This is a genomic window from Collimonas sp. OK242 (genome assembly GCF_900107095.1).
Lineage (GTDB): Bacteria > Pseudomonadota > Gammaproteobacteria > Burkholderiales > Burkholderiaceae_D > Collimonas.
Genome location: NZ_FNOR01000010.1, coordinates 170,434 through 210,905 on the forward strand (window position 1 = coordinate 170,434; position 40,472 = coordinate 210,905).

Genomic DNA, 40,472 nt, shown 5'->3' on the forward strand with positions numbered 1-40,472 from the left:
TGCGCAGCCGCCAGGCAGACTGCATGCACGTCCTCATCCGACAAACCGAGAATGACGGCCATGCCGCCCTGCCCGACCGGCACCGCCTGCTGCATGGCTTGCGCACGGAAACGCACCAAAGGCACGGCATCCTTGAACGCAATCACGCCGGCAGCCACCAGCGCCGAGTACTCGCCCAGGCTATGTCCAGCCACCAGCGACGGCGCTTTGCCGCCAGCCGCCAGCCAGGCGCGGTAACAGGCAACCGCCGCAGTCAGCATGACCGGCTGAGTGTTGGTGGTCAGATCCAGCTCTTCTTTCGGCCCCTCGGCAATTAGTTTGCCGAGATCGAACTGCAGTGCATCCGAAGCTTCTGCAACCGTGTCTTTTACCACCGGGTTATCGGCAAAACCGTTCAGCATGCCAATGGCCTGCGAACCCTGGCCCGGGAAAACAAATGCGAATTTATTCATGCCTTACCTAATTGGGTATCAAATTTATTATATTAAATATACGCTGGCCATATGGCCGCGGTCTGGCAGCAAGCTGCCATATGGGCGCTAAAATGCATAAGCGCTGGCTTAAATTTTTACATGCGTGCCAGAATGGCGCCCCATGTAAAGCCGCCGCCTACACCTTCCATCATGACATTCTGGCCAGGCTTGACGCGGCCATCGCGTACCGCCTGGTCCAGCGCCAGCGGAATCGACGCTGCCGAAGTATTGCCATGCTGGTCGACTGTCACCACCATGCGCTCTGGGTCCAGGCCCAGTTTGCGTGCCGTGCTTTGCATGATGCGGATATTGGCTTGATGAGGAATCAGCCAGTCGATCTCGGCAGCCGACATGCCGGCGATTTGCAGAGTCTCATTCGCGACCTTCTCCAATACCGACACCGCCAGCTTGAAGACTGCCTGCCCATCCATATACAAGAAGGCGCTGCCTTCAACCGCACCGGAACTCACCTTGCCGGGCACGCACAGTATGTCTTTATGACGGCCGTCGGCGTGCAGCTTGGTGGCAAGTATGCCGGGTTCGGCGGAGCCGGTCATGACCACCGCGCCGGCGCCATCGCCAAACAGCACACAGGTGGTGCGATCTTCAAAATTCAGAATCCGTGAAAAAACCTCGGTGCCGATCACCAGCACGTTCTTGTGCGCGCCGGTCTTGATAAAGCTGTCCGCAATCGATACCGCATACACAAACCCGCTGCACACGGCCTGCACATCAAAGGCCGCGCCGCCATTGGTGATGCCGAGTTTTTGCTGCACCACGCAGGCAGTGCTCGGGAAGCCGCCGAAATAGTCCGGGGTTGAAGTGGCGACGATCACCAGATCGATATCCTCAGCTTGCATGCGCGCCATGTCCAGCGCCTGCCTGGCTGCTGCCACGGCCAGATCGCTGGATTGCACATCCGCTTCAGCATAGTGGCGCGCTGCGATGCCGCTACGGGAAAAAATCCATTCATGGGATGTCTCTATCCCCTTCGCGGCGAGCTGTTCGGTAAGCTCTTGATTGGTTACCCGCTTCGGCGGCAAATAGCTGCCGGTGCCGACAATTTTGCTAAATGTAGTCATGCTGTCTTTTGTTGGGTTAATTCTGTATTAACGATTTCACCGGACGCGCCACCCGCACCTGCATCCGCAGGCTTGGAGGCGATATCGGCTTGCGGCATCAGCTCCGCAATCGTGGTCGCAATACGAGACAATACATCATATTTGGCTGCATCGAATGCGCGCTGTATGGCCCATTCGTAACCATAAGCGTCGGCGCTGCCGTGGCTTTTGAAAACCAGCCCGCGCAAGCCAAGCAGGCTGGCGCCGTTATAACGCGAAGGATTCAGGCGGCGCGAGATCGCCTTGATTGCGCCGCGGGCGACGAGTGCGCCCAGCATGTTCAAAATACCGCTCTTGAATTCCGTCGTTAATACCGTCTTGACGAAACGCCCCAAGCCCTCGGAAGCCTTGAGCGTGACGTTGCCGACAAAACCGTCGCAGACGACGATGTCGGTAGTGCCTTCGAAAATATCGTTGCCTTCGACATTGCCGTAGAAATTCAGGATACCTTTTTCATGATCCGCGCGCAGCAGCGCCGCGGTCTGCTTGACTACCTCATTGCCCTTGATATCTTCTGCGCCGACGTTCAGCAAACCGATCGTCGGCCTTGGCTTGCCTTCCATGGCCGACACCAGAGCCGACCCCATCAAGGCAAACTGATGCAGATGCAAAGCTTCGCAGTCAACGTTCGCACCCAGGTCGAGCATGTAGGTCGGACGATCTTTTTGATTGGGAAGAAGAGTACAAATGGCAGGACGGTCAACGCCGTGCAAAGTCTTGAGCAAATAACGGGAGACCGCCATCAAGGCGCCGGTATTGCCCGCCGAGACGCACGCCTGCACCTGCTGGTCTTTGATCAGACGCAGGGCGACACGCATTGAGGAATCTTTTTTACGGCGTAATGCGGTTTCGATGGAATCATCCATGGTCACCACTTCGGATGCATGGTGCACCGATATACGCGGATGGGAACTCGCCTTGTGCTTTTTCAGTTGCGCCCGAATTTCCTCTTCAAGACCAACCAATACCAACTCGGCCTCAGGCTCGCGATTGGCAAATGAAATAGCAGCAGGAACGGTAACCGATGGGCCGTGATCACCACCCATACAGTCGATAGAAATTTTGATTGTCATTGTTTTGATTCAGTGCCTACTCTAAGCCGTATTATGAGGCAGATTGGGCGCGATTCAAAATGACGCAAGGATTTATTCAGTGTATTTCGCATACAAAAACGGCGCTGCTGAGTAAAACTCATCGCGCCGCCTTCACCCTGCATCGCAAGAACAAGTATTACTCGTCGTTCTTGGTCTTCAACACTTTACGGCCACGGTAAAAGCCATTTGGGCTGATATGGTGACGCAGATGTGTTTCACCAGTCGTTGGCTCGATAGCCAGCGGAGGTGCAACCAGAAAATCGTGGGCGCGGTGCATGCCGCGCTTAGATGGGGTCTTTTTATTTTGTTGAACAGCCATGATAACTCCTGCTTTCTTAAGATCTTAAAGTTTAACATATCCAACCCTCAGAACAGGGAAAGGCTGGATATTCCTGCCGCGTTTGTGCGCGGATTTTACTACCTATTGCCACACCTTAGTCACACGGAATCACATTCATGTGAAAATCAGCGCAACAAATTTACCGCAATTCCTTATTTCTGATCAGTTGGGGACAGAGTAATTCGCCACGCTTCGGCGGCTCTCAAACTCTTTCCCACTATCATTTTTACTATTTCAAATTCTTCAGCATCGCGAATGGCGATTCTTTTTTGCTGCTTTTCAACCCATCCAGTGCAGACTGGTCCGGGCAAACCGGATGCTTGGGCGACAGCGGCAAGGCCAGCAAAGCCTCATCCTCAACCAACTCAACGATATTCAGTGATTTAGTGCCGACGATGACATCGATTTCATCATCGTCGAGAAGCGCATCGATTGCATCTGCACTTTCTTCATCTTTTGCCAACACCAACGCGGATTCCGCATCGATATCGAAGACAAACGGCGTCAAACAGCGCTGACACATGATCTTGATCGAGCCCGTTACCGACATCGTCAACTGGGGATGCCCCAAGTGATCGGCGCCGCCAACCAGAATCCAATGCAGAGAGCCGGAGCGGTCTGCCGATTCATCGGCCAGGCGACTCAAGTCAGCCACGGCGATTTCGCCTTCACGGCGCTCTTTATGGCGCGAATACTCAAAGGCGTCGATGACAAAAGCACTCATAATAAAGCCGAACCCAGCCGAACCCGGAAAACCTGCGATAATAACAGCCTTTTCCCTTATTCGTCAAAGTGTTAGCGTGTTTTCCTCACTTTCTCGGCATTTTATTGTTGGGCAATCGTTCAACCAGCGAAAACCATGGCTTCCTTACAACAAACGACCTCTCCCATAGTACACCCGTTCCCGCCGCGACTGATCCTCGGCTCCAGCTCCAAATACCGCAAAGAATTGCTTTCCCGGCTGCAGATCCCATTTGAGGTGGTAGTGCCGGACATCGACGAAACACCGCATCCCGGCGAAAGTCCGGAAGCCACCGCCTTGCGCCTGGCCCTGGAAAAAGCCCGCACGGTGGCGCTGGCCGCGCCAAATGCGCTGGTGATCGGCTCGGACCAGGTTGCTACGCTGGATGGCGAACAGATCGGCAAACCCGGCAATCACGAAAATGCGTTGGCACAACTGCAGAAGATGCGTGGCCGCCGCGTCATATTCCACACCGCCCTGTGCGTGTGGGATAGCCGGCAGAGCCAGGCCGAACAAGCGGCGCAGATAGAAAATATCCAGACTTTTGTCACCTTCCGCGACCTGCCCGATGCCGAACTGGATGCCTACTTACGCATTGAACAACCTTACGATTGCGCTGGCAGTGCAAAAAATGAAGGACTGGGCATCGCCATCCTGGAAAAAATCGAAAGCACCGATCCGACTGCCTTGACAGGTTTGCCATTAATCGCGCTGACCGGTATGCTGCGCCGCGCCGCCTTCCCATTTTTCATAAGATAAACCGACATGCCAGGCATTCTGTATTTAATTCCCAACACCCTAGGCCAGAGCGAAGCCGGATCGGAGCAATCACCGGCAACCGCGCTGGCTGCGATCATTCCGCTTGAAGTACAGGCGCTCACCGCCCGGCTGGATTATTTCATCGCGGAAAATGCCAAGACGACGCGCGCCTTTTTGAAATTGATTGACGCCGCCCAGTCGCTGGCCAAGCCATTGCAGGAAATTCAAATCGCCGAACTCAACGTCAATACCGCCAGCGCTGCATTACCTGCGTTGCTGGCGCCTATCCTGGCCGGCCAGGATGCCGGCCTGATCTCGGAAGCAGGCGTGCCGGCAGTCGCCGACCCCGGCGCCAATCTGGTACGGCTAGCCCATGCACACGGGATTCAGGTACGGCCATTGGTCGGCCCCTCGTCGCTGTTGCTGGCAGTGATGAGCAGCGGCCTTAACGGCCAGAGCTTTGCCTTCAACGGCTATCTGCCCACCGACGCTGAACAACGCGGCAAACGCATCAAGGCATTGGAGTTGCGTTCACGCCAGGAACAGCAGACGCAGTTGTTCATTGAAACGCCGTATCGCAATAGTGCATTTCTGGAAGCACTGGCGCATGCCTGCCAAGCCGGCACGCTGATTTGCGTGGCCACCGATTTGACCCTGCCCTCCGAAACCATCAGAACCCAGACCGCGGCCAAATGGAAGGCGGCCCTGGCGGCCGGCAAACATCCGGACTTTCACAAGAAACCAACCGTGTTCCTGTTTCTTGCTCAATAGTTGCCCGATAGCCGCTCAATAATTTCGCGCGCAAAATGCAAAACGACGACGGTGTTGCGCCGTCGCCGTATTTGCCTGTCCCGAAAGACATTATATTGAGAAGTCGAAAACTTCTCGGTGCCGCATCCATGATGCGGGGGTTTGTCCAGCAGCAAATGTACTACGTAATGCAAGGGGTTGTATTGCAATGGCGTGACTTTTTGCTACCGAAACAATTGCAACTGAGTGGTCAACGATTCAACTATTTCTATAATCGCCTCCTCCATTCGCTATTCCTCGGGTCACTTCAATATACAACAGGATCGCGAAGATACAAGGCAAATTAAGGTATTACGATATGTCGGTTTCCACTTTGACATTGCCTTCGGAATTCGCTCGCGATGTTGTGCGAGCGAACTCTTGCATCAAATTCAACGCAGACTTGGCTTGACGTTATTCGCAATGGATTGCACCACACCGGCGCCCATCGCCACGCCGAATTTTTTCAGCACGCGCTCAGGCAAACCTTCGCTCTTGGTGTAATCGACAATGTCTTCCTGCTTCAAGACATCGCGTGCAACACTATCCACCGTTCCGTAACCATCGGCGAGACCCATCTCGATCGCCTTGGAGCCGCTCCAGAACAGGCCGGAGAAAGTTTCCGGCGTTTCTTTCAGGCGCGCGCCGCGGCCTTTACGCACGACGTCAATAAACTGCTGATGAATTTCCGCCAGCATGGTTTGTGCATAACCCTTCTGGGCCGCACTCATCGGGCTGAACGGATCGAGGAAACCCTTGTTCTCGCCAGCCGTCAGCAAGCGCCGCTCGACACCAACCTTGTCCATCAATCCGGTGAAGCCGAAGCCATCCATCAGCACGCCGATCGAACCGACGATACTGGCTTTATTGACATAGATCTTATCGGCCGCAGCAGCGATGTAGTAACCGCCGGAAGCGCACATCTCATCAACCACCACATACAGCGGCTTGTGCGGATACTCTTTGCGCAAGCGAGCGATTTCATCATTGATGATGCCGGCTTGCACCGGGCTGCCGCCAGGGCTGTTGATGCGCAATATCACACCGACCGAATCATCCGCGGCAAAAGCATTGTCAAGCGCCGGCACCACCACGCCGGCCGAGCCGTTACCTTCCGATTCGATGGCGCCGTTGATCTTGACCAGCGCTGTATGTGCACCGACGGTTTGCGTATCCGAGCCTTCGTAATTCATGCCGAGCCAAAACGCGAAACCGATTACGCCAAGAAAAGCCAGCTTGAAGAAAATCCCCCAGCGGCGCCGCGCACGCTGCTCGCGCAGCGAAGCGAATGCCAGCTTCTCCAGCACTTCGCGCTCCCAACCTTCTTTTTTAACGGGCACTGCGGTTCCCACATTATCAAATCCGTTATTGCTCATGGTGTTTGCTCACTTCGTTTATCCGAAATCGTTATTGAATACGGCAGCCATGCAATCTCAGGCAAGCGCCGGCCGTATGTATTCATCAGGGATCCAGAACACCTGATCATTGCTTTCTTCAACCATAATCTTATGCAAGCGGCCACCACGGCATGGGCCGCCGGCGCATCGCCCGGTTTCCGGCTCGTACACCGCGCCATGCGTTGCACACATCAGATACAAACCGCTGGATTCGAAAAATTCGCCTTCATTCCAGTCCAGCTCCAGTGAAATATGCGCGCAGCGATTCAGGTAAGCGTGAACGATGTTGTGATGGCGTATGGCAAACGCAACAGCATCTTCGCCCCAGGCGGTAACCGCAAAGCGCACGCCTTTACCGCGCTCTGCCAACGCAGAAGAAGCACAGATGGGGATACGAATGGTATTCACAACGCCTCGCTCACTGGTCCGCTCACCGGCCTCGCATCAGGCGTTCTCATTAAGCCAGGCATGCAGTTGCAGCGTCGAGCTCGCATTGAACAGCGGCTTCAGCACATCCAGCTCGTGCGCAGGATGTGCGCCATACTGCACCGCAATCCCTGCTGCGCCGGCATTGATCGCCATTTGCAGATCATGTGTGGTATCGCCGATCATCACGGTGCGCTTCAGGTCTTGCCCCAACTCGCGGGTCAACTCCTGCAGCATGGCCGGATGCGGCTTCGAGAAAGTTTCATCGGCACAGCGGGTGGCGTCAAATACCGACAGCAACTTAGTCTCATGCAAGGCGCGATTCAGTCCGACCCGGCTCTTGCCGGTGGCGATCGCCAGGAAATATCCCTGCTGCGACAAGTCCGCCAACATTTCACGGACGCCGTCAAACAAGGTCAGGTCCTGGTCCTGCGCCAGATAGTGATAACGATAGCGCTCCACCACCCGCGGATATTGGCTGGGCTCCAGGCCCGGCATCGCGACCTGCATCGCCTCTCCCAAACCCAGCCCGATCACATGCGAAGCTGCCTTGTTGTCCGGAATCGCCAGCCCCAGATCCCTGGCCGCCGCCTGAATACACTTCACGATGATGGCCGTGCTATCCATCAAAGTGCCATCCCAATCAAATACGATCAAGTCAAATTTTTTTCGCGCCATATTGCCAGACAATCCTTTGCCAACTCCTGTTGCGGCTTGGCGATAACAACATCGACGAGCCGATAAACAAATACTAACTGATATATTCTAATCGCCCTTAGTCACCGACGTTGCCGCCGAGTCATTTTTTGGGAGGCTCGCCAGGAATTTCTCGCATTCCGGCGGCAACGGCGCCTTGAGAGTTACCGGCTTGCCGGTTTCAGGGTGCGCGAAAGTAATCTGATAAGCATGTAAAAACATTCTTTTCAGGGCGATACGCTGGCCGTCGGCCTTCTGCAAAGCCCGGTTCAAGGCAAAGTCGCCATACTTGTCGTCACCGGCAATCGCAAAGCCGCTGGCCGCCAGATGGACCCGGATCTGATGGGTGCGGCCGGTCTTCAGCTCGGCTTCAAGCAAAGCATAATCGCCGTAACGGCGGATCAGGTTGAAAATCGTGTGCGATGCCTGGCCGTCGGCTTGCACCCGCACGCGCCGTTCGCCGTCGGCCGCCGTATACTTGTGTAGCGCCAGCTTGACGTGCTGGCGTTCGTTTTGCCAGTCGCCATGCACCAGCACCAGGTAACGCTTGTCGGTATCGCCGTCGCGCATCTGTTCATGCAGATTGGTCAGCGCAGAACGCTTCTTTGCAAGCAGCAAGATGCCGGAGGTGTCGCGATCCAGCCGATGCACCAGTTCCAGGAACTTGGCTTGCGGACGGGCCGCACGAAGTTGCTCAATGACGCCATAACTGACGCCGGAGCCGCCATGCACGGCAACCCCTGCCGGCTTGTCGATCACCAGCAAATGATTGTCTTCCAGCAATATCTTGAATTCCGCACCCGGCACCACTTGCGCTTGCTTTTCAGCAATACGGATCGGCGGCACACGGATCACGTCGCCCTCCACCAGCCGGTAAGTCTGGTCGATGCGGCCTTTGTTGACTCTGACCTCACCGGAACGCAGCACGCGATAAATGTGGCTCTTGGGCACTCCTTTACAAATACGCAATAAAAAATTGTCGATGCGTTGACCCGCGTCCTCTTCCGCAATAGTCAACAACTGCACAGCAAGTGGCGGTGGCGGCGGCGCCAACACCTCTTGCTTTACGGCTACATTACGTTCGGCCTTATGCTTGGGCGCGGCCTGTGCCCGCGCCTTGGGACGAGTCTCAACCCGTCCTCCAGAAAATCTCGCTAAGTCCTTCATTTTGAATATATAATTGTTCTGCAATTGTTAGAAAACAGTTGCTGGTGTAAGAATAAAAAGACCATTCTACACAGGGGCGCGCCCATCAGCCTCGCCAATTTGCAAATTTGATGGGAAATGTGTACGCATCACCCCTGCGCGAGTCAAGGTCGCACCGTTGTTGTCATCGGATAACGCGCACGGATGCTGAACAAGAATGTCTGGATGATTAGGATAAAGTCCGGCGAGCTCGATGCGATTGCAACGAATGTTGCGATTGCGACGAGCTCGCCGGTTGATGTAGTGCTTATAACAAGTCGATTAACTTTACTGAAACCAATGCTTTATTTGGCTCTATCAAGCTGCTCACCGCCAGGCGTCGTGCTCGCGTTCCGCGAATCGCAAGACGCTGTACCGGTGCACGCTGGTAGTTTTCAGTAAAACACGGCAGCACTAGGTCCGCGCCTGTGCACTGCGCCCTACTTTGTAGATCGGCGCAAACACACCAAGGCACCCTCCCCCCCCAGACACTCCGTTCTCGCGTACATCCTTGTACTTTTTGTCGCTGACAGAAATGCTGAAGAACAGCAATCTTTAAGCGCCATTGCATTGACCCGAGGGTCACGGAGCGAAAAATGAAACGCATGTTGTTTAATGCCACGCAGCAAGAAGAACTGCGCGTGGCGATTGTTGACGGGCAAAAGCTCATCGACATCGATATCGAAACCACCGGACGCGAACAACGCAAGTCCAATATCTACAAAGGTGTGATTACCCGTATCGAGCCGTCGCTGGAAGCCTGCTTCGTCAACTACGGCGAAGAGCGTCATGGCTTTTTGCCGTTCAAGGAAGTTGCCCGCACTTACTTTAAAGAAGGTGTAGACGTTCGTAGCGCATCGATCAAAGATGCACTGCGCGAAGGCCAGGAAATCATGGTGCAGGTTGAAAAGGAAGAGCGCGGCAATAAAGGCGCCGCCCTGACCTCCTTCGTTTCCCTGGCTGGCCGTTATCTGGTCCTGATGCCTAACAACCCGCGCGGCGGCGGTGTTTCGCGTCGCGTCGAAGGTGAAGATCGCCAGGAATTGCGCGAAACCATGGACAAGCTGGACCTGCCCAACGGCATGTCGGTGATTGCCCGCACTGCCGGCATCGGCCGCAACGTTGACGAATTGCAATGGGATTTGAACTACCTGATGCAGCTCTGGCGCGCTATCGAAGGCGCCGGCACGCAAGGTAATGGCGCTTTCCTGATTTACCAGGAATCGTCGCTGGTGATCCGTGCGATCCGCGATTACTTCCAGCCGGATATCGGCGAAATCCTGATCGACACCGATGAAATCCACGACCAGGCCCAGCAGTTCATGGCTCACGTCATGCCCGACATGGTGCACCGCGTAAAACGTTATCGCGACGACGTGCCGCTGTTCTCCCGCTTCCAGATCGAACACCAGATCGAAACCGCGTACTCGCGCACCGTGCCCCTGCCATCCGGCGGCGCGATCGTGATCGACCATACCGAAGCCCTGGTTTCCGTGGACGTCAACTCGGCGCGCGCTACCCGCGGCGGCGACATCGAAACCACCGCATTCAACACCAATTGCGAAGCAGCGGAAGAAGTTGCCCGTCAATTGCGTTTGCGCGACCTCGGCGGCTTGATCGTGATCGACTTCATCGACATGGAGAATTCGAAGAACCAGCGCGAAGTCGAAACCCGCCTGAAAGATGCACTGCGCTATGACCGCGCCCGCGTCCAGATGGGCAAGATTTCACGCTTCGGCCTGATGGAATTGTCGCGCCAGCGCCTGCGTCCGTCGCTCTCGGAAGGCAGCCACGTGACTTGCCCGCGTTGCAACGGCACCGGCCACATCCGCGATACCGAATCGTCCGCCCTGCAAGTCCTGCGCATCATCCAGGAAGAGGCGATGAAAGAAAATTCGGCAGCGATCCACGTCCAGGCGCCAGTCGACGTTGCTGCTTTCCTGCTCAACGAAAAGCGCGGCGAGATCCTGAAGATCGAAACCCGTCACCGGGTCAGCATCATCCTGATCCCGAACAAGCATCTGGAAACCCCGCACTACAAGCTGGAACGCCTGAAGCACGACGATCCGCGCCTGGAAGAAACCCAGGCCAGCTATGCCATGGCGGAGCAAGCCGATACCGACATCGGTTACAACAAAACCCAAAAAGAAGAAGGCAAACCGCGTCAGGAAGCCGTGGTCAAGGGCATTACGCCAGACCAGCCGGCGCCTATCGTCGAGCGCAAGCCGGCAGAAACAGCAGCAGGTCCGACAGCAGTTGCTGCCGCTCCTGCAGCAGCAGGCTTCCTCGGCAAGATCTTCGGTTTCTTCTTCAGCAAACCGGCTGCGCCGGCGGCGGTTCCTGCCGCACCGGCAGAAACCAAGGGCCCGCAACAACGCGGCGACCGTGGCGACCGCAACAATCGTGGTCAACGCGGCCGTAACCGTGGCGGTCGCAATCGCGATGGCAGCGATGGCAAATCGGAAACACGCGACGACAATGCCAAGAAACCGCTGGTTGAGACGGTAGAAGCCAAAGACGCTAAAAACCAGCAGGCACGTCCGCCACGCCCTCCGCGCGAACCGAGAGAGCCAAGAGAGCAACGCGACGCCAGCGACAGCAAATCGGAAAATCGCAATGAGGGCCGGCGCGAACGCAGCGAACGCCCACCGCGTCCGCCACGCGAAGAGCGCAAGGAAAACCTGAGCGAAGAAAAAATCGATGACACTTTGCTCAAGGGTGGCGTAGCCGTCGCTGCAGCCGCTATTGCCGATACTGCGGAAACAACGCAAATCGATAGCGGCAGAGTCGAAACCAAAGCCGGCGAGCAAGACGAAGAACCACGTCGTCGTCGTCGTCGCGGTGGCCGTAACCGCAACCGTCGCGATCGTGACGGCGCCGAAGGCACGACCGAAGGCGGCAGCGATGAAGTCGAAACAGGCGAAGCCGCTGCAGTAGCAGGTACGGCAGAAGCCAGCACCGTTGTTGTTGCTCCCGCAACAACAACGGTCGATGTGCCGACTCAGGCTGAACCAGCCGTCGCGGTCAGCCACAGCACACCGATGATGGCCTCGTCAGTTCCGGCATCGCAAGAAGTGAGCGCTCCGGCATTTGAGGCAGCGCCTGCTCCGACAGCGCTGTCGAACGCAATCGCGGCACCGCTGGTTCCTCAACAAGTTGCACAGCAAATTGAGCCGCAAGCTGCGGTGCAACAGGAAGCCGCTGCGGTCGCAGTCGAAGTGACGCCGGCGGCAGCAGCCCCGGCCCCTGCGCCAGTTGCTGCAGCTCCAGTTGTTGCGACACCTGCAGCCGAGCCTGAACCGGTCGTTATTCCGGTCCCGGCGGCAGTAGCCGTACCGGATCAGCTGGTACTGCCTGAAGTAGCCGCTATCGCTGTCAGCCAACCGGCAGCAGAGCCGCAAATCGAAACTGCAGCTCCGGTAGTTGCTGAAACGGCAGCTCAGGTAGTTGCCCCAGTTGCACCGGCACCGGTAGCCGAGGTGCCGGCCGTCATCAAGACAGCCGCGCCAAGCGCATCGCCTAAGGTTGAAGATTTGCAAAGCGTATTGGCTGCAGCAGGTCTGACACTGGCGGCAACCGATCCAAGCAAACTGCGTGCAGCGCAGGAAGCAACGGCAAGCATCGCCCCGGCACCGCGCGTGCCGCGCGAACGCAAGCCTTTGCCGACGCAGTCCAGCGAGCCGCTGGTTCAAGTCGAAACCCAGCGCTCACAGTCATAAGCTGACGGCTCACCGCAAGTTATTAGCGGTGTAGCACGATGGCAATAAAACAAAGGGAGTCTCTGACTCCCTTTGTCACGTCTGGGACCGGCTTCCACAGTCTGCCGCAGCCAAAAAACGACGCTCATGGTATCTTGTAGAAGTTGCCACCCAGTTTAGAGATGCAATACCTTGCACACCTTTGCAGACACACACCATGACTAAAAAAGTCATCCCGCTGATCGATAGCCGCAGTTTCTTGCGGCCGTCTCCGCCACCGGCCTTGCCCTCCATCCTTGAAACGCCGACCGGCCTGATCGCCGATGAACTGGGGCGGCCGCTGCACGACTTGCGCATCTCGGTCACCGACCGCTGCAACTTCCGTTGCGTCTACTGCATGCCGCGCGCAGTGTTCGACAAGGACTATGCATTCTTGCCGCACACCGCATTGCTGTCGTTTGAAGAAATTACCCGGCTGGCCAGTCTGTTCATCGCCCATGGCGTTCACAAAATCCGCCTGACCGGCGGCGAGCCCTTGTTGCGCAAGCACATCGAAACGCTGATCGCCATGCTAAGCGCCCTGAAGACGCCGGATGGCAAGGAACTCGACCTGACGCTGACCACCAACGGTTCGCTGTTGGCAAAAAAGGCGCAGGCGCTGAAAGATGCCGGCCTCAAGCGTGTCACCGTGTCGCTGGATGCACTCGACGAAAACATCTTCCAGCGCATGAACGACGCCGATTTCCCGGTTGCCGAGGTCTTGCATGGCCTGGAAGTCGCGCATCAGGTCGGGTTGGGGCCGATCAAGGTCAACATGGTTGTCAAGCGCGGCGTCAACGACCAGGAAATTCTGCCGATGGCGCGTTACTTCAAAAACACGCCGTATATCCTGCGTTTCATCGAGTATATGGATGTGGGCGCCTCCAACGGCTGGAAGATGGATGAAGTAGTGCCCTCTGCCGAAGTCGCGCGCCTGATCCAGACCGAACTGCCGATGCACCCGGTGGCAGCCAACTACCTGGGAGAAACCGCGCAGCGCTGGCGCTATGCCGATGGCGTTGGCGAAGTCGGCCTGATCTCCAGCGTCACCCAGGCGTTCTGCCACGACTGTTCGCGCGCCCGCCTGTCGACCGAAGGCAAGCTATACACCTGCCTGTTTGCCAGCGCCGGCCACGATCTGCGCGCCCTGTTGCGCAGCGAATGCAGCGATCCCGAAATCTCTAGCGTCATCGGCCAGCTGTGGCGTGCGCGTGACGATCGTTATTCTGAATTGCGGACGCAACACACCGAGGGTTTGGCAGCCACCCGGAAGAAAGTGGAAATGTCGTATATAGGCGGCTGACGACGGCTCGCCATGAAAACTGATCCTGCCCCTGCAACAGCTGCACCCGTTGCGCAGAATATCACCGGCCTGATACTGGCCGGCGGCCGCGGCACGCGCATGGGTGGCGTCGACAAGGGCCTGGTCCTGCTCGATGAGCAGCCGATGGTGGCGCACGTCATTGCGCGCCTGGCGCCTCAGGTCAGCAGCCTGATCATCAACGCTAACCGCAATCAGAGCAGCTACGCGGCGTTCGGACATCCGGTCTGGCCGGACATACAGCCAGATTTTGCCGGCCCGCTGGCGGGCTTGCAGGCGGGCTTGAGCCACTGTACAAGTCCTTACCTGGCGACGGCGCCTTGCGACTCGCCCTATCTGCCGCATGATCTGGTGCAGCGTCTGGCGCAAGCGCTGCAAAATGCACATGCCGACCTGGCGGTGGCAAGCACGATCGACCATGACAAGCACGGCGACCGGACGATCCAGCCGCAGCCGGCATTCATGCTGCTGAAAACCGGTTTATTAACCGAGCTCAATGACTTCCTGCTGGGCGGCGGGCGTAAGATAGAGGCATGGTATAGCCGCCTGAACTACTGCGTAACGCCGTTTACCGACGCCGACGCTTTCCGCAACATCAATACTCGAGAACAGTTACAACAGCGATAATGCAATGACCAATTTGAATGCCCGTCCAGCCAAGCCTTCCTTGTCCGAACTGACCAGTTGCCTGTCGGACTACGATCCGCATGCAATGCCGGTCAAGCAGGCGCAAGCCATCATTCACGATTGCATCACGCCAGTCACTGCGGTTGAAAAAGTGGCGCTGCGCAGCGCCCTTGACCGGGTGCTGGCAAGCGATATCATCTCGCCCATCAATGTCCCGGCGCATGACAACTCGGCCATGGACGGTTATGCGTTCAACGCCGTCGACCTGCGGCCCGACGCCGATACTGTGCTAAGCGTGGTCGGCACCGCCCATGCCGGCCGCGCCTACCAAGGAGCGCTGGCGCGCGGCCAGGCGATACGGATCATGACCGGCGCTCTGATGCCGGATGGGCTCGATACCGTGATCCCTCAGGAATTTGTGAGCATCCCGTCCGGCAGTCCGGCTGATTCAATCACCATTCCATTGGCAGCCGTCAAGCCTGGCGCAAATCGCCGCCTGGCTGGCGAAGATCTGAAAGCCGGCTCAACTGCCATCGGCCAAGGCCGCATCCTGCGCCCGGCCGATCTCGGTTTGCTGGCGTCGCTAGGGATTGCCGAAATCCCGGTAAGACGCCGGCTGCGCGTGGCATTTTTCTCCACCGGCGACGAATTGCGCTCGGTCGGCGAAGTGCTGGACGCCGGCTGCGTCTACGACTCCAATCGCTATACCTTGTACGGCATGCTGCAGCGGCTCGGCTGCGACATCATCGACATGGGCGTGGTGGGCGACGATCCGCAGGCGCTAGCAAGCGCTTTCCGCAGCGCTTGCGAAAACGCCGACGTCATCATCACTTCCGGCGGCGTCTCGGTCGGCGATGCCGATCACACCAGACAAATGATGGCGCAACTGGGCGATGTCGCCTTCTGGAAAATCGGCATGCGCCCGGGCCGCCCGCTGGCGTTCGGCAGCATCGCATCGGCCGGCAGGCAAGCCCTGTTTTTCGGCCTGCCCGGCAATCCGGTCGCGGTCATGGTGTCGTTTTACTTTTTTGCGCGCGACGCTTTGCTGCAGATGATGGGTGCGCAAGTCGCGCCATTGCCGTTAATGCGCGCCACCGCCGCCGTCGGCATTCGCAAACGGCCGGGCCGCACGGAATACCAGCGCGGCATCCTGAGCATGAGCGACGGCCAGTGGACCGTACGCCCTACCGCGGCGCAGGGCTCGGGCATCTTGCGCTCCATGGCGGAAGCCAATTGCATGATCGTCCTGGCGCATGAGCAGACTGACGTGGCAAGCGGCGATACAGTCGAGGTGATCCTGTTTGACGGTTTGATCTGATCCCCGGCGCCAGCCAGGCAAGATAAGAACATGTTCAAACAATACAGGCGCGACCTGCAGCAGCTGGGCAGATCTTTCATGCTGGTGTTGATCAGCGAGATGGCGACAAGTCCTCTTTATATATTCCTATGATCATAAGAACCGCAACTGAAGCTGACCTGCTATTGGACGCAGCTTGATGTCTGCCGTTGAAGCCTGGGCTGCGTCGAAAGGTGCCACCGACCTGCGGCTTACCGTATGGGACTTCAACCAGCGGGTAATTGCCTTTTATGAAGAACTGGGATATCAGACAAGATCGCGCCTGATATGGAAGCCGCTGCAAACCGAGACTGCAGCGGCAACTGCATATGAGTTTCGCCCCGCCCAGCCGCTCAGGTAAGTTTGCACAAGCATGAAACACCGCGATGATCTCAAATCTTTGTTGCTAGCGGATCCGGTGCGGCAACGTCTGATAGCGCTGGTGCACTCCCTCGATCTGCCCGACTGCTGGATCGCAGCCGGCTTCATCAGAAATGCGGTCTGGGACGCATTGCACGGCAGAGCCCCCTCAGGCCCCTCCGGAGATGTCGACGTGATTTGGTTCGACTCCTCCAGGAACGGCGCAGACATCGACTTGCAATTGGAAAATCGCCTGAGGAATAGCGATAATACGATCGCCTGGTCGGTGAAAAATCAAAGCCGGATGCACGCCCGCAATGGCGATGCGCCCTACCAGTCAAGCTGTGACGCCATGCGGTTCTGGCCGGAAACGGCAACTGCGGTGGCAGTCAGATACACCGACGGCGATCATCTGGAAATTGCAGCGCCGTTCGGGCTAGACGACCTGTATGCAGCCATCGTCCGACCGACACCAAGCTTCATCGATGAAAAACGCGCGCAGTTCAATGAACGCTTGCGGCACAAGAAATGGCTGCTTGGCTGGCCTTTGCTGCGTGTCGAACCCGCCGGTCACAAGCGGGAAAGCGTGGACTGATCCGGCTCTCCGTCAAAATATTTCCGCAAGCAGTCGTTGAAAATTTGATCGTCGGGAGCGGCTTTGGCAAACAAGGTCATTGAAGATTGAAATTTCATGTAGTCCGGATAGCCGAATATATCTTCTATCGAAGCTCCGTCGACAGCGTCGACCAGCCGGCTGCACTCCAGCAGCCGCGGCCCAAGCAGCGGATGCGCCCGATACGCCTTGGCTTCCTCGATCGAAGAGATGGCATACTTGAATGCCATCTCGCTGCGGCCCAATCCCTGAATCTGGGGAAAAATGAACCACATCCAATGACTTCGTTTCCGGCCCTTGCTGAGTTCTTCGCGTACGATATCGAAGATTAGCTGTTGGGCAGTCACGAAGCGCTGCAGATTGTATTGATCGTTCACGTCTTTCTCCCTCATATCGAAAGGAAAAACCCTTGATCTCTCATGTCTTTGTCGGCGTCACCGATTTTCAGCGCGGGTTCCGGTTTTATTCGGCTGTCATGGATACCCTGGGCCTGCAGCTGAAATTCTGCGATACAGACAAACCGTGGGCGGGCTGGATGGCAAGCGGCAAGGCGCGCCCCCTGTTCGTCATCGGTTCGCCTTACAACGGCGAAATGGCTACTGCCGGCAACGGCCAAATGATCGCGCTGCTCGCCCCGACTCGGGCTGCCGTAGCCAACGCTTATGCGGCCGCTCTGAAAAACGGCGGCCGGTGCGAAGGCGCGCCCGGTTTACGCCCCGAATATCATGCCGATTATTACGGCGCCTATTTCCGCGATGCCGACGGCAACAAGATGTGCGTTTGCTGTCACGATGCCGCGGCTTAGAACTTGCCTGCGCACCGTCGTCACGTGAAAACAGGACATCAATTCAAGTACTGATGTCCTGCGGAAAAGCACAACTTTAATTGTCAGAAAAGCGCTGGCGTCAAAACGACGTGCATTGGATTAAGCCAGGGTGCCCAAAGCAGGTTGTCGTAGCCGGGTAACGTTCGGTATTGTCTTTTGTATCCAGCCGCAGCACGCAGTTGCGCCATTCGTTGGAATTGCTTTTATATCCCAGTCTGTCGCAAGCCGGTCCGTAGATGCGCATCATCTGGTCGACGTCGCGTTGCGCCTGAGCGGCACGTTCGGCATCCGTCGCGCAACCGGCCAGCATGGCGACCGCCGCCAGGATCATGAGTGTACGCATGATAAGCTCCTTTCTTTCGGTTCTGTTCAGCGAGCTTCGGCGAACTCCCGCCTTTACTTGCCCAGCAAATGCGCGGCTATTCGAAACTACCCGCCCAATGCTTGCCATGGCAATAGTATAGGTCAGAGCTTATTACTTAACCATTTCCGACCATGCATAGTTGCTACCAGATGTAACCGGCGACAAGCTGACAAAAGCTAAAAATTATTTTATTGAGCATTCTTGTAAGTAGTAATAATTCTCACTTACAATAAAATCTGCGCAATACATTCACGTAGATTGCCACCCTCGCATACTTCTCTCTTTCCAGCCAGCCGCATCCCCAGCGTCGCCAGCCACTCAACAAGTTTGATTGTTTTGGAGCACGACGCTTTGCCCAATCGCATATCGTCAGGACTTGCCTGGGGATTGAGGTCGAAGTGATACGGCAAGCAGGAAAGGCGCCGTTCGCGATGCCTTGCATGGCCTGATGTCGATCTGCACGGAGCCGGCCATAAGACGACACCGGGGATGTTGCTTCAGCTTTCGTCGTCAGGCGCCAGTTCCGGCTCTTTACCCAACAGGCGCTGCGCCGCATCGCTCGGCAATGCCTCCACCGATTTCAACTTGCGCGCCATCTGGCGGCTGCGCACTTCCGCCTGGTCGATATTCTTGGCGGCCCGTTCCAGCGTCAATTTGGTCGCCGCCAGCACGTCGCCGAACTTGCCGAATTCGGTCTTGACCGCGCCCAGCACCTGCCATACTTCGGACGAACGCTTCTCCAGCGCCAGCGTCCGGAATCCCATCTGCAGGCTGTTCAGCAAGGCCGACAAGGTAGACGGCCCGGCAATGCTGATCCTGTGCAGCCGCTGCAATTCATCGGCCAGGCCGGGACGGCGCATGACTTCGGCATACAGGCCTTCGGTCGGCAGGAACAGGATGGCGAAATCGGTGGTCAGCGGCGGCGACAGGTATTTCTCGGCAATCGTCTTGGCTTCGCCGCGCACCGCACGCTCCAGTTCGCGCGAAGCCAATGCCACACCCTCGGCATCGGCGCGATCGGCGGCGTCGGCCAGGCGTTCGTATTGTTCTTTCGGGAACTTGGCGTCGATCGGCATCCACACCGGCGTACCGCCATCGTCATTGCCGGGTAGCTTGATAGCGAACTCGACCCGCTCGCCGCTGCCGGGAACGGTTTCCACATTCTTGGCGTATTGCTCGGGCGTCAGCACTTGCTCCAGCAACATCTCAAGCTGCACTTCGCCCCAGGTGCCGCGCGTCTTGACGTTGGTCAGCACGCGCTTGAGGTCGCCGACGCCGATGGCCAGCTGCTGCATCTCGCCCAGGCCCTGATGTACTTTTTCCAGGCGGTCGGAGACGATCTTGAACGATTCGCCCAGGCGCTGCTCCAGCGTTGCGTGCAATTTTTCATCCACGGTCTTGCGCATTTCTTCGAGGCGCAAGCCGTTGTCGTTTTGCAGATCCTTGATCTTGGCTTCCAGCGTGGCGCGCACTTCCGCCATCCGTTGCGCATTCGATTCGGTGAGTGCCGCCAAGGTCTGGTTCAGCGTGTCGCCGAAGCGCTTGAGCGACTGTGCCTGCTCCTCGCGATTGGTCTGCGCCTGCTGGTTCATCGCCAGCCGCATGCTGTCGAGCTGCTGGGCGTTGGTTTCATTGAGCTTGACCAGTTGCTGGGCAAAGGCATCGATCTGGTTGTTTTGCAAAGTCGCGACGCTGGTCATTTGCGCGGCCAGGGTTTGCTGCAGCTGGCCGAAATTACTGCCCAGCTCCTGGCGCATGCCTTGCGCGCTGGTTTGCACCTCGCTGCGCAGTTCGCGTTGCTGGCGCTCGCCGCGATCTTGTTGATCCTGCTGGAGGCCTTGCAGATCGCTCTGCAATTGCTGCAGTTGCTGCGCCGGATCCGTGCCGCGTGAACTGCGCACGATGGCGATAATTTGCAGCACGATGATAACGGCGGCAACGGCTAGCAAGATGAGCAACTCTGATGATGTCATGTATTCCTGAATTGATTGAAAACTGCGAAATTGAAAACGGCAAAACTGTGGAACTATGGGCTACAGCGAAATCACGGCTGAATGTCAGCTTTGTTGCGCATCCAGTCCGCAGTCTGGAAGAAAGACGTCAGCAAATGCTCCTGCAGCCCTTCCTCCATGCCGACATCCTGCATCGCCAGCGCCATGCAGCGCAGCCACTGGTCGCGCTCCGGCGAAGCAATCGCATACGGTAAATGACGGGCGCGCAGGCGCGGATGGCCGAATTGCTCTATATACAAATCGGGGCCGCCGCTCCAGCCGCTTAAAAACCAGTAAAACTTGTCGCGCGAACCATCGAGGGTAGTCGGATGCAAGGCCCGGATCACGGAAAATTGCGGCTCCAGGTCCATCAGGTCGTAAAAACGGTCGACCAGTTCGCGCAGCTTGCCGGCGCCGCCTATCATGTCGTAGAGGCTGGCTGGCTGCTGATCCGCTGGCTCGGTGGCGGTAGGTGTGTGTTCTGTAGTCATGGGGAAGAATGATAGCGTAAGCCGGCATTATCCCCGAAATGACGCCGCAGGGTGCCGAATCAGGTCTCGCGACTCAGGCCTCGCGCAAGGTTTGCAACGGCGGTTGATTCAGCACATGCCGCAATCCGATCCAGCCGCCGGCAAATGTGCAGACCGTACCGATCGCCATCCCGGCCAGCCATACCAGCGGGCTGAAGGTCCAGGTAAAGTTGAATACATAATGCGCCAGGGCCCAGCCGATTGCCGCCGCGCCGCTGGCCGCCAGGAAACCGGCGAGACTGCCGATCAGGCCGAATTCTATCCATTGCGATCGCGACAATTGCTTGCGGGTTGCACCCAGCGCACGCAACAGGCCGGCCTCGCGGGTCCGTTCGTCTTGCGATCCGATCAGCGCCGCATACAGCACCAGCGCACCTGACAACAGCGTAAACAGGAAAAGGAATTCGACCGCCGCTACAACCTGATCGATCACGCCCTGGATCTGCTTGATGACGCTGCCGATATCGACCACCGTCAGGTTCGGAAAATCCCGTGTCAGTTCGTTGCTGAAATTGGCGCGTGCATCCGGCAAATTGAAAGCGGTGATCCAGGTTTGCGGCATGGCGTTCATCAGCTTGGGGTTGAGAATCACAAAGAAATTGACGCGCATCGAGCCCCACTCCAGCTTGCGCAAGCTGGTAATCGGCGCACTCACCAGCTGGCCGGCGATATCGAACTGCAATGTATCGCCAAGCTTCAGGTTCAAGGTCTTGGCCAGGCCTTCCTCAACGGAGGCGGCAGCTTGCGTATCGTCAAACCAGCGGCCGGCGCTCACCGTGTTCTGGGCCGGCAGCTGGTTCATGGTGGACAGGTTGAATTCGCGGTCAACCAGGCGCTTGGCCTTGTCTTCGGGATAAGTATCGGCGGTGATCGGCTTGCCGTTGACCTGGGTCAGGCGGCCGCGAATCATGGGAAACAGCTGCGGCTGGACGACGCCGATCGCCTGCAAGCGGTGCGTAATATCGGCGCGTTGATCATCCTGGATATTGATCACGAAGCGATTGGGTGCATCGACCGGCGTGGCCTGACGCCAGGCGCCGACCAGATCGCCGCGGATGACTGTCAGCAGCAACAAAGCCATCAAACCCAGCGACAAGGCGACAATCTGCACGATGGTCGCCACCGGCCGCCGCTGTAAAGCAGTCAACGCAAAGCGCCAGCTCGGATTACGCGACAAACTACGCACATGGCGCGAGGCTTTCAGCGCCAGCCAGCCCAGCAAGGCGAACACGGCAAAACCGCCCAAAAACCCGAGCGCGGTCAGCAAACCCAGTTTCAGGTCGCCCGCCTGCCATAACAGCAAGCCGACAAATGTCAGCGTGCCCAGCCCGTAGGTTGCCAGCACCAACGCTTGCGGCGCATCTTGTTCACGCCGGATCACGCGGTTATGCGGCACATTACGCAGTTGCAGGATAGGCGGCAAGGCGAAGCCGGTCAGCAGCAGCATACCAGTGATCAAACCTTGCAAAGCCGGCATCACGCTGGCGCCCGGCAAATCGCTGGCGACAAATTTCCCCAGCAGGTCGAGCAACATGAAATGCGCGCCGAAACCGAGCACTACGCCAATCAGGCTGCCGGCCAGGCCGAGCAGCAGAAATTCCAGCAAATATAATTGCGTCACCTGATTTTGCGTCAGGCCCAGACAGCGCAACATGGCGCAGGCATCCAGGTGGCGCAGCATGAAGCGGCGCGCCGCCATCGCCACCGCAACGGCCGCCAGCAAGGCTGACAACAAGCCGACCAGAGACAGGAATTGCTGGCCGCGATCGAGTGTCGCGCGCATTTCAGGGCGACCGTTTTCCAGGCCCTCGATGCGCACGCCTTTGAGGTTTTCGCGGCTGATATCGCGCTCTACCCATTTCTGGAAATCCTGCACCTGTTGCGGGGTGCCGGCCAGCAGCAAACGATAGGTAATCCGCGAGCCGTCCTGGATCAGGTTGGTCGATGCCAGATCGGCCATGGACAACATCACGCGCGGCGCGAAATTGATGAAGCCGCTACCACGGTCGGGTTCGACCACCAGCACTTTGGCGATCTTGAAAGTACGGTCGCCGAGCTTGAGCGGATCGCCCACCGCCAGGTTCAGCGCGCTCAGCATATTGGCATCCAGCCAGACTGTGCCTGCGGCTGGAATCTGCCGGGTTTTGGCGTCCGTGCCGCCGACGCTAGCGGCGACCACCAGGGCGCCGCGCAGCGGGTAGCCGGCGCTGACCGCTTTCAGCGAAGCCAGCTGCGACCTGGCGCGCTCGCCCTCGCCGGCGATGGCCATGCTGGGAAACACAACCGTGTCAGCCGAAGTCAGCTGACGGCGCTCGGCCTCTTTACGCCAGCTGGGGGGAATGCGCTGATCGCCGGAAATCAGTAAGTCGGCGCCCAGCAACTGGTGGGCGTCGCGGTTCAGCCCGGCGCGCATCCGGTCTACAAAAAAGCCGACTGCCGATAAGGAGGCAACGGCCACGATCAAAGCGATCAGCAAGAAACGTAATTCGCCCGCGCGCCAGTCGCGCTGGGTCATGCGTAGAGACTGCAAAAAAATCATGTGGCAAGCCTATGAAATACCCAACGCAGGCCGCGCCACAGTTTAGGCAGCAGCCAGATCGCAAACAGGAAAAACAGGAACAGGAATGCAAACAGCAGCCAGGGATGGAAAAACGCCGCCCATAAAGCGCCGAGCACGGTCGCATCTTCGGAAAACGATGCAGCCCAGTTGCTCAAGGGTTCCGGCGTGGTGTTGATCATGGCCCGGCTGCCCGCCTTGGTAGCGTGCGCACCCAGCGCAAAAGTGCCGCCTATCAGCGCCGCCACCGTAGTCCAGGCCGGATCCATGTGGCCCATGGCGGCCACCGCGAGGATGGCGCCGGCCGGAATCCGGATAAAGGTGTGGATCGCGTCCCAGACTGAATCAAGTCCGGGAATCTTATCCACCAGAAACTCGAGGGCCGTCAGCAAGCCGGTAACACCGATCACCCACGGCGATTCCAGTATCTGCAGCGCCTGCGGCAGATCGATCCACCCCAGGCGGCCGAACCAGCCGGCGATGAACAGCGCCATATACAGGCGGATGCCGCTGGCCCACGATAAGCCACCGGCCAGCGCAGCGCTGGAAAGTGTATCAATCATGATGTCCCCTCTTTCTCCGGATACTATCTGGTGTTGGGTGTTACAGCTAGCGTAACGTAAACCTGCATCAGGCGCGCAAGATTAGCTATCTTGCAGCCAAAATCGGCCGCAGGACCCGGTAAATCGGCAACGCATGGGAAAGATCGAAGAGAGGACGGTCGCCGCCAAACCGTGGCTGTGGCGGCGCCAGGGAATTACTTGGCGTCGACCAGCGGCGCGACCCGCACATCGCCGCATTGGGCGCGATGGCGCAGGGCATGGTCCATCAGCACCAGGGCCAGCATGGCCTCGGCAATCGGTGTCGCCCGGATCCCCACGCAAGGATCGTGACGGCCGAAAGTTTCAACCGTGGCCGGATTGCCCTGCTTGTCGATCGACTGCCGCGGCGTGCGGATGCTCGAAGTCGGCTTGATGGCGATCGACACGGTGATGTCCTGGCCGCTCGAAATGCCGCCCAGGATGCCGCCGGCGTTATTGCTCAGGAAACCGTTGCGGGTGATTTCATCGCCATGCTGCGATCCCTTTTGCGCCACCGAGGCAAAACCGGCGCCGATTTCCACGCCCTTGACCGCATTGATGCCCATCATGGCGTAGCCGATCTCGGCATCCAGCTTGTCGTACAAAGGCTCGCCCAGGCCAACCGGCACCTTGCAGGCGACGACATCGATACGGGCGCCGCAGGAATCGCCATCTTTGCGCAATGCATCCATATACGCCTCAAGTTCGGCGATCTGGCTGATGTTGGCGGCAAAAAACGGGTTATTGGGTACATGGTCCCAAGACTCGAAAGCGACCGGGATTTCGCCCAACTGGCTCATGCAGCCTTTGAAAGTTGTGCCGTATTGCTGAAACAGCCACTTCTTGGCGATGGCTGCAGCGCCGACCATGGGCGCCGTCAGGCGCGCCGAGGAGCGGCCGCCGCCGCGCGGATCGCGGATGCCGTATTTTTGCCAATAGGTAAAGTCGGCGTGGCCGGGACGGAAGGTATCGACGATATTGCCGTAATCCTTGCTGCGCTGGTCCTGGTTGCGGATCAACAGCATGATCGGGGTGCCGGTGGTCTTGCCCTCATAGACGCCGGACAGGATTTCCACCGTGTCCGGCTCCTGGCGCTGGGTAACGTGGCGCGAGGTACCAGGCTTACGGCGATCCAGATCCGGCTGGATGTCGGCTTCGGACAATTCCAGTCCCGGCGGGCAGCCATCGACTATGCAGCCGATGGCCGGGCCGTGTGATTCGCCGAAATTGGTGACGCTAAACAGACTGCCGAAGGTATTGCCGGGCATGATGATCCAGAGAAAAGAGGCTGAAAGACATGATTTTACCAGCGCAGGCGGGTTGATAGCGAGCCGCGCTTTATAGTTGTTGCGTTTTTGATATTTTAAAAATTGGCGCCGCCCGGCAGGCGTCCGGAGGCGCCCATGCCCACCCCATCCGGTTTTACTGCCAGGCGCCGCGTAAAGTCTGTACCTGCTGCTGTAAATATTCCGGTGTCGCCTGAGTCGGCGCTACCGCTTCGCCCACCGTCAGCTGCAAAGCCGACAGCGGACCGCGCCGGAACGAGCGCTGGAACGGATTGCCGGCGCTACGGGTCCACATGCTGCCCCACAAGCCGCTCAGTGCCATCGGGATCACAGGCACTGGCGTGCGCTCAATGATTTTCTTGATGCCGCCGCGGAATTCGTTCATTTCGCCGGTGCTGGTCAATTTACCTTCCGGGAAAATGCAGACCAGGTCGCCATCTTCCAGCGCAGCGGCGATTTGCGCGAAGGCGCGCTCCATCAATTCAGGATTTTCCTTGGCCGGCGCAATCGGAATCGCCTTGGCGGTTTTAAACAGCCAGGCCAGCACCGGGATTTTGAAAATCCGGTGATCCATCACAAAACGGATAGGCCGCGGACTAGCCGCCATGATCACGATCGCATCGACGTAACTGACGTGGTTGCAGACCAGCACCGCAGCGCCTTCGTCCGGAATACGGTCGCGGTTGACGGTGCGGACCCGGTGGATGGTATGAATCACGATCCAGGCCACGAAACGCACCAGGTATTCCGGCACCACCGTGAAAATATACAAGGCGACCATGGCATTGAGAATCGCGGTGACCAGGAAAATCTGCGGAATCGTGAAGCCGAAGCTCAACAAAGTCATCGCCACCAGCGCCGCCGCCACCATGAACAAGGCGTTCATGATATTCATGCCGGCAATCGTGCGCGACAGATGGCGGCGGTCGCAACGGGTCTGGATCACCGCGAACAGCGGCACGATATACAAGCCGCCGAACAGGCCGATCATCACGCAATCGAACAGGATGCGCCAGCTGCCGTGCTGCTGCACAAAACCGGCCATGTCGACCAGCGCGGCATTGGTGTAGCCCAGGCTGGCAAGAAACAGGTCGAGGCCAAACACCGACAGGCCGATCGCGCCAAACGGCACCAGCCCGATTTCCACCTTGTGGCCCGACAAGCGTTCGCACAGCAGCGAACCGGTGCCGACGCCGAGCGAGAATACCGTCAGCAACAACACAAAAACGCTATGGTCGCCATGCAGGTAATTTTTCGCATACAAGGGAAACTGCGCCAGCACGATCGCGCCGTAAAACCAGAACCATGAGTTGGCCAGCATGGCCAGGAACACCGGCCGGTTCTTGCGGGAAAAGCCCAGGTTGCGCACCGTTTCGGTCATCGGGTTCCAATTGATCTTCAGCGCCGGTTCGGCGGCCGGCGTCAGCGGAATGCCGCGGCTGAACAGCCAGCCGACGATCGCAATCGCCAGCGTGCCGCCCGCCACCAGCTCGATACCCCACGGCTTGTGCACCACCAGCACCGCGCCCAGCACTTCACCCAACAGAATGCCGACGAAAGTTCCCATCTCGATAATGCCGTTGCCGCCGACCAGTTCATCCTGGCGCAGCTGCTGCGGCAGATAGGCGTACTTGAGCGGCCCGAAAATGGTGGAATGGACACCCATGCCGACCACGGCCAGGATCAACAGCCATAAATTATGCGTCAGCCAGCCCACGGCGGCGACCGCCATGATGATAATTTCCAGTACTTTGATATAACGCGCCAGGCGCGATTTCTCGAACTTGTCGGCGAGTTGGCCGGCAGTCGCCGAAAACACCACAAACGGCAAAATGAACAAACCTGGAATCAGATTGTTCAACAGATTGACGTCGATGCTGGTCCAGCTCAACGCTTCGTAAGTCAGGATCGTCAGCAAGGCGGTCTTGAATACATTGTCGTTGAAGGCGCCAAAAAACTGGGTCCAGAAGAAGGGAGCGAAGCGTCGCTGGCGCAGCAGAGCAAATTGACTGGAATTGGACATAGGTGGACTGAGGGGAAGGGGCGCGCCGTGGCAGCGGCGAATGAATGACTGTTTTAATATTTTTTTGAAACTTACGCAAAAAAACCGTTTGCGGCGTCTTCCTGCCGCAAACGGTTCCAGACAAACTATAACAAACCTTATTCGTCGGCGTTAGACGGCCAATCGCGGATATAGGCTTTCAGCATCTTGTTTTCGAAACCCTGGGCATCCAGCACCGCCTTGGCCACGTCATAAAACGACATCACGCCCAGCAAGGTGCGGGCATCCATGATCGGTACATAACGCGCGTGGCGCTCCAGCATGATGCGGCGCACTTCGTTGACTTCCGTATCGGGCGTGACGGTAATCGGGCTGTCGTCCATGTGCTTGCGCACCGTGTTGCTGCCGACCGCGCCGCCGTTCTGGTGAATCGCGTTCATCACTTCACGGAAAGTCAGCATCCCCACCAGCGTACCGAACTCCATCACGACCAGCGAACCTATATCTTTTTCCGCCATGGTATTGACGGCCTCGATCAACGGCGTTTCCGGCGTCACTGTGTAGAGAATATTGCCTTTGACTTTGAGGATCTCAGAAACTTTCATGGGGCCATCCTGCCTTTGCTTGAGTTATGCTTGCACGTATCGCTTGTATCCAGAATGTAGCCTAAGCCAGACTAAAAATCTACCGCGCAGCGCAGCACGGGTAGAGTGAGTTCTCATATTTCAAGAATAGAAGGAGACAGCCAGCACCATGAGCACCCCCCATTATCCCGGTTTCGACACCTTGTCGCTGCACGCCGGCAGCGCCCCCGATCCGGCCACCGGCGCCCGCGCCACGCCGATCTACCTGACCTCGGCCTTTGTCTTCAAGGATTCCGACCACGCTGCCTCGTTGTTCAATATGGAACGCGCCGGCCACGTGTATTCGCGCATCTCCAACCCCACCAACGCCGTGCTGGAAGAACGCATCGCCGCGCTCGAAGGCGGCGTCGCCGGGATTGCCGTCGCCAGCGGGCAAGCGGCCATGCATCTGGGCCTGGCCACCATCGCCGGCGCCGGTTCGCATATCGTGGCGTCGCGCGCCTTGTATGGCGGTTCGCACAACCTGCTGTCCTACACCATGAAACGCTTCGGCATCGAAACCACCTTCGTCGACCCGAGCGACCTGGACGCCTGGCGCGCGGCGATCCGGCCGAATACCAAAGTGCTGTTCGGCGAGACGCTCGGCAATCCGGGACTGGACGTGCTGGATATCCCGCGTATCGCCGCCCTGGCGCACGAGCACTATCTGCCGCTGATGGTCGACGCCACGTTTACCACGCCGTATCTGCTGCGCCCTTTCGATCATGGCGCCGACCTGGTGTTCCACTCGGCCACCAAGTTCCTGTGCGGCCACGGCACTGCCGTCGGCGGCCTGCTGGTGGACGGCGGCACTTTCGACTGGCAGCAAGCGTATGAAAAAACCGGCCGCTTCAGCGAATTGTGCGAGCCGTACGACGGCTTCCACGGCATGGTGTTTTCCGAGGAATCGACAGTCGCGCCGTTTTCCTTGCGCGCCCGGCGCGAAGGCTTGCGCGATTTCGGCGCGGTGATGAGTCCGCACAATGCCTTCGCTATCCTGCAAGGCATAGAGACGCTGGCCTTACGCATGGAAAAGCACGTCGCCAATACCCGCAAGGTGGTCGAATTCCTGGCGGCGCACGCGGCGGTCGAGTCGGTCGCCTATCCTGAATTGCCTTCGCATCCCGGCCATGCGCTGAGCAAGACGCTGCTGCCCAAAGGTTGCGGCGCCGTATTCTCGTTCAACCTCAAAGGCGATCGCGCGGCTGGCCGGCGTATGGTGGAATCGCTCAAGATATTCTCCCACCTGGCCAATGTCGGCGATGCCAAATCGCTGGTCATCCATCCGGCCTCGACCACCCATTTCCGGGTTCCGAGCGAACAGTTGGCGGCCTCCGGCATTACCGAAGGCACCTTGCGGCTGTCGATAGGCCTGGAGAATGTCGAGGATCTGATCGAAGACCTGGCTTACGGCCTGAAGATGTCGCAGCGCGCTGAGCGCAAGGAAAAATGAGATGTTGCTAAAAACACACTTCCGCAGCACAGATTACGATACGTATTGCTACACCGGCGGCAAAACCTTCAACCCTGCTTTGCCGACCGCGGTGTTTATCCACGGCGCTCAAAACGACCATTCGGTCTGGGTCTTGCAAACCCGCTATTTCGCCCATCACGGCTTCAGTGTGCTGGCGGTGGACCTGCCGGGACATGGACGCAGCCAGGGTCCGGCCTTGGCCACCATCGAGGAATTGTCAGACTGGCTGAATGCGCTGCTGGATGCCGCCGGCGTTACCAAAGCGATCCTGATCGGACACAGCATGGGTTCACTGATCGCGCTGGAAAGCGCCGGCCGTGCTGCAATTGCAAGCTCCGCGCGCATCGCCGGCATTGCGCTGGTTGGCACCGCGTATCCGATGAGAGTCGCCGATGCGCTGCTTGATGCCGCCAATAATGCGCAGCAAAGTGCGATCGACATGGTGAACATCTGGTCGCATTCGACCATTTCGCCCAAACCCTCCGCTCCCGGCCCGGGGTTTTACGTGCAGGGGGCCAGCCAGCGCCTGATGCAGCGCATTGCCCGCCAGTCCGACAGCAAGCCGACCGTGTTCTATACCGACTTTGCTGCTTGCAACAGTTATGCAAACGGCGAACAGGCATCCCACGCCGTGACTTGCCCTGCCCTGTTCCTGCTTGGCCAACACGACGTCATGACACCCGCCAAAGCCGCGGCCGGCCTGATTGCTGCGATCAAACATGCCAAGATAGTGCAGGTCGAAGCCAGCGGCCATGCATTGATGGCGGAACAGCCGGATGCGGTGCTGGATCATTTGTTCACGTTTGCCACCGCAGCGCTGCGCTCTGCCGCAGCGGTTGCACCTGCCATCCAGGGGGATTAAGCTTAAAGAACAGTAACTTCGAGGAGACGCCATGCCTACCGTGCTTGAAAAGAAATACGAGACGTTTGCCGAGTTCTATCCGAGTTACCTGAGCCAGCACAGCAACCGCACCTGCCGCCAGCTGCATTTCGCCGGCTCGACGCTAGCGCTGCTGGCGTTGGGCGCGCTGGCACTGACCGGCGCCTGGTACTGGTTGCCGGTGGCGCTGGTGTGCGGTTACGGTTTTGCCTGGGTCGGCCATTTCGTGTTCGAGAAGAACCGCCCCGCCACCTTTAAACAACCGCTCTACTCCTTCCTTGGCGATTGGGTCATGTACTGGCAGATGCTGACCGGCCAGGTTTCCTTTTAATTAACCATGTAAAAACGGTTCACAGCAATGTGAACCGTTTTTACCTTAAAATAGCGATTACTTTACATTTAAACATCACGAAAAACGGCAATCACGGCAATCGAATGACCATAAAGCAGCCTTTGTTTTTAATCAACTACACGCGCCCGACTTACAAAGGCGTGGTGCAAGTCAGCTATTTCTGGGTACCGGGATTAGGACACGGCGGCACGCTCATCAAGCTGCGAATGTACTAGGGCCTGTTAACAATTAATTTGGGAGATGCGTTCAAACCAAAACGTGCGCTGGCAAGGCGCGTGGCGCAGCTGGGGCTGGTGCCTCAGCAAGCCATGCAACGCGGCCAGCGCACGTTTTGGTTTGAACCCTCCGGGAACGGCTGCAGGCGTCGCATGCCGTTGTTGCAACTCCTTGCCGTAGCACCGCTACGTCGCGTCGCTGCGCCTAGGCACGCAACGCCTGCCGCGCGTTCGCACTCCCAAATTAATTGTTAACAGGCCCTAATCCCCCTCGATAAAATACGCCGCCAGCGTCTGCTCCAGGCCCTGCTCTATGGCGGCTTCAACCTGCCATGCCAGTGCCGATTGGGTCACCTTGGCCGCCACCAGGTTGCACACGAACAAGCGGTAGATGTCTGCGAGTTTCAGACCATCCGGATTGGCCAGCAAAATCCAGCCATCGATGCTGACACGCACTTTACGCCCCCACTGGTTTCTGGCCGGCACCTCGGTCTGCACGCAGCCGACCCAGCCGATCTCCAGCATTTGCTGCAGCAAGCTTTGCGACTCATCGAAACCCAGCCGGGTTGCGCGCCGTATCTGGCCCGCATCTACCGCGGCTGAACTGCCCTCGGTCCTGGCTTGGTACAGCACGCCCAATACCGCCATCGCATCAACGAAAGCGCTGCCCGGAGTCGGCACATGCCACCAGCGTTCATATTTCACTACCGGCAACGCCGCTACCAGCAAGGCGCCGACCAGCGTGATCATCCATAGCATGTAGATCCACAACAAGAAAATCGGCAAGGCCGCCAAGGCGCCGTAGACCATGGTGTAGGTCGGAAACTTGATCACATAGGCGGCAAAGAGACGCTTGGCGATTTCAAATGCGATACCGGCCAGCAAGCCGCCCCACACCGCATCGCGCCAGTCCACCCGTTGATTCGGCACCGCCACGTACAGCAGGGTAAACGCACCGGTAGTCAACGCTATCGACACCAGCGTATAAAACCAGTTGCCGACCCAGCTCATGACCAGCCCATTGGTCACCGCTGAAATATTGGAAGTGACGCTGATCGAAATGCCGATCAGCAGCGGCCCCAGCGTGATGATCGCCCAATACACCAGCACCCGGTGGATCCAAGGGCGCTGGGTCTTGACCCGCCAGATACGGTTGAACACGTGGTCGACCGTCGACATCGTCAAGACCGAAGTCACGATCAGCGCGATGCCGCCGACCGCCGACAGTTTGGCCGATTTACTGGCAAACTGATTGAGTGAATTGAGAATCGTATCGGAGAACCCCCGCGGCATCAGGTTATGCACGAAATACTGTTCCAGCGAGGCGCGGAAAGTGCCGAACAACGGGAAAACGGTGAAGATCGCCAGCGCGATGGTCAGCATCGGCACCAGCGCCAGAATCGAGGTAAAGGTCAGGCTGCCGGCCACTTGCGGCAAGCGCTCCTCGTCCAGGCGGCGCGCCGCGAAACGAAACAGATCGCGCAATTCCGAGCGCGACAGGCCGCGTAATCTGGAAAATTTTATTGACTTCATGCTTTACCTAATCTTTGCTGCGGAGCCTGCGCATTTGCAGCGTGAACCGACGCTAAAGCGCCCTATAATACCAAAATGAGCTCATCCAATATTAACGTTAATACACCGATTCTGGTTTTGTACTACTCCCGCCATGGTTCGACCCGTAAACTGGCCGAATTGATCGGCCAGGGAATAGACGCCGTGGCCGGCTGCGAAGCACGCCTGCGCACGGTGCCGGCGGTGTCGACCGTGACCGAAGCCAGCGCCCCCGATATCCCGTCTGAGGGTGCGCCCTATGTCGAACTGGCGGATCTGCACGAGTGCCAGGGCCTGGCGCTGGGGTCGCCAACCCGCTTCGGCAATATGGCCTCCGCCATGAAGTATTTCTGGGACGGCACCAGCACCGACTGGCTGGCCGGCACCCTGGCCGGCAAACCGGCTTGCGTGTTTACGTCCACCGGCAGTTTGCACGGCGGCCAGGAATCGACGCTGATCTCGATGATGACGCCCTTATTGCACCATGGCATGCTGGTGATGGGCCTCCCCTACACGCTGCCAGAGTTGATGACAACCGCCAGCGGCGGCACGCCGTATGGCGCCAGCCATTGGTCTGGCATGAACGGCACGCATCCGATCTCTGCCGAGAGCCGCATACTGGCGATCGCCCAAGGACGGCGCCTGGCAGAAACCACCTTGAAGTTGAATCCCAAGCGCAACACAGCGAGGGCATGATGACCACCAAACTGAAACCCGGCATATCGACCCACCCCCTGCCACATGCAGCGCGGCAGCCACGCTTCTTCTATTTCGGCGCAGTCGGCAGCCTGCTGGCCCTGATCGCACTCGGCCTGGCCTGGGAACTGGCACTGGCGCCGCTACGTCCCGGCGGCTCCTGGATGGTATTGAAAGTACTGCCGCTGCTATTTCCGCTGCGCGGCGTATTAAAACGCGACGTCTACACCATGCAATGGGCCTCGATGCTGATCCTGATCTATTTCACCGAAGGCATAGTACGCGCCACCAGCGACAGCAATCTCCTGTCCAGCAGGCTCGGCTGGGTGGAAGTAGCCCTTAGCAGCATTTTTTTCCTGTGTACTATTCTTTACCTGCGGCCTTACAAGAAGGCCGCAAAGGAAGTAGCCAAACAAGCGATCAAGAAGGCCTCGCAATAGTACAAAATACCGGGGTTGCGCTTGCCCCGGCGTGTATCCACGGGGTAGCGAACGTATTGGATAACGAGAATTCGCGTCGAATGCCCGCGTACGTACTCCGTGGCCCGTTAAATGGGGTCAGAGTAATTTTCGCAAAGGGCGCGAAAAAAAACTCTGACCCCATTTAACTCCTTCGCCGAAATTACGACATGAAAAACACCGAATTTCTGGATGCTTGCCGTAGCGCTGTCGGCGCTGCACACGTTCTCACGGATGAAGCCGACAAGGCTGCATATCTGACCGACCAGCGTCAGCGTTACACCGGCACGGCGCTGGCCGTGATCAAACCCGCCGACACTGCCGAAGTCGCAGCAGTAGTAAAACTCTGTGTCGAATTCCAGATCCCCATCGTCCCCCAAGGCGGCAACACCGGCCTGGTGCTAGGCAGCGTCCCGGACCAAAGCGGACAAGCGATCGTACTGTCGCTCAAACGCCTCAACAAGATTCGCGCCGTCGACCCGCTCAACCACACCATCACCGTCGAAGCCGGCTGCGTCCTGCAACACATCCAGGAAGCCGCCGCCGCAGAACAACGCCTGCTCCCCCTGTCGCTGGCGGCCGAAGGCAGTTGCACCATAGGCGGCAACCTCTCGACCAATGCCGGCGGCACCGCCGTACTCCGCTACGGCAACACCCGCGAACTCTGCCTGGGACTGGAAGTCGTCACCGCGCAAGGCGAAATCCTGCACGGGCTACGCGGACTACGCAAAGACAACACCGGTTACGACCTGCGCGACCTGTTCATCGGCGCCGAAGGCACGCTAGGCATCATCACTGCAGCCGTGCTGAAGATATTCCCGCAGCCCAAAGTCCAATTAACCGCGCTGGCGGCAGTCCAGACGCCGGCCGCCGCCCTGCACCTGCTGAACCTGGCGCAAGACCGCTGCGGCGCCTTGCTGACCGGCTTTGAGCTGATGTCGGACCTGTGCCTGCAACTGGTGGCCAGGCATTTCCCGCAATTGCCATTTCCGTTTGCCGAGCGCCACCCGCACTATGTACTGCTGGAATTATCCGATAGCGAAGCTGCCCCCCATGCAAGTACGCTACTGGAAGCAGTCATTGGCGATGCACTAGAACAAAATATTTGCCAGGATGCCGTGCTCGCCACTTCCACCGCTCAGTCACGCGCGCTGTGGCAACTGCGCGAAAGCATCTCTTCGGCGCAAGCCAAGGAAGGCAAGAACATCAAGCACGACATCGCGCTGCCGATTTCCCGCATCGCCGAATTCATCAGCGTCACCGACGCCCTGCTGCAAGAACATTTCCCCGGTTGCCGCAACGTCACCTTCGGCCATCTGGGAGACGGCAACCTGCACTACAATGTGTCGCCGCCCGTCGCCTCCTGCGCCGAACAATTCATTGAACGGCAAGCCGACATCAATCGCCTGGTGCACGACAGCGTCGACCGCATGAACGGCTCGATCTCGGCCGAACACGGACTGGGCGCCCTCAAGCGCGAAGAGATCCTGCGCTATAAATCTCCGGTGGAAATTGCGCTGATGAAAAGCATCAAGCAGGCGCTCGATCCATTGAACCTGATGAATCCAGGCAAGGTAATCTGACTCTCCGAGCAGCTTCCCAGTCTGCCGATATTGCCGCATTACAATCTGTTACACCACCCTTGTATGCGCAGACCGCTGACCAAACGTTAATTGGCGGTGTAAGCCAAAAATTGCATAAGGTGGAACATGTCGACTATAAGAAAGCCTGGTTTGCTATCGATCGCTTTGCTGCTGGGCAGCCTGGCGACAGCCGATGCCAATGCGCAAAGTGTCCAGCCGCCGCTGAACGAATCGGAAAAAGCGCTGCATGTCCTGAACCGGCTGGCCTACGGCCCACGACCCGGCGATGTCGATGCAGTCAGGCACATCGGCATCAAGCGCTATATCGAGCAGCAATTGAATCCCGACAGCGTGCCAATGCCCGCCGACCTGGCGGATAAACTGTCAGCCTTGTCAATTTATCAACTGACGCCGCCCCAGCTTTACCAACAGTACGGCCCGCCCTCCTTCCCGCCCAATACCGCCACTCCCGAAGAAAAGAACATGGCGCGCCAGCGCGCCAACAAGGAAATCACGCCTCAGGTACATTTTGCCCGGCTCTGGCAAGCCACCGAAAGCCCGCGTCAGTTACAGGAAGTGATGACCGAGTTCTGGTTCAATCATTTCAACGTCTTCGAAGGCAAGGAATGGGTGCGCTACTGGGACGGCGAGTACGAAAAAGACGTATTGCGGCCCAATGCACTCGGCAACTTCCGCCAGTTGCTGGGCGCGGTTGCGCATCATCCGGCGATGTTGTATTACCTTGACAATTGGCTGAGCAGCGGCGTCAATACGCCGGAAGCAAAGGGCCGTTTCAAAGGGCTCAACGAAAATTACGGCCGTGAATTGCTGGAGCTGCATACCATGGGGGTCGACAGCGGCTATACCCAGGCCGACGTGATTTCCCTGGCGCGCATCCTGACCGGCTGGACCATCGATGAAAAGGGCATGAAAGACGGCCAGCCGGGATTCGTCTTCAACCCGCGCCGCCATGATTTCGGCGATAAGGCATTCCTCGGCCAGACCATCAAAGGCAGCGGCTATCAGGAAGGCGAGCAGGCGCTCGATATGCTGGCGCGTCATCCCGCCACCGCGCACTTCGTGGCCGCCAAACTGGTCCAGTATTTTGTTTCCGACAAACCTGAACCGGCGCTGAGCGAGAAACTGGCGCGCCGTTTCCTGAGCAGCAACGGCGACATCAAGGCGGTACTCCATACCTTGTTCGACAGCCCCGAATTCTGGGCCCGCAGCAATTACCAGACCCAGTTCAAGACGCCGTATCAATACGTGGTGTCGTCGCTGCGCGCAACCGCAACACCGGTGCGCAACGTCAAACCGATAGACGGCGTGCTGAATCAGCTCGGCCAACCCCTATATGGCTGGCTGACCCCGGAAGGCTATAAATTTTCCGAAGAAGCCTGGCTCAATCCGGATGCCCTGCTACGCCGCATCAATTTCGTCAACAGCCTGAGCAATGGCAAATCGCCGATAGCCCGCAGCGAAACGCCGGCTCCGGCTGGCGCCGCACCGGACCCCGTCCCCGTCGATCCACAGCAATTGATACAAGCCCTGAGCCCGACATTGACGCCGTACAGCCTCGGCGCCATCGGTGCTGCACCGGCCAACCTGCAGGTCGGCCTGATACTTGGCAGCCCGGATTTCATGAAAAGATAGCCCATTGGAGCCCTGTTATGAACCGTCGTGATTTCATCCGCCATCTCGGCTTGAGCACCACCGGCGCAATCCTGATTCCGGTCGGCTTGTCCGGCTGCGTAGTGGCTCCTGCCATCAAACCGCAAGCGAAGATCAAAGCTGCTCCGATCGCCACAGCCGTCTTCAGCGACAGCCCGCTGTCGTACGGCAACCCGTTGCAGCGCGCCCATGCCGCAGGCGACGGCACGCCGCGCATGATCGTCGTGTTCCTGCGTGGTGCGGTAGATGGCTTGAACGTGGTGGTGCCGCATGGCGATCACAACTACTACAAGGCGCGGCCGGGGATTGCCGTGTCGCGTCCGGGAACGCAAAACGGTGCAATCGACCTGACCGGCTATTTCGGCCTCCATCCGGCATTGCAGGCACTGCAGCCATATTGGGATGGCGGCCAGCTGGCCTTCATTCACGCCTCCGGCTCACCCGACATGTCGCGTTCGCATTTTGAAGCCCAGGATTACATGGAAACCGGCACTCCGGGCCAACACAACACACGTGACGGCTGGATGAATCGGATGCTGGGCGTCATGCCACCGTCAGCTTCGCCGATGCAGGCCCTGACCCTGGGCGAATCGGTGCCGCGCATCCTGACCGGCAAAGCGGTGGTAGCCAACATGCCGACCGGTCGCGATGCAACCCGGCCAACCCTGATCGACCGCCCTGAAGTCAACCAGGCTTATGCCATGCTCTATGAGCAAGATGCAGCCCTTGGCAAAACCTATCGCGACGGCATTTCGGCACGCAAGGAATTGATGGCCGACGCCAGCAGCAGCGAGCAAAAGGCGGCCAACAACGGTGCGCCGCTGCCAAACGGCTTATCGATAGATACCGCTCGCCTGGGCCGTTTGATGCGCAGCAATCCGGACATCCGGCTCGGTTTTATCGCCGTCGGCGGCTGGGATACCCATGCCAACCAGGGCAACGGCAACGGCCAGCTGGCCAATCGCCTGCGACCGCTGGCCGACGGCCTGACCACACTGGCGCGCGAACTCGGGCCGGCCTTTAACGATACGGTGATCGTGGTCATGTCGGAATTCGGCCGCACCTTCCGCGAAAACGGTAACGGCGGCACCGATCACGGCCACGGCAACGCCATGTGGCTGTTAGGCGGCAACGTCCGCGGCCGCAGCATCTACGGTCAATGGCCAGGCATCGACGACAAGTCGCTCAACGAGGGCCGCGACCTGGCGATTACCACCGACTTCCGCGCAGTGCTGGCGACGCTGGCGGAAAAGCATATGCGGATCGGCGACCCGGCCATGCAAAAGCTGTTTCCGCAATATGCCGCGGGCAATCCCCACGCGTTGAATTTTCTGGTGTAGATAGCGAAAGTTCAGCGCACCAGCGCCTTGATCTCCGCCAACTGGCGCCGCGAAATAGGCAGGCGGTGATCGATGTCGCGCAAGATGACCTGCCAGATTTCCTGCGGCTTCTCGCCGTCGCTGTCGCTATCCGTGACGTGCATGACGCGCTCCACGCCACTGATGGCGTTACGCGCCACCAGCGCATTGCGATGCACGCGTACAAAGTGCGCCGCCAGCTCTTCTTCGATCGACACCAGCGAATCCTCGATCAGGTATTCCTTGCTCTTGGTGCGCAGCGTGACGTATTTCAGTTCGGCTTTCAGGTACAGTACTTCCGCCATCGGCACCAGCGACATGCGGCCACGCTCCTGCACTGCAAAATGCTGGCGCGGCAAGCCTGCGGCGGCCGCCGGCGCGGCCATCGCCGTCGCTTGCGCATGTTGCCGCATGCGGCTGGCGCGCGTGATGGCTTGCGCCAATCGCGTTGCGCGCACCGGCTTGACCAGGTAGTCGAAAGCCTGCACATCGAATGCGCTCAAGGCGTAATCGTCATAGGCGGTCACGAAAATAATCAGCGGCGGCTCGCTACTACCGGCGTTGCGTATCAATTGCTCGGCCAGTTGCAAACCGCTCATGCCGGGCATTTGCACATCCAGCAAAACCAGGTCCGGTGCGGTCGCCCGTATGCCTTCCAGCGCGGTCTGCGCATGGCCGGCTTCGCCCACCAGGTAATGCGGACAGTCGGCCACGATGTCGGATAGCAGCGTGCTCAACCTGGCGCGCGCCGGCGCTTCATCATCGACGATAAATATGCGGGGTATCATGGAATTAGAGAGGTATCGGCGTTATCTATTTTTTAGTTGGTTCTTAGTTATTTTCATCTGCTGCTTTGCTGCTTGACCAGGGCCGCTTTGACATACGGAAAACTGGCGCGCACTTCAAACTGCCCGAGCTTGGTGGTGGTGGTCAATTGCGCTTCGACATCGTACAGCAACGACAGCCGTTCGCGAATATTCTCCAGCGCCATCTGATTCCCTTCCGGCAGCGCGGCGACGCCTTTGCCGCTGTATGGATTGTAGGGATTGGTGATGATGATTTCAATCCGTTCCAGCGAATGGCTTAACTGGATCCGTATCAAGGCCGGTTCTGTGCTCGGTTCGACGCCATAGTGGACGGCGTTTTCTATCAAGGGCTGCAACAGCAAGGTCGGAATCTGCGCCCGGAAAATCACTTCATCGCTGATGCCTGCGCGCTCCCATTGCACTTTCAGGCGCTCGCCAAGACGTATTTTTTCTATCGACAGGTATTGCCGGCACAGGCGGATTTCCTTTTCCAAGGTGGTCATGGCGCGGCCGTCGCGCATCAGGACCCGGATCAGATCCGCCAGATCTTCCAGCGCCGCCTCGGCCCGGCGCGGCTCGGTCCGGATCAGCGACAGCACCGCATTCAGGCTGTTGAACAGAAAGTGCGGCCGGATCCGTGCCTGCAAGGCTTGCAACCTGGCTTCCACCAGCACCGGAGAAAATGCTTTGGCGCGCAACTCGAAATAGTGTTGCAGCGCGCCGCCGAACAGCGCCGCCACACATGCCGCAAGCGGTGTGCCGCCGGCTGCGCTCAGATGAGAAAAGCCGCTGAGAAACCAGTCGAAGCCGGACAACAGCCTGATTACCGCAATCGTCACCAGCGCCGGCACCAGCCAGCATGACAAACGCTGCACAAACAAAGGAAAGCGCAAAGGAAAGCGAGAGGCAAGCCGATGCCCACCGCACAAGATCGACAATGACAGGAAACAAGCGGGTTCGATCAGCATGGCCGACTCGACAAAGCTGTTGAGCGCAGCCGTCACGCTATCGCTGTGCAGCAGCAGCGCCGCCATGACAGCCAGATTGACGGCAATCAGCGCACGAAACACCACGCCCAGGTTGCAGCCATCGGGAATCACGGCGGTATTCGGCTGTTGCGCTTGTGCGTTGTCCGCTGTCTGGTCGTTGGGCATGAAGGGAAATGAGTTGTTGGAACAGCAATTAACTTTGTTTAAGGTTTTCCCTGAGACTGGAAAATGCCTGCGGCATGCATCTGCGCGCCGAGATTCAACCATAAAAACAGGTTTTCAGGAGCGGTGATTTATAATCGCATAATTCATTGCTATCCCAACGCACGATTCAATCCCCGGCTCACTACATAATTATGACAGCACAACTCTCCAAAAAAGGCGAAGCCTGGTCGGCTCGTTTTTCCGAACCGGTCTCCGACCTGGTCAAACGCTACACCGCCTCGGTATTTTTCGACAAGCGCCTGGCCGCAGTCGATATCCAGGGTTCGCTGGCCCATGCCGAGATGCTGGCATATCAAAAAATCATCAGCGCCGACGACCATGCGGCCATCCAGAAAGGCATGAGCCAGATCCAGGCTGAAATCGCCGCCGGCAAATTCGAATGGCTGCTGGACCTCGAAGACGTCCACCTGAACATCGAAAAACGCCTGACCGAACTGG

Annotated in this window: 39 protein-coding genes and 1 pseudogene (1 of these 40 running past the window's edge); 19 read left to right on the forward strand and 21 right to left on the reverse strand. The window is 58.3% G+C overall.

Features of this window, described 5'->3' with window-relative positions; genetic code table 11:
• From fabD to BLV81_RS13225, 5 genes are all read right to left on the reverse strand, one after another.
• Positions 1-452 carry the 5' end (the start) of an ACP S-malonyltransferase gene (gene fabD, locus BLV81_RS13205; RefSeq protein WP_092356838.1) on the reverse strand. 481 nt of this gene lie to the left of the window's left edge, so 452 of the gene's 933 nt are visible here — the first part of the coding sequence; it begins with the start codon at positions 450-452; the stop codon falls past the left edge of the window.
• Positions 453-568: 116 nt separating this feature from the next.
• Positions 569-1,555, reverse strand: a complete 987-nt coding sequence (locus BLV81_RS13210; RefSeq protein WP_092356841.1) for a beta-ketoacyl-ACP synthase III — start codon at positions 1,553-1,555, stop codon at positions 569-571.
• The gene (plsX, locus tag BLV81_RS13215; protein ID WP_092356844.1) at positions 1,552-2,667 is read right to left on the reverse strand and encodes a phosphate acyltransferase PlsX; all 1,116 of its coding nucleotides are present in this window, start codon (positions 2,665-2,667) and stop codon (positions 1,552-1,554) included. Before plsX ends, BLV81_RS13210 begins: the two co-directional genes overlap by 4 nt.
• A 157-nt stretch (positions 2,668-2,824) precedes the next feature.
• Positions 2,825-3,007 carry a 50S ribosomal protein L32 gene (rpmF, locus tag BLV81_RS13220; protein WP_014006864.1) on the reverse strand — a complete coding sequence of 61 codons (183 nt, stop codon included), beginning with the start codon at positions 3,005-3,007 and terminating at the stop codon, positions 2,825-2,827.
• 250 nt (positions 3,008-3,257) lie between these two features.
• The gene (locus BLV81_RS13225; RefSeq protein ID WP_176992834.1) at positions 3,258-3,752 is read right to left on the reverse strand and encodes a YceD family protein; all 495 of its coding nucleotides are present in this window, start codon (positions 3,750-3,752) and stop codon (positions 3,258-3,260) included.
• Positions 3,753-3,887: 135 nt separating this feature from the next.
• On the opposite strand from BLV81_RS13225, the gene BLV81_RS13230 reads away from it, so the two are divergent.
• The gene (locus BLV81_RS13230; RefSeq protein ID WP_092356850.1) at positions 3,888-4,529 is read left to right on the forward strand and encodes a Maf-like protein; all 642 of its coding nucleotides are present in this window, start codon (positions 3,888-3,890) and stop codon (positions 4,527-4,529) included.
• A gap of 6 nt (positions 4,530-4,535) precedes the next feature.
• Entirely contained in the window at positions 4,536-5,300 is a 765-nt protein-coding gene (locus tag BLV81_RS13235) for an SAM-dependent methyltransferase (RefSeq protein WP_092356853.1), read from the forward strand.
• Between the two features lie 410 nt (positions 5,301-5,710).
• Here the strand turns inward: BLV81_RS13235 and BLV81_RS13240 are convergent, their stop codons facing one another.
• The 4 genes from BLV81_RS13240 to BLV81_RS13255 all read right to left on the reverse strand — a co-directional run bounded on the left by BLV81_RS13240 (position 5,711) and on the right by BLV81_RS13255 (position 9,004).
• On the reverse strand, positions 5,711-6,694 hold the full coding sequence (locus tag BLV81_RS13240; RefSeq protein ID WP_092356856.1) for a S49 family peptidase: 984 nt from the start codon (positions 6,692-6,694) through the stop codon (positions 5,711-5,713).
• 57 nt (positions 6,695-6,751) lie between these two features.
• The gene (locus tag BLV81_RS13245) at positions 6,752-7,123 is read right to left on the reverse strand and encodes a Rieske (2Fe-2S) protein (protein WP_092356859.1); all 372 of its coding nucleotides are present in this window, start codon (positions 7,121-7,123) and stop codon (positions 6,752-6,754) included.
• Positions 7,124-7,159: 36 nt separating this feature from the next.
• A complete protein-coding gene (locus BLV81_RS13250) occupies positions 7,160-7,819 on the reverse strand; it encodes an HAD-IIIA family hydrolase (RefSeq protein ID WP_092356862.1) in 660 nt (219 codons plus the stop codon).
• An 87-nt stretch (positions 7,820-7,906) separates the two neighbouring features.
• Entirely contained in the window at positions 7,907-9,004 is a 1,098-nt protein-coding gene (locus BLV81_RS13255) for an RluA family pseudouridine synthase (protein WP_092356865.1), read from the reverse strand.
• Positions 9,005-9,618: 614 nt separating this feature from the next.
• Between BLV81_RS13255 and BLV81_RS13260 the strand changes: the two genes are divergently transcribed.
• The 6 genes from BLV81_RS13260 to BLV81_RS13285 all read left to right on the forward strand — a co-directional run bounded on the left by BLV81_RS13260 (position 9,619) and on the right by BLV81_RS13285 (position 16,998).
• Positions 9,619-12,741: an Rne/Rng family ribonuclease gene (locus BLV81_RS13260; protein WP_092356868.1), complete on the forward strand. Its 3,123-nt coding sequence runs from the start codon at positions 9,619-9,621 to the stop codon at positions 12,739-12,741.
• A gap of 196 nt (positions 12,742-12,937) precedes the next feature.
• Entirely contained in the window at positions 12,938-14,062 is a 1,125-nt protein-coding gene (moaA, locus tag BLV81_RS13265) for a GTP 3',8-cyclase MoaA (protein ID WP_092356871.1), read from the forward strand.
• 12 nt (positions 14,063-14,074) lie between these two features.
• On the forward strand, positions 14,075-14,707 hold the full coding sequence (mobA, locus tag BLV81_RS13270) for a molybdenum cofactor guanylyltransferase MobA (RefSeq protein WP_092356874.1): 633 nt from the start codon (positions 14,075-14,077) through the stop codon (positions 14,705-14,707).
• A gap of 4 nt (positions 14,708-14,711) precedes the next feature.
• Positions 14,712-16,025 carry a molybdopterin molybdotransferase MoeA gene (glp, locus tag BLV81_RS13275; RefSeq protein ID WP_092356877.1) on the forward strand — a complete coding sequence of 438 codons (1,314 nt, stop codon included), beginning with the start codon at positions 14,712-14,714 and terminating at the stop codon, positions 16,023-16,025.
• A gap of 175 nt (positions 16,026-16,200) precedes the next feature.
• The gene (locus BLV81_RS13280; protein WP_255365191.1) at positions 16,201-16,404 is read left to right on the forward strand and encodes a GNAT family N-acetyltransferase; all 204 of its coding nucleotides are present in this window, start codon (positions 16,201-16,203) and stop codon (positions 16,402-16,404) included.
• Positions 16,405-16,416: 12 nt separating this feature from the next.
• On the forward strand, positions 16,417-16,998 hold the full coding sequence (locus tag BLV81_RS13285; RefSeq protein WP_092356882.1) for a nucleotidyltransferase family protein: 582 nt from the start codon (positions 16,417-16,419) through the stop codon (positions 16,996-16,998).
• On the opposite strand, the gene BLV81_RS13290 is transcribed toward BLV81_RS13285, so the two are convergent.
• Positions 16,974-17,393, reverse strand: a complete 420-nt coding sequence (locus BLV81_RS13290; protein WP_092356885.1) for a DUF1810 domain-containing protein — start codon at positions 17,391-17,393, stop codon at positions 16,974-16,976. The genes BLV81_RS13285 and BLV81_RS13290 overlap by 25 nt on opposite strands.
• 32 nt (positions 17,394-17,425) lie before the next feature.
• On the opposite strand from BLV81_RS13290, the gene BLV81_RS13295 reads away from it, so the two are divergent.
• Positions 17,426-17,821: a VOC family protein gene (locus BLV81_RS13295; protein ID WP_092356888.1), complete on the forward strand. Its 396-nt coding sequence runs from the start codon at positions 17,426-17,428 to the stop codon at positions 17,819-17,821.
• Positions 17,822-17,921: 100 nt separating this feature from the next.
• On the opposite strand, the gene BLV81_RS13300 is transcribed toward BLV81_RS13295, so the two are convergent.
• The 8 genes from BLV81_RS13300 to BLV81_RS13335 form a co-directional block, all read right to left on the reverse strand.
• On the reverse strand, positions 17,922-18,185 hold the full coding sequence (locus BLV81_RS13300) for a hypothetical protein (RefSeq protein WP_092356891.1): 264 nt from the start codon (positions 18,183-18,185) through the stop codon (positions 17,922-17,924).
• 518 nt (positions 18,186-18,703) lie between these two features.
• Positions 18,704-20,179 carry a DNA recombination protein RmuC gene (locus tag BLV81_RS13305; protein WP_092356894.1) on the reverse strand — a complete coding sequence of 492 codons (1,476 nt, stop codon included), beginning with the start codon at positions 20,177-20,179 and terminating at the stop codon, positions 18,704-18,706.
• A gap of 71 nt (positions 20,180-20,250) precedes the next feature.
• Positions 20,251-20,622 (reverse strand): group II truncated hemoglobin, encoded by a 372-nt coding sequence (locus BLV81_RS13310; protein WP_369823881.1) that lies wholly within the window; start codon positions 20,620-20,622, stop codon positions 20,251-20,253.
• A gap of 139 nt (positions 20,623-20,761) precedes the next feature.
• Positions 20,762-23,263, reverse strand: a complete 2,502-nt coding sequence (locus BLV81_RS13315; protein ID WP_092356990.1) for an ABC transporter permease — start codon at positions 23,261-23,263, stop codon at positions 20,762-20,764.
• Positions 23,263-23,847 (reverse strand): DUF4126 domain-containing protein, encoded by a 585-nt coding sequence (locus BLV81_RS13320; protein ID WP_092356900.1) that lies wholly within the window; start codon positions 23,845-23,847, stop codon positions 23,263-23,265. Before BLV81_RS13320 ends, BLV81_RS13315 begins: the two co-directional genes overlap by 1 nt.
• A 194-nt stretch (positions 23,848-24,041) precedes the next feature.
• Entirely contained in the window at positions 24,042-25,133 is a 1,092-nt protein-coding gene (gene aroC, locus BLV81_RS13325; protein WP_092356904.1) for a chorismate synthase, read from the reverse strand.
• 154 nt (positions 25,134-25,287) lie between these two features.
• Entirely contained in the window at positions 25,288-27,174 is a 1,887-nt protein-coding gene (locus BLV81_RS13330) for an MFS transporter (protein WP_092356907.1), read from the reverse strand.
• 137 nt (positions 27,175-27,311) lie between these two features.
• Entirely contained in the window at positions 27,312-27,758 is a 447-nt protein-coding gene (locus BLV81_RS13335) for a CBS domain-containing protein (protein WP_014006888.1), read from the reverse strand.
• Between the two features lie 148 nt (positions 27,759-27,906).
• Here BLV81_RS13335 and BLV81_RS13340 point away from each other — a divergent pair, with 148 nt between their 5' ends.
• The 4 genes from BLV81_RS13340 (at position 27,907) to BLV81_RS24230 (ending at position 30,697) form a co-directional block, all read left to right on the forward strand.
• A complete protein-coding gene (locus BLV81_RS13340; RefSeq protein ID WP_092356910.1) occupies positions 27,907-29,229 on the forward strand; it encodes an O-acetylhomoserine aminocarboxypropyltransferase in 1,323 nt (440 codons plus the stop codon).
• 1 nt (position 29,230) lies between these two features.
• On the forward strand, positions 29,231-30,112 hold the full coding sequence (locus BLV81_RS13345; protein WP_092356913.1) for an alpha/beta fold hydrolase: 882 nt from the start codon (positions 29,231-29,233) through the stop codon (positions 30,110-30,112).
• Positions 30,113-30,143: 31 nt separating this feature from the next.
• Positions 30,144-30,461 carry an Mpo1-like protein gene (locus BLV81_RS13350; RefSeq protein ID WP_092356916.1) on the forward strand — a complete coding sequence of 106 codons (318 nt, stop codon included), beginning with the start codon at positions 30,144-30,146 and terminating at the stop codon, positions 30,459-30,461.
• Positions 30,462-30,565: 104 nt separating this feature from the next.
• Positions 30,566-30,697, forward strand: coding sequence for a hypothetical protein (locus BLV81_RS24230; protein ID WP_255365193.1), 132 nt, complete (start codon positions 30,566-30,568; stop codon positions 30,695-30,697).
• A 261-nt stretch (positions 30,698-30,958) separates the two neighbouring features.
• Here the strand turns inward: BLV81_RS24230 and BLV81_RS13360 are convergent, their stop codons facing one another.
• Positions 30,959-32,230: a YihY family inner membrane protein gene (locus BLV81_RS13360; RefSeq protein ID WP_092356922.1), complete on the reverse strand. Its 1,272-nt coding sequence runs from the start codon at positions 32,228-32,230 to the stop codon at positions 30,959-30,961.
• 75 nt (positions 32,231-32,305) lie between these two features.
• On the opposite strand from BLV81_RS13360, the gene wrbA reads away from it, so the two are divergent.
• The 5 genes from wrbA to BLV81_RS13385 all read left to right on the forward strand — a co-directional run bounded on the left by wrbA (position 32,306) and on the right by BLV81_RS13385 (position 37,996).
• On the forward strand, positions 32,306-32,944 hold the full coding sequence (gene wrbA, locus BLV81_RS13365; RefSeq protein WP_092356924.1) for an NAD(P)H:quinone oxidoreductase: 639 nt from the start codon (positions 32,306-32,308) through the stop codon (positions 32,942-32,944).
• A complete protein-coding gene (locus BLV81_RS13370; RefSeq protein WP_255365194.1) occupies positions 32,941-33,384 on the forward strand; it encodes a DUF2069 domain-containing protein in 444 nt (147 codons plus the stop codon). The genes wrbA and BLV81_RS13370 overlap by 4 nt, the downstream gene beginning before the upstream one ends.
• Positions 33,385-33,572: 188 nt before the next feature.
• A complete protein-coding gene (locus tag BLV81_RS13375; RefSeq protein ID WP_092356927.1) occupies positions 33,573-34,985 on the forward strand; it encodes an FAD-binding oxidoreductase in 1,413 nt (470 codons plus the stop codon).
• A 126-nt stretch (positions 34,986-35,111) separates the two neighbouring features.
• Complete coding sequence (locus BLV81_RS13380) at positions 35,112-36,638, forward strand: DUF1800 domain-containing protein (protein ID WP_092356930.1); 1,527 nt, start codon at positions 35,112-35,114, stop codon at positions 36,636-36,638.
• A 17-nt stretch (positions 36,639-36,655) separates the two neighbouring features.
• A complete protein-coding gene (locus BLV81_RS13385) occupies positions 36,656-37,996 on the forward strand; it encodes a DUF1501 domain-containing protein (protein WP_092356933.1) in 1,341 nt (446 codons plus the stop codon).
• Between the two features lie 11 nt (positions 37,997-38,007).
• On the opposite strand, the gene BLV81_RS13390 is transcribed toward BLV81_RS13385, so the two are convergent.
• Positions 38,008-38,802, reverse strand: coding sequence for a LytR/AlgR family response regulator transcription factor (locus tag BLV81_RS13390; protein WP_092356936.1), 795 nt, complete (start codon positions 38,800-38,802; stop codon positions 38,008-38,010).
• Between the two features lie 53 nt (positions 38,803-38,855).
• Positions 38,856-39,974 (reverse strand): sensor histidine kinase, encoded by a 1,119-nt coding sequence (locus BLV81_RS13395; RefSeq protein WP_092356939.1) that lies wholly within the window; start codon positions 39,972-39,974, stop codon positions 38,856-38,858.
• A 191-nt stretch (positions 39,975-40,165) separates the two neighbouring features.
• Here BLV81_RS13395 and BLV81_RS13400 point away from each other — a divergent pair.
• Positions 40,166-40,472: pseudogene (locus tag BLV81_RS13400) on the forward strand (lyase family protein); the annotation flags it as partial.

Excerpts from the sequence above, each read along its gene's own strand:
- BLV81_RS13210 (WP_092356841.1), bottom strand. The coding sequence starts at position 1,555 with ATGACTACATTTAGCAAAATTGTCGGCACCGGCAGCTATTTGCCGCCG.
- plsX (WP_092356844.1), bottom strand. The coding sequence starts at position 2,667 with ATGACAATCAAAATTTCTATCGACTGTATGGGTGGTGATCACGGCCCA.
- rpmF (WP_014006864.1), bottom strand. The coding sequence starts at position 3,007 with ATGGCTGTTCAACAAAATAAAAAGACCCCATCTAAGCGCGGCATGCAC.
- BLV81_RS13225 (WP_176992834.1), bottom strand. The coding sequence starts at position 3,752 with ATGAGTGCTTTTGTCATCGACGCCTTTGAGTATTCGCGCCATAAAGAG.
- BLV81_RS13230 (WP_092356850.1), top strand. The coding sequence starts at position 3,888 with ATGGCTTCCTTACAACAAACGACCTCTCCCATAGTACACCCGTTCCCG.
- BLV81_RS13235 (WP_092356853.1), top strand. The coding sequence starts at position 4,536 with ATGCCAGGCATTCTGTATTTAATTCCCAACACCCTAGGCCAGAGCGAA.
- BLV81_RS13240 (WP_092356856.1), bottom strand. The coding sequence starts at position 6,694 with ATGAGCAATAACGGATTTGATAATGTGGGAACCGCAGTGCCCGTTAAA.
- BLV81_RS13250 (WP_092356862.1), bottom strand. The coding sequence starts at position 7,819 with ATGGCGCGAAAAAAATTTGACTTGATCGTATTTGATTGGGATGGCACT.
- BLV81_RS13255 (WP_092356865.1), bottom strand. The coding sequence starts at position 9,004 with ATGAAGGACTTAGCGAGATTTTCTGGAGGACGGGTTGAGACTCGTCCC.
- BLV81_RS13260 (WP_092356868.1), top strand. The coding sequence starts at position 9,619 with ATGAAACGCATGTTGTTTAATGCCACGCAGCAAGAAGAACTGCGCGTG.
- moaA (WP_092356871.1), top strand. The coding sequence starts at position 12,938 with ATGACTAAAAAAGTCATCCCGCTGATCGATAGCCGCAGTTTCTTGCGG.
- mobA (WP_092356874.1), top strand. The coding sequence starts at position 14,075 with ATGAAAACTGATCCTGCCCCTGCAACAGCTGCACCCGTTGCGCAGAAT.
- glp (WP_092356877.1), top strand. The coding sequence starts at position 14,712 with ATGACCAATTTGAATGCCCGTCCAGCCAAGCCTTCCTTGTCCGAACTG.
- BLV81_RS13285 (WP_092356882.1), top strand. The coding sequence starts at position 16,417 with ATGAAACACCGCGATGATCTCAAATCTTTGTTGCTAGCGGATCCGGTG.
- BLV81_RS13300 (WP_092356891.1), bottom strand. The coding sequence starts at position 18,185 with ATGCGTACACTCATGATCCTGGCGGCGGTCGCCATGCTGGCCGGTTGC.
- BLV81_RS13305 (WP_092356894.1), bottom strand. The coding sequence starts at position 20,179 with ATGACATCATCAGAGTTGCTCATCTTGCTAGCCGTTGCCGCCGTTATC.
- BLV81_RS13310 (WP_369823881.1), bottom strand. The coding sequence starts at position 20,622 with ATGATAGGCGGCGCCGGCAAGCTGCGCGAACTGGTCGACCGTTTTTAC.
- BLV81_RS13320 (WP_092356900.1), bottom strand. The coding sequence starts at position 23,847 with ATGATTGATACACTTTCCAGCGCTGCGCTGGCCGGTGGCTTATCGTGG.
- aroC (WP_092356904.1), bottom strand. The coding sequence starts at position 25,133 with ATGCCCGGCAATACCTTCGGCAGTCTGTTTAGCGTCACCAATTTCGGC.
- BLV81_RS13330 (WP_092356907.1), bottom strand. The coding sequence starts at position 27,174 with ATGTCCAATTCCAGTCAATTTGCTCTGCTGCGCCAGCGACGCTTCGCT.
- BLV81_RS13335 (WP_014006888.1), bottom strand. The coding sequence starts at position 27,758 with ATGAAAGTTTCTGAGATCCTCAAAGTCAAAGGCAATATTCTCTACACA.
- BLV81_RS13340 (WP_092356910.1), top strand. The coding sequence starts at position 27,907 with ATGAGCACCCCCCATTATCCCGGTTTCGACACCTTGTCGCTGCACGCC.
- BLV81_RS13345 (WP_092356913.1), top strand. The coding sequence starts at position 29,231 with ATGTTGCTAAAAACACACTTCCGCAGCACAGATTACGATACGTATTGC.
- BLV81_RS13350 (WP_092356916.1), top strand. The coding sequence starts at position 30,144 with ATGCCTACCGTGCTTGAAAAGAAATACGAGACGTTTGCCGAGTTCTAT.
- BLV81_RS24230 (WP_255365193.1), top strand. The coding sequence starts at position 30,566 with ATGACCATAAAGCAGCCTTTGTTTTTAATCAACTACACGCGCCCGACT.
- BLV81_RS13360 (WP_092356922.1), bottom strand. The coding sequence starts at position 32,230 with ATGAAGTCAATAAAATTTTCCAGATTACGCGGCCTGTCGCGCTCGGAA.
- wrbA (WP_092356924.1), top strand. The coding sequence starts at position 32,306 with ATGAGCTCATCCAATATTAACGTTAATACACCGATTCTGGTTTTGTAC.
- BLV81_RS13370 (WP_255365194.1), top strand. The coding sequence starts at position 32,941 with ATGATGACCACCAAACTGAAACCCGGCATATCGACCCACCCCCTGCCA.
- BLV81_RS13375 (WP_092356927.1), top strand. The coding sequence starts at position 33,573 with ATGAAAAACACCGAATTTCTGGATGCTTGCCGTAGCGCTGTCGGCGCT.
- BLV81_RS13380 (WP_092356930.1), top strand. The coding sequence starts at position 35,112 with ATGTCGACTATAAGAAAGCCTGGTTTGCTATCGATCGCTTTGCTGCTG.
- BLV81_RS13385 (WP_092356933.1), top strand. The coding sequence starts at position 36,656 with ATGAACCGTCGTGATTTCATCCGCCATCTCGGCTTGAGCACCACCGGC.
- BLV81_RS13390 (WP_092356936.1), bottom strand. The coding sequence starts at position 38,802 with ATGATACCCCGCATATTTATCGTCGATGATGAAGCGCCGGCGCGCGCC.
- BLV81_RS13395 (WP_092356939.1), bottom strand. The coding sequence starts at position 39,974 with ATGCCCAACGACCAGACAGCGGACAACGCACAAGCGCAACAGCCGAAT.